At 33.0% G+C, this 50,937-nt stretch carries 48 protein-coding genes, 1 pseudogene and 1 riboswitch (1 of these 50 cut by a window edge); of the genes and pseudogenes, 9 read left to right on the top strand and 40 right to left on the bottom strand.

Going from position 1 to position 50,937, the window contains the following annotated elements:
* Window positions 1–49 precede the first annotated feature (49 nt).
* From ACFVRR_RS20085 to ACFVRR_RS20055, 7 genes and pseudogenes are all read right to left on the bottom strand, one after another.
* Window positions 50–433, bottom strand: a pseudogene (locus tag ACFVRR_RS20085) (HTH domain-containing protein); the annotation flags it as partial.
* A gap of 226 nt (window positions 434–659) precedes the next feature.
* Window positions 660–1,343 (bottom strand): ABC transporter ATP-binding protein, encoded by a 684-nt coding sequence (locus ACFVRR_RS20080; RefSeq protein ID WP_387332091.1) that lies wholly within the window; start codon window positions 1,341–1,343, stop codon window positions 660–662.
* Window positions 1,343–2,428, bottom strand: a complete 1,086-nt coding sequence (locus tag ACFVRR_RS20075; RefSeq protein ID WP_387332089.1) for an ABC transporter permease — start codon at window positions 2,426–2,428, stop codon at window positions 1,343–1,345. Before ACFVRR_RS20075 ends, ACFVRR_RS20080 begins: the two co-directional genes overlap by 1 nt.
* Before the next feature lie 123 nt (window positions 2,429–2,551).
* The gene (locus ACFVRR_RS20070) at window positions 2,552–3,940 is read right to left on the bottom strand and encodes a sensor histidine kinase (RefSeq protein ID WP_387332087.1); all 1,389 of its coding nucleotides are present in this window, start codon (window positions 3,938–3,940) and stop codon (window positions 2,552–2,554) included.
* Complete coding sequence (locus tag ACFVRR_RS20065; protein WP_387332086.1) at window positions 3,937–4,614, bottom strand: response regulator transcription factor; 678 nt, start codon at window positions 4,612–4,614, stop codon at window positions 3,937–3,939. The genes ACFVRR_RS20070 and ACFVRR_RS20065 overlap by 4 nt, the downstream gene beginning before the upstream one ends.
* A 614-nt stretch (window positions 4,615–5,228) precedes the next feature.
* The gene (locus ACFVRR_RS20060; RefSeq protein WP_387332084.1) at window positions 5,229–6,488 is read right to left on the bottom strand and encodes a helix-turn-helix domain-containing protein; all 1,260 of its coding nucleotides are present in this window, start codon (window positions 6,486–6,488) and stop codon (window positions 5,229–5,231) included.
* A 215-nt stretch (window positions 6,489–6,703) separates the two neighbouring features.
* Window positions 6,704–8,419 carry a M4 family metallopeptidase gene (locus ACFVRR_RS20055; RefSeq protein ID WP_387332099.1) on the bottom strand — a complete coding sequence of 572 codons (1,716 nt, stop codon included), beginning with the start codon at window positions 8,417–8,419 and terminating at the stop codon, window positions 6,704–6,706.
* A gap of 263 nt (window positions 8,420–8,682) precedes the next feature.
* Between ACFVRR_RS20055 and ACFVRR_RS20050 the strand changes: the two genes are divergently transcribed.
* The 3 genes from ACFVRR_RS20050 (at window position 8,683) to ACFVRR_RS20040 (ending at window position 10,780) form a co-directional block, all read left to right on the top strand.
* Window positions 8,683–9,534 (top strand): DUF4047 domain-containing protein, encoded by an 852-nt coding sequence (locus ACFVRR_RS20050; RefSeq protein WP_387332082.1) that lies wholly within the window; start codon window positions 8,683–8,685, stop codon window positions 9,532–9,534.
* 10 nt (window positions 9,535–9,544) lie between these two features.
* Window positions 9,545–10,093 carry a signal peptidase I SipW gene (sipW, locus tag ACFVRR_RS20045; protein ID WP_335447761.1) on the top strand — a complete coding sequence of 183 codons (549 nt, stop codon included), beginning with the start codon at window positions 9,545–9,547 and terminating at the stop codon, window positions 10,091–10,093.
* Window positions 10,094–10,165: 72 nt separating this feature from the next.
* A complete protein-coding gene (locus ACFVRR_RS20040; protein WP_387332079.1) occupies window positions 10,166–10,780 on the top strand; it encodes a TasA family protein in 615 nt (204 codons plus the stop codon).
* Between the two features lie 207 nt (window positions 10,781–10,987).
* On the opposite strand, the gene ACFVRR_RS20035 is transcribed toward ACFVRR_RS20040, so the two are convergent.
* Window positions 10,988–11,548, bottom strand: coding sequence for a DEAD/DEAH box helicase family protein (locus tag ACFVRR_RS20035; RefSeq protein WP_387332077.1), 561 nt, complete (start codon window positions 11,546–11,548; stop codon window positions 10,988–10,990).
* 337 nt (window positions 11,549–11,885) lie between these two features.
* Between ACFVRR_RS20035 and ACFVRR_RS20030 the strand changes: the two genes are divergently transcribed.
* Window positions 11,886–13,238, top strand: coding sequence for an Nramp family divalent metal transporter (locus tag ACFVRR_RS20030; protein WP_387332075.1), 1,353 nt, complete (start codon window positions 11,886–11,888; stop codon window positions 13,236–13,238).
* Between the two features lie 412 nt (window positions 13,239–13,650).
* Here ACFVRR_RS20030 and ACFVRR_RS20025 read toward each other — a convergent pair whose 3' ends face one another.
* The 17 genes from ACFVRR_RS20025 to ACFVRR_RS19945 form a co-directional block, all read right to left on the bottom strand.
* Window positions 13,651–14,526: an alpha/beta fold hydrolase gene (locus ACFVRR_RS20025; protein WP_387332073.1), complete on the bottom strand. Its 876-nt coding sequence runs from the start codon at window positions 14,524–14,526 to the stop codon at window positions 13,651–13,653.
* 83 nt (window positions 14,527–14,609) lie between these two features.
* Complete coding sequence (locus ACFVRR_RS20020; RefSeq protein WP_387332071.1) at window positions 14,610–14,999, bottom strand: YidH family protein; 390 nt, start codon at window positions 14,997–14,999, stop codon at window positions 14,610–14,612.
* Between the two features lie 280 nt (window positions 15,000–15,279).
* The gene (locus ACFVRR_RS20015) at window positions 15,280–16,470 is read right to left on the bottom strand and encodes a M20 family metallopeptidase (RefSeq protein ID WP_387332069.1); all 1,191 of its coding nucleotides are present in this window, start codon (window positions 16,468–16,470) and stop codon (window positions 15,280–15,282) included.
* A gap of 46 nt (window positions 16,471–16,516) precedes the next feature.
* Complete coding sequence (locus ACFVRR_RS20010; protein ID WP_387332067.1) at window positions 16,517–17,365, bottom strand: MetQ/NlpA family ABC transporter substrate-binding protein; 849 nt, start codon at window positions 17,363–17,365, stop codon at window positions 16,517–16,519.
* Entirely contained in the window at window positions 17,362–18,030 is a 669-nt protein-coding gene (locus ACFVRR_RS20005; RefSeq protein WP_056467650.1) for a methionine ABC transporter permease, read from the bottom strand. The genes ACFVRR_RS20010 and ACFVRR_RS20005 overlap by 4 nt, the downstream gene beginning before the upstream one ends.
* Complete coding sequence (locus ACFVRR_RS20000; protein ID WP_387332065.1) at window positions 18,020–19,036, bottom strand: methionine ABC transporter ATP-binding protein; 1,017 nt, start codon at window positions 19,034–19,036, stop codon at window positions 18,020–18,022. Before ACFVRR_RS20000 ends, ACFVRR_RS20005 begins: the two co-directional genes overlap by 11 nt.
* Window positions 19,037–19,211: 175 nt before the next feature.
* A riboswitch (SAM riboswitch) is annotated at window positions 19,212–19,329 on the bottom strand.
* 305 nt (window positions 19,330–19,634) lie between these two features.
* Window positions 19,635–20,069: a hypothetical protein gene (locus tag ACFVRR_RS19995; protein WP_387332063.1), complete on the bottom strand. Its 435-nt coding sequence runs from the start codon at window positions 20,067–20,069 to the stop codon at window positions 19,635–19,637.
* Between the two features lie 5 nt (window positions 20,070–20,074).
* Window positions 20,075–20,425, bottom strand: coding sequence for an ASCH domain-containing protein (locus tag ACFVRR_RS19990; RefSeq protein ID WP_387332062.1), 351 nt, complete (start codon window positions 20,423–20,425; stop codon window positions 20,075–20,077).
* 218 nt (window positions 20,426–20,643) lie between these two features.
* Window positions 20,644–21,435 (bottom strand): sulfite exporter TauE/SafE family protein, encoded by a 792-nt coding sequence (locus ACFVRR_RS19985; protein WP_097976724.1) that lies wholly within the window; start codon window positions 21,433–21,435, stop codon window positions 20,644–20,646.
* A gap of 73 nt (window positions 21,436–21,508) precedes the next feature.
* Window positions 21,509–21,736 carry a sulfurtransferase TusA family protein gene (locus tag ACFVRR_RS19980; RefSeq protein ID WP_088014286.1) on the bottom strand — a complete coding sequence of 76 codons (228 nt, stop codon included), beginning with the start codon at window positions 21,734–21,736 and terminating at the stop codon, window positions 21,509–21,511.
* Between the two features lie 21 nt (window positions 21,737–21,757).
* Window positions 21,758–22,885: an MBL fold metallo-hydrolase gene (locus ACFVRR_RS19975; RefSeq protein WP_387332059.1), complete on the bottom strand. Its 1,128-nt coding sequence runs from the start codon at window positions 22,883–22,885 to the stop codon at window positions 21,758–21,760.
* A gap of 44 nt (window positions 22,886–22,929) precedes the next feature.
* Window positions 22,930–23,502, bottom strand: a complete 573-nt coding sequence (locus tag ACFVRR_RS19970; protein WP_387332057.1) for a sulfurtransferase TusA family protein — start codon at window positions 23,500–23,502, stop codon at window positions 22,930–22,932.
* Between the two features lie 55 nt (window positions 23,503–23,557).
* Window positions 23,558–23,854, bottom strand: coding sequence for a rhodanese-like domain-containing protein (locus ACFVRR_RS19965; protein WP_387332055.1), 297 nt, complete (start codon window positions 23,852–23,854; stop codon window positions 23,558–23,560).
* 20 nt (window positions 23,855–23,874) lie between these two features.
* Complete coding sequence (locus ACFVRR_RS19960; RefSeq protein ID WP_387332053.1) at window positions 23,875–24,351, bottom strand: DsrE/DsrF/DrsH-like family protein; 477 nt, start codon at window positions 24,349–24,351, stop codon at window positions 23,875–23,877.
* A gap of 127 nt (window positions 24,352–24,478) precedes the next feature.
* Complete coding sequence (locus ACFVRR_RS19955; RefSeq protein ID WP_097976733.1) at window positions 24,479–24,739, bottom strand: metal-sensitive transcriptional regulator; 261 nt, start codon at window positions 24,737–24,739, stop codon at window positions 24,479–24,481.
* A 205-nt stretch (window positions 24,740–24,944) separates the two neighbouring features.
* Window positions 24,945–26,420: an aminotransferase class V-fold PLP-dependent enzyme gene (locus ACFVRR_RS19950; protein ID WP_387332050.1), complete on the bottom strand. Its 1,476-nt coding sequence runs from the start codon at window positions 26,418–26,420 to the stop codon at window positions 24,945–24,947.
* Window positions 26,421–26,733: 313 nt separating this feature from the next.
* Window positions 26,734–28,071 (bottom strand): D-serine ammonia-lyase, encoded by a 1,338-nt coding sequence (locus ACFVRR_RS19945; RefSeq protein WP_387332048.1) that lies wholly within the window; start codon window positions 28,069–28,071, stop codon window positions 26,734–26,736.
* Window positions 28,072–28,223: 152 nt separating this feature from the next.
* Between ACFVRR_RS19945 and ACFVRR_RS19940 the strand changes: the two genes are divergently transcribed.
* Window positions 28,224–29,417: a chromate transporter gene (locus ACFVRR_RS19940; RefSeq protein WP_387332046.1), complete on the top strand. Its 1,194-nt coding sequence runs from the start codon at window positions 28,224–28,226 to the stop codon at window positions 29,415–29,417.
* 114 nt (window positions 29,418–29,531) lie between these two features.
* On the opposite strand, the gene ACFVRR_RS19935 is transcribed toward ACFVRR_RS19940, so the two are convergent.
* From ACFVRR_RS19935 to ACFVRR_RS19895, 9 genes are all read right to left on the bottom strand, one after another.
* Complete coding sequence (locus tag ACFVRR_RS19935) at window positions 29,532–30,653, bottom strand: glycerate kinase (RefSeq protein ID WP_387332044.1); 1,122 nt, start codon at window positions 30,651–30,653, stop codon at window positions 29,532–29,534.
* A gap of 9 nt (window positions 30,654–30,662) precedes the next feature.
* A complete protein-coding gene (locus ACFVRR_RS19930; RefSeq protein WP_387332042.1) occupies window positions 30,663–32,885 on the bottom strand; it encodes a glycoside hydrolase family 65 protein in 2,223 nt (740 codons plus the stop codon).
* Window positions 32,882–33,916, bottom strand: a complete 1,035-nt coding sequence (locus tag ACFVRR_RS19925) for a Gfo/Idh/MocA family protein (RefSeq protein ID WP_387332097.1) — start codon at window positions 33,914–33,916, stop codon at window positions 32,882–32,884. The genes ACFVRR_RS19930 and ACFVRR_RS19925 overlap by 4 nt, the downstream gene beginning before the upstream one ends.
* 16 nt (window positions 33,917–33,932) lie before the next feature.
* Complete coding sequence (locus tag ACFVRR_RS19920; RefSeq protein ID WP_387332040.1) at window positions 33,933–34,727, bottom strand: sugar phosphate isomerase/epimerase family protein; 795 nt, start codon at window positions 34,725–34,727, stop codon at window positions 33,933–33,935.
* Window positions 34,728–34,793: 66 nt separating this feature from the next.
* A complete protein-coding gene (locus tag ACFVRR_RS19915) occupies window positions 34,794–35,852 on the bottom strand; it encodes a zinc-dependent alcohol dehydrogenase (RefSeq protein ID WP_387332038.1) in 1,059 nt (352 codons plus the stop codon).
* A gap of 37 nt (window positions 35,853–35,889) precedes the next feature.
* Window positions 35,890–36,744 carry a carbohydrate ABC transporter permease gene (locus tag ACFVRR_RS19910; RefSeq protein WP_387332036.1) on the bottom strand — a complete coding sequence of 285 codons (855 nt, stop codon included), beginning with the start codon at window positions 36,742–36,744 and terminating at the stop codon, window positions 35,890–35,892.
* Window positions 36,728–37,612 (bottom strand): carbohydrate ABC transporter permease, encoded by an 885-nt coding sequence (locus ACFVRR_RS19905; RefSeq protein ID WP_387332034.1) that lies wholly within the window; start codon window positions 37,610–37,612, stop codon window positions 36,728–36,730. The genes ACFVRR_RS19910 and ACFVRR_RS19905 overlap by 17 nt, the downstream gene beginning before the upstream one ends.
* Before the next feature lie 172 nt (window positions 37,613–37,784).
* Window positions 37,785–39,071 carry an ABC transporter substrate-binding protein gene (locus ACFVRR_RS19900; protein WP_387332032.1) on the bottom strand — a complete coding sequence of 429 codons (1,287 nt, stop codon included), beginning with the start codon at window positions 39,069–39,071 and terminating at the stop codon, window positions 37,785–37,787.
* Between the two features lie 11 nt (window positions 39,072–39,082).
* Window positions 39,083–40,765, bottom strand: a complete 1,683-nt coding sequence (locus tag ACFVRR_RS19895) for a sugar phosphorylase (protein ID WP_387332030.1) — start codon at window positions 40,763–40,765, stop codon at window positions 39,083–39,085.
* Between the two features lie 454 nt (window positions 40,766–41,219).
* Here ACFVRR_RS19895 and ACFVRR_RS19890 point away from each other — a divergent pair, with 454 nt between their 5' ends.
* A complete protein-coding gene (locus ACFVRR_RS19890) occupies window positions 41,220–42,239 on the top strand; it encodes a LacI family DNA-binding transcriptional regulator (protein WP_387332028.1) in 1,020 nt (339 codons plus the stop codon).
* Window positions 42,240–42,261: 22 nt separating this feature from the next.
* Entirely contained in the window at window positions 42,262–42,933 is a 672-nt protein-coding gene (gene pgmB, locus ACFVRR_RS19885; RefSeq protein ID WP_387332026.1) for a beta-phosphoglucomutase, read from the top strand.
* A gap of 97 nt (window positions 42,934–43,030) precedes the next feature.
* Here the strand turns inward: pgmB and bioB are convergent, their stop codons facing one another.
* From bioB to ACFVRR_RS19870, 3 genes are read right to left on the bottom strand one after another with little or no spacing between them, the layout of a single operon-like run.
* On the bottom strand, window positions 43,031–44,026 hold the full coding sequence (gene bioB, locus ACFVRR_RS19880; protein WP_387332024.1) for a biotin synthase BioB: 996 nt from the start codon (window positions 44,024–44,026) through the stop codon (window positions 43,031–43,033).
* A 16-nt stretch (window positions 44,027–44,042) separates the two neighbouring features.
* Window positions 44,043–44,729 carry a dethiobiotin synthase gene (gene bioD / locus ACFVRR_RS19875; protein ID WP_387332022.1) on the bottom strand — a complete coding sequence of 229 codons (687 nt, stop codon included), beginning with the start codon at window positions 44,727–44,729 and terminating at the stop codon, window positions 44,043–44,045.
* 1 nt (window position 44,730) lies between these two features.
* Window positions 44,731–45,303 (bottom strand): biotin transporter BioY, encoded by a 573-nt coding sequence (locus ACFVRR_RS19870; RefSeq protein WP_387332020.1) that lies wholly within the window; start codon window positions 45,301–45,303, stop codon window positions 44,731–44,733.
* Window positions 45,304–45,442: 139 nt separating this feature from the next.
* Between ACFVRR_RS19870 and bioA the strand changes: the two genes are divergently transcribed.
* The gene (gene bioA, locus ACFVRR_RS19865) at window positions 45,443–46,801 is read left to right on the top strand and encodes an adenosylmethionine--8-amino-7-oxononanoate transaminase (RefSeq protein WP_387332018.1); all 1,359 of its coding nucleotides are present in this window, start codon (window positions 45,443–45,445) and stop codon (window positions 46,799–46,801) included.
* Between the two features lie 85 nt (window positions 46,802–46,886).
* On the opposite strand, the gene ACFVRR_RS19860 is transcribed toward bioA, so the two are convergent.
* Window positions 46,887–48,131 carry a helix-turn-helix domain-containing protein gene (locus ACFVRR_RS19860; RefSeq protein WP_387332016.1) on the bottom strand — a complete coding sequence of 415 codons (1,245 nt, stop codon included), beginning with the start codon at window positions 48,129–48,131 and terminating at the stop codon, window positions 46,887–46,889.
* Between the two features lie 253 nt (window positions 48,132–48,384).
* On the opposite strand from ACFVRR_RS19860, the gene ACFVRR_RS19855 reads away from it, so the two are divergent.
* Window positions 48,385–49,290 carry a LysR family transcriptional regulator gene (locus tag ACFVRR_RS19855; RefSeq protein ID WP_387332014.1) on the top strand — a complete coding sequence of 302 codons (906 nt, stop codon included), beginning with the start codon at window positions 48,385–48,387 and terminating at the stop codon, window positions 49,288–49,290.
* Window positions 49,291–49,376: 86 nt separating this feature from the next.
* On the opposite strand, the gene ACFVRR_RS19850 is transcribed toward ACFVRR_RS19855, so the two are convergent.
* Both ACFVRR_RS19850 and ACFVRR_RS19845 read right to left on the bottom strand, forming a co-directional pair.
* Window positions 49,377–50,531 carry an MFS transporter gene (locus ACFVRR_RS19850; protein ID WP_387332012.1) on the bottom strand — a complete coding sequence of 385 codons (1,155 nt, stop codon included), beginning with the start codon at window positions 50,529–50,531 and terminating at the stop codon, window positions 49,377–49,379.
* Between the two features lie 41 nt (window positions 50,532–50,572).
* Window positions 50,573–50,937, bottom strand: the 3' portion of a protein-coding gene (locus ACFVRR_RS19845; RefSeq protein ID WP_387332010.1) for a VTT domain-containing protein. It continues 949 nt past the right edge of the window; the window shows 365 of its 1,314 coding nt (coding positions 950–1,314); its start codon lies off the right edge, out of view; it ends in the stop codon at window positions 50,573–50,575.

Genomic DNA, 50,937 nt, shown 5'->3' with positions numbered 1-50,937 from the left:
TTTTGGCTAGGAGAAATAACGACTACTTCATCCTCCCCTCTAAGAAACGAATCTTTTTTAATAATTCATTTTCAGCTTTAAGTAGATTAATTTCTACTTCTAAACGAGCGTTCTTTTCCTCCAAAGTTAGCTCTCTTTCTAGATTTCTTCCCGAATTAGTCGATCGCGTGTCACGAAGACCCAGTTCACCGTTCTCTTTAAACGCAGTACGCCATCTGTTACTAGCAGATTTAACGCGCCTCATTCCAATCACTTCAATATCAAATCCGCACTCTTCAAATATTTCTCTCGCTAACTTCCCTTTTTCATTTTCCGAAATAAAAATACGCTTAAACTCATCAGTGTAGGTGATTCCTTTTGAACTAACTGACTTTACATTTTGGTTTTTAGAAAGTAGATTAATTTCTTTATCAGTAAATGTTTTATTACTCATTTAAAAATTCCCCGATCCCATTTTTTCTAATTATAAACAAAAGTACCCTATAGAGGGCACTTTTTTTAAGTGTCTACTCTATAGGGTACATTTTAATTTGAACGGGTTCTTTTGTTTATTCAGAATATATTCCATACTCCGGGTTTCTAAAATGGCTCATTGTTCTAAATTACTTACTCATAAACAATCTAAAAGAACCCGTTAATTAAAACGGGTTCTTTCTTCCTTAAACCTGTTCAGTAAGTTTTCCATTTTCAATATAAACAACACGGTCACACAAATCTAACATCCTTTTATCATGAGTAACCATTATCGCAGCTTTTTGCCTTTGCTTCACTTCTTTAGATAGCATTTCAACAACAGCTCTTCCTCTTTCAGAATCGAGACTAGCTGTAGGTTCATCCGCAAAGATTACTTCTGGATCATTCATTAGTGCTCGTGCAATGGCTACTCGTTGTCTCTCTCCACCTGATAAATTTTCTGGATAGTTTCTCATCCTCTTTGATAATCCTAATTGTTCAAGTAATTCGTTTGCTTTCTTCTCGGCAACTTTGGTTTTTATTCCAGCTAATTCTGCAATTAATAGAAGCTGATCTTTAACTGTTAAATATGGGATTAAATTAGACATTTGAAAAATAAATCCGATTTTAGATAATCTAAATTCATTCAGTTTATTTGCTGGAAGATTACTTATTTCAATATCATCTATTAAAATTTTCCCACTAGTCGGAGATAATAATGCTCCTGCTATTGAAAGGAAGGTGCTTTTCCCTGAGCCAGACGGACCTACAACTGCTACTAGTTCACCAGCTTTTACTTGAATGGAAACTTGATCTAATACTGTTGTTGCTAAAGAATCTCCGTCATTATATGTTTTGCTAATATTATCAAGTACTAGTTTATTACTCATTAAAAAGCCCTCCCTATTGCTTCAATCGCATCTATTTTTACTACTTTTAATAAAGATATTAACGAGCCAACTATTGCTACAAATAGGAATAATAATGAACTTCCGATGATTAACTGAGCATCAAATACAAAAGGTAAGCTAGCTGGTAATACTTTAGATAATCCAAATGTGATTGAAATACTGATCATTAGACTTAATAGTGTAAGTGTTAAAACTTGAAAAATAATATTTTTAGCTAAATAACTAGTTTTTGAACCTATTGCTTTTAGCACGCCAAATTGATTAATTTTTTGAATCGTAATGATATAGAAAAAGACAGCTAGCACAAAAGCTCCGATAAAGAATAGAAAAACAATCATCATTAGTAAAGAGCCCTGCTCTTCTTTATAACCAGGTATGCCTTTTAATGCTTGATTTTTATTAATTACTTCTACTCCTGAGACTTTTTCACTTATCTTTTTTGCAGTACTTTCGTTTGTTTTTAACACAATTGTATTAAATGAATTCTTACTATTGACCATTGACCACTCTTTGTAATTCATATGGATAACCGGTGCGTGACTATATGATTGATTCTCGGTAAATCCAACAACTTTAAATTCTTTACCCGAGATCTGATCTGAAATATTGTCCCCAAGCTTGATTCCTTTTTCTTTTAAAGAAATATCTCCTACCACTTCATTCTTTGTTGAATTATTAATCATTTCTCCTTCAATTACCTTTGGAGTAGCTAAACCATTCACATCAATTCCAAATAAGGTAGCATCAATTTTTTTAGATGTTCCATCCTTTAGAAACGTAGTCATTTGAACTCCTAAAGTAGTGGAATTTTTCTCATCAACCAAGTTCTGAACTTCATTTATTTGATTTTCCTTTAACATTGAATGATTAATTTGTTTACCCGATTCTTTTTGTAATACAAAATAATTTGAGGCCATGCTATCAATAGAAGAAGCATTATCAAAAGATAATCCTTTCGCCAATCCTGAAACGAATAATACTAGGAATGATATAAGGATCATGATTAGACTAATTAATAAAAAACGTAATTTTGCGTGTTTAAATTCCCTTAATGCAAGAAACACCTGTCATTCATCTCCTTTAACATACTAAATTTTAAAGAGTGTAAAAAGTAGAATCACTCTCTGTAATTTAAAGTATAGGAATGTTAGATGAACAACAGGTGAACAGTCGATTACAATTTTAAATCAGAACTCTTTAATATTAGGTATGGTTAGATGAAATTTAGTTCCTTCGCTTACTTTACTACTTACTTCTATATGCCCATTATGTAATTCAATGATTTGTTTAACAATCGCTAAACCTAAGCCACTACTGGATTCCTTTCGATTTCGTGCTTTATCAGCAATAAAAAATCGATTAAATATTTGCTGTAAATCCTTTTCGGAAATACCAATTCCAGTATCTTGAAATTCAATTTGAACAGTCTCTTCATTACTACTCAGTTTTATTGAGATTGATCCACCTTCATGATTAAATTTAATGCTATTCGTCATTAGGTTTGTCCAAACTTGATGCAGTAGATTCTTATCAGCATACACAAAAGTTTGTGGTAATTCCAAATCAATGGCTAACTCTTTGTTTCTCCAACTCCATTCAGTTGTAAAAACTACTTGTTTAATTTGCTCGGCAACATCAAAAGTTGTTTTTTGCAATATACTTTCTTCCTTATCTAAGGCAGCTAACGTTAATAATTGTTTACTTAACAAGGACATTCTTTTACTTTCTTCCTCTATTATTGATAAGTAATGATTCTTTTGCTCTTCGGTTAATTTTTCAGTTTGTAGTGACTGCGAAAAACCTTGAATTGATGCAAGTGGTGATTGAATTTCATGAGATACATTTGAAACAAACTCCTGACGCATCGCTTCAATTTGTCCTAATCTTTGTGACATGTGCGAAAAGTGATTAGCAAGTTTTCCTATTTCATCTTGTCGTTTAATTTGCAATTGAACATTATATTTCCCTTCTGCAATTTTTTTAGTTGCTTCAGTTAATTTAATAATAGGTTTTACAATATATCTTGTACTAACTAGAACGAATACGATACTTAATACAATTGTCAGTAAGAGGAGAATGGAAAAGAGTATACGCAATTCACCAAATTGAAGCTGCACATTTGGACGCATAAAAAGCGCTAAATGATTAGTAGTCGATTTTAAAGGAACACCGACTGTATTACTTAATGTATTATCAAAAAAACCAGTCACAAATAATGATGTTGGAAATTCGGCAATACCATGGTAGACCTTCCCGTTTAAAACAGAATCAATCACTTTCCGATCTAGTTTTTTTTCTCTAAAAGAACCACCATAAAAGGATTGATTTCCTTGTTGATCGACTAATAAAATTTGATATCCCAATTTACTAATACTTTTTAAGTAATTGCTTAATTCGATATCATTATTTTCTTCATAAAAAGTACCAACGTCTAAAGCCATTTTAGTTAATTTTTTATCATTATAAGGCTTTAGATTATAGTGGTAATACACATTTGAAAGAAAGAAAGCCAATAAACTGCTACAAATCATTACACCGAGGATTGTCAGAACAATTCTTATGTATAAAGTTTTCACTTTCTGTTGACCTCCAATTTATAACCAACACCGCGAACGGTTTTTATACTAAAGTCATTCGTTAAACTAGAAAACCTTTCACGTAAACGTTTAATATGAACATTTATTGTTCGATCATCACCTTCAAAATCAGCACCCCAAATTAATTGGATCAGCTCATCACGTGTAAAAATTCGATCCGGATAACTTGCCAATTGAGACAATAATTCAAATTCCTTCATTGGAAGCATAAGTAACTTTCCATTACAGTAAACTTCATAACTTTTTCGATCGATAACGGTTTCGTTCAGTTTTATTTTTTGAGCACTAATCATATTGTATCTTCTTAACAGTGCCTTAATCCGAAATAGTATTTCTTTTGGTTCAAATGGTTTGGTCAAATAGTCATCCGTGCCTACTGCAAAACCTTTTTCTTTATCAGAAAGCTCGCTTTTTGCAGTTAACAATATAACGGGAAAATCATAATACTCTCTTATTTCTTCACAAAGTTGGTACCCATCTTTTCCTGGCATCATTATATCTATAATCGCTAAATTAATTTGTTGTTGCTCAAGCAATGCAGAAGCTTCGTCTCCGTTAGCTGCTTCAAATGTCGTGTAGCCTTCAGTTTGTAAATACATTTTCAATAACTCTCTTATATGAGAATCATCATCCACAATTAAAATTCGAATCATAATTTATCCCCATTCTTTGAATTTAGTGCAATTATTTAAAAAATCATATCATATTTTAATATTAATATCCTTTTACTATTTTTCATTGGCTTAAAATAAGGATGTATTATAACATGAAAAAAAAATTTCTGTAATATAGTTTGTCCCCCATGCATTTTTGTATTTTAGACATACTATTAATATGTAGTTTAAAATGGCTGTTTTCGTAAATCTTGTTGCTCTTTAAGGAGATGTCTAGTTGAATAAAATCGGGAGACATCTCAAATTTCCACTTTTCTGATTGCCCTACAGAAACCCCACACCTTGTTTCCAACCAGCTTCTTTCTTTACTGTGTGATTTAAAAATGATCGGTTTATAAACAACAACCATTTCGAAAAGAGTCAATCATAGTTAGAAATAGTAATATTTGTCCCTATTTCCGATATTATTATTTCAACATAGTAATTTTTAAAAAAAGTTCCTTTATGGAACTTTTTTTAATATTAGTTTCCAATTAAATTTAGTGGCAATTTTAATCATTATTGATCATTTTATTTACGTGCAACTTTATTCGTCAAACTCCTTTTTTAATCTGAAAAAATATAAAATAAAAGAACTGTCCTACAACAGTCCTTTAGTTATGTATTTTAATAACACCTATTAAGAAGTTAGACATTTCAACTGCCTTCTCAAACTCTTTTTCTTTCACATAATAATCATACAACTCCTTACCATATCGTTTCATAAAAATAGTATGATTGCGTGACTTAAAGTATGGAAAAGCTGTTTTTTCTATGTACTGTATATACTCTTTCGTATTATTTTCAATCAAACAGATCAGTAAAGTGAATAGAATTTGATAATGTTGATTCTTTAAATCATTCGCGATTGTTAGACCTTTTTGAGCACTATTTAATAAAGCAGATTTGCGCATTAATTTACCTTCAAATGAACTTCTAAGATAATTATTAAGTCGTTGAAGATAAATTACCGATGGCTTTTTCTCCAATTGTAATGCTGCTTTATAATATTTTTGCGCTTTTTCATAATCTTTTCTTTTAAAATATTCTAAAGCAAAGTTATTTAATAACATACCCGTTTTATCTGGCGCATTGAGCGTTTCACTATCATGAATCAGGTTTTTATATGATTGTTTCAATTTTTTAAAGTCTAAGTGCCCATCGTTGCTTGATTGTAAAAGCATAATTGATTCAGCATTTATGGCACGTAAATAATTACTTGTATCTTTAAAATATTTAAGCGCTTTTTCTGCGTATACATAAGCCATTACCTTAGAATCAACCCATGCATATGCAACAGCTAAATGATAGTAGTATTCTGGATTTCCGTATTCGTTTAGATCAATCTTCTTTAAAGTTTGTATTGCTTTATGATGATTCTCTGTACTTGAATTATTGTAATTATTTAAATAATAAATTCCTATTACATGCAAAAGGAGATTTCTTTCAAAAGGAGGTAGATCTTTATAGTTTCTTTGTATACTTAGAATTATTGTATAAGTGTTTTTATAGTCGTTCTTTAAGAGATAATATCTTGCTAGTAGCAATTGATACAAAGCATCATATTTTGGCGAATTAATAAAAGGGCTTTTTTCTAGCTCTTTTTTATATAAATCAACTTCCTTCATTCTTACTTTAATAATTGTCGTATGCCAGTTTAGTAGTTTATTTTCAAGATTTTCAAAGTTCGCAATTTCTTTTCGAATATCAATTTGTAATCGTTCAGAAAACAAGGTAATAATCTCAGATGAGTAGGAAGTATTCCCTCTTTCAATTTTTCCAACGTGCTTTGAAGAGCAGATTCCTTTTCCAAGTTCTTCTTGTGTTAGCCCGGCTTTCGTACGATAAAATTTTATAACTTCTCCTTCGATCATTGATTGCTCCTCCTATCCTAAAACTTATACTAAATATACAATAATTCAACATAGTTTCCATCATGCTATACACACAAATTATTAAGTTATTCTAATAAAAAATCAATAATAAAAAATAGTAATTTAATACTAATCTTATTGATTAATAGGTAAAAGTTAATAGATTATAAGAAAACCATGAACAGACAAATGTTCATGGTTTTTAAGTTTATTTATTATTGAACACCTACGGCAGTATATGCATCCATGACTGCTTTTGTTTGTGTTGATGGTTGACCAGTAGTTTTGCTATCTGGATATAAATCACGAGCTGCTTGAATTGCAGCTTCTCGCATTTCTTTAAATCCAGAAGAAGGCGTTAAATACATTGTTAATGCACGGTAATAGATTTTCTCTGCTACTGTACGCTGCAGTTTAGTAACTGTTATACCGTTATGTGTGCCACCTTCAGCGATTAAATATGCAGCTTTATTGTTGATACTACTGTTAATGTGTACGCCACCTTTATCTTCCGTACCTAAATAACGATCCGCGTAATTATCTGGATATTTATTATCCTTTAAACCATAAATAGGACTAAGTGACTTAGATTTTGGATTGCTTAACGAACGTAGTCCTCCATCACCATCTTTTGTAGGAGTGTATATATCTTCACCCATCTCCCAATCAGATGGAGATGTAGCACCTGCAGCGTTCATTTCAGCTAATGCTCCGAAGATATCTGCCAATGATTCATTAATTGCACCAGACTCACCTTGATACGTAAGGTTTGCAGTATTTGATATTACACCATGAGTCATTTCGTGACCTGTTACATCTAATCCGCCTGCTAAAGAACCAAGAACAATTCCATCACCATCTCCGTATAGCATTTGCTTTCCGTTCCAAGCTGCATTATTCCATTTTGATCCGATATGAACCGTGCTGATTAACGTCATTCCTTTATTATCTAAACTGTTACGCTTGTGAACAGTTTGATAATACTTGTTTACCTTATCTGAATTCATATGAGCTGAAACCCCTGCAGGATCATAGAAGAAATTAGTCGAACTTTTTGTTTCTATTTCAAATCCTGTAAATCCTAATAGTGCTGAAAGAAGAATAAATGGAGTTTCACCCATACGATGAGCATCGAAAGTTGCAAGTGGCACGATATTTGGTGACGTTGTAGTACCGCCAGCAATTGATCCACCATATAAATAGCTAGTTCCAGTTGTAGTGTCTTTTCCTACAGGGAACGACTGCATTTTGCCAAATACGTCCAACCCTCTTCCAACCGCTACAGTAAGTTTTGCTGGGTCAGCTAAGTTGTCAATTGCATCAAAGCTGTCGATTATTTCTCCATTAGTTGCATCCACAAAGTAATGGAAGTAACCAGGTGCTGGCACAGAAGTTGAAGCCTTAACTAAATATGTTAAATAATACTTTCCATTATGTGGGTAAATTGTTAATTCAGTATCAATTCCATCATAATTTTTAACAGTGCCAATTTGAGATTCGATACTCTCCTTAGCAGTTGCCTCTGCATCTTCCTTAGAGATAACCGCTTCAGTTGGAATAATTGTACGTGATAATTTTTGAGTTATATTACCAAATGATGCGTATACAGTGTTATTTGCGTCTAGTGCAACAGCTTGTCCAGATCCATAAATTGGAATTCCTTTGTACTGTTCAACTGTTCTGACATGGTAAGTATTTGTCGTGCTGTCAGCTTGTTCACTAATAACTTTAAATTGTTCCCATGCGGAACCTGATCTTGCAAGACCTTCTACTTTTGAATTAAGAAAAGCTTTTACAATTTCATCCTTACTTAAAGCTTGTTCAACTGTTGCTGCACTTGCTTTTACATTTACAAATGAAGGTAAAGTTGTTAAACCTCCTCCAAATGCTACGGTTAACGCCATTACTGCTGGAATTGCTTTTCTTCTCATTCTTTTCTCTTTTTTCAATCTCAAAACTTTCACCCCTTATTTAATTTTGTTGCTACTGCAATTTTCATTATTGAGAAAATTCAAAATTAAATCAATATGTCAAACCCGGGTTCTTTTCGAGCTGTTTTTTAAGCTTTTCGCCTTAAAATCGACTATTTATGACAAAATACTACCAATAATCGGCTCAAAAATAACCCGGTTTCAATTTTCCGACAACTGAGCAATAATGAATTTCAACAGGGCTTTTGCAAAGGAGTGAAAATTTGAAACAAGCAAGAAAAAAAGTCTCCATCATCGTCAGTTTATGTTCTATTCAATTTTACTTGGTAATGCAAACAGTTGGTCAAACGGAGGCAACCTTTTCTAGTCAAGTATCTACAGAACAAGTCGTTTCAGCAGCAATCGTGTTTCCTAAAACAATCCAACAATTAGAAATAGCTGCAAAAGATCATTCAACAAGAGCTAATCATTTATATAAGACGATCCTACAGACATCAATTAATGGTAATTGCTCTGAATTGTCAAGTTTACTTACTACTGTTCTTAATGAGGAACAAGAATTAAATAATGAGATTAAGAGTTTACAAAGTATTCAAGAGCAGTTGAACTCTTATCACAATCAAATTCATGAACTTTCTGAAACTGAACAAAGTAACTATGAATATGAGAGAAAAGGCTACCAGGTTGTTAATCAACTAATCCAGCAATTAAATGAAACAATTAATCTTCAAAAGATAGCGTCCATTAAATCTACAATTCAAACCAAACTAGGTGAAAGTAGAGAAATGATTAATAACGATACTAGTGAGCCTAAAAATGCTACTGATTCTGCTCAGGGCCAAAGTTCTAATCATTCTGATACATATTCAATTCCGAGCCAGAATTCTAATAACTCTGATACATATTCAATTCAGAGCCGGGATTCTAATAATTCTCATACAGATTCAATTCCGAACCAGGATTCTGATCATACCAATACAGATTCAGTTCTGAGCCAAGATTCTGATGAGACCAATACAGATTCAGTTCTGAGCCAAGATTCTGATGAGACCAATACGGATACAATCTCAAATCAAATTTCTAATAATTCAGTAAATACAACTCAAAACGAATAGGTGATATCTCATGTTGAAGAAAATTTTATCAATTGTAGGTAATATTTTTAAAAGTATTTCTATTGTCCTCTTGTGTTTCTTAGCTTTTATTGTTATATCTTCCAGGTTTACAGGTGGCGATTCTACCATTTTAGGCTATCAATTAAAAGCTGTTTTATCTGGATCGATGGAACCAACTTTTCATACAGGTTCAATTATTGCAGTTAAGCTAGGTGCAAATCCTTCGTCTTATCAAAAAGGCGATATTGTTACCTTTCACATGGACAATAAGCTAATTACTCATAGAATAGCAGCTGTTCATCATAAAAATGGTGAAATTTCATATAAAACGAAGGGTGATAACAATAATGCCCAAGACTTATGGACTGTGTACCCTCAAAATATTGTAGGAAAATATTCGAATTTCACGATTCCATATGTTGGTTATGCATTAAATTTTGTAAGCTCAAAAGCTGGATCAGCGCTATTGTTAATTGTTCCAGGTATCCTTTTAACTCTTTCAGCGCTACGCAATTTATTCCAATTAAGAAAAGAGTTTGAACAAAAAACTGCAGGATGAAGTTGGTTAGATCTCTTAAGTACAAAATAAAAGCTTAAGAGTTTAATAAATAAACCTTAAGGGGGAAATGAAATGAGTTTTACTAAGAGAATTGGTCAAGTTGTAATGAGTGGAGCAGTCGGTCTATCATTAATTAGTGGAGGTACTTTTGCGTATTTCAGCGATACAATTAAAACTGATAATACATTTGCAGCAGGTACATTAGACTTAGGTATGAACCCTAATGCTGTTGTAAACATTAGCAATTTAAAACCTGGTGATGAAGTATATCGTGAATTTACGTTAGAAAACAATGGAACTTTAAATATTAATAAAGTTTTATTAAACACAAAATATCAAATTGAAGACGTAAAAAATAATAACACTGAAGATTTAGCTAAAAATATTAAAGTAACAATTATGTATAACACTAGCAGTGCTACAAACGAGGTTGTTGATACAACATTATATGACCTACAAAATCAAACTCCTGATTTAACAGCAATTACTCAATTTGTAGGTAGTACAAAAGATCCAGACGGCATTGCAGCAGGACAAAAAGAAAAGATTTTCGTATTATTCGAGTTTGTTGATAATGGACAAGATCAAAATCAATTCCAAGGCGACAAGTTAAAAGTTGATTGGACATTTAATGCTCAAACTAGTGGAAGTACATACCACGACGACACTGATCCTAACAGCAACTAATAAAAAACAAAACCACCTAAATTTGATTAGGTGGTTTTTCACGTTGTTGAAAAACAATCTTGTCTATTATTTAATAAACTTTCGTATAAGGTGAAGAGTGTGCTTGATTTCCACTAAAGCTTGTTTTATCTTTTTGATTTTGAGTAAGCTATTCTCCTTAAGAACCTATCAGTAAAAAATACTGAAATTTAAGTGTGAATCTATTACTTACAAAGCAAATCTTTCTTTTATTAATTTAGCTACTTCTTCTGCACTCATATTTGTGTTATTTATTTTTAGATAATTTTCCTTCTGAATTTCCCCTTCTATTGAATTTAATCTAAATTTTTCCATTGTCTTCATTAAATTATTTTCAGACCATTCAATATCTCTTTTTGTTGGCTTATGTTCTAATCTGTGCGGTGTTTTATTTCGTGCAAGTCGCACGTCAAGTTCTGCTTCAAGTTCAACAAAATAGGTTGTTGCCCCTTTTGACTCAAATATGGTACAAACTTTCTCAACATAATCCCAATCAAATTTATGATCTAGAGCCCACACATATGTAAAAATAATTCCATATAAGTTACTTTTTGACACCTCTTCAAATATTTCATTTCGAAATAAATTAACTAGTCGACTCCCTTCCTTTGTTCCGTAATCAAAAAAATTACTAACCAAGTCAATTGTCATGTGATTATGAAACAATTTTAAATCTGTTATTTTTTCTAGTTCATGCCCTACAGTCATTTTTCCTACAGCTTGAGGCCCGAATATTAATACAAACTTCATAGATCTCTCTCCCAAATAGATTATTTTTTTATAAGCACCCACAAAACAGAATTTTCAGACTAGTATATCAGACTTGAAAATAATTAACTTGATAATTAACTTCAACATACAAAAAAACTGAACAATCTGAATGAATTGCATAAGAAATAGTAAAAAAGCAGAAACAAAGAAAAGGTAAATATTCTACGTATATTTTCTGTTTACTAAAAATTTACGAAGTTATCAAAAATTTTTTATTACATTTGGGAACTATTGTGTTAAAATCAGCATATAATTTAAAAAACTTTCCCTAGGGAAAAACTATTTGATGTGTACAATAAAACAGGTGGTGGGAAACATGTCACAAGAATCACAAGAAAAAGTCATATATAAAGAAGCTGGATGGAGAAAAGAACATTCACAACCTAGTTTGCAAGAGGTTCATCGTTCATTATCTGTTCCAAAGAAAGCTAGTAATTTCCGTAAGTTTCTAGCATTTGCTGGCCCAGGATATTTAGTTGCAGTTGGATATATGGACCCTGGAAACTGGGCAACTTCAATAGCAGGTGGATCTGCTTTTAATTATAATTTATTATCTGTTATTTTAATTTCTAATCTTATGGCCATCATTCTTCAATCATTAGCTGCTAAATTAGGTATCGTTACCGGTAGAGATTTAGCTCAGGCATGTCGAGACCACTTCAGTAAACCTGTATCATTTATACTTTGGGTGCTTTGTGAAGCCGCAATTGCCGCATGTGACTTAGCTGAATTAATCGGATCAGCCATCGCTTTAAATCTATTATTTGGCATTCCGTTGTTTTATGGAATTTGTTTGACAACTTTAGATATTTTCATTGTTTTACTTTTACAAAATAAAGGATTTAGGTATATCGAGGCTTTTGTTATTGCATTAATTATATTAATTACTGGTAGTTTTGTTTTTGAATTGATTATGTCTCAACCAGACGTAAAAGCTGTATTTGGTGGATTTATTCCAAGTTCTCAAGTTATTACAGATCCAAAAATGCTTTATATTTCTTTAGGAATTTTAGGGGCAACTGTTATGCCTCATAACTTGTATCTTCATTCTTCAATCGTTCAGACTAGAAAGATTGAACAATCTGATGCTGGTAAAAAAGAAGCAATTAAATTTGCGACAATTGACTCAACAGTTGCATTAATGATTGCATTATTTGTAAACGCAGCGATCTTAATATTAGCTGCTTCTACTTTCTACAAATCGGGTCATACAAACGTTGCATCAATTGAAGATGCATTCCAGCTTCTTACTCCATTACTAGGAACGACTTTAGCAAGTACATTTTTCGGATTGGCATTATTGGCTTCTGGTCAAAATTCTACTTTAACAGGTACTCTAGCTGGTCAAATTGTAATGGAAGGCTTTTTAAATATTAAGCTAAAACCTTGGATAAGAAGAATGATTACTCGTTTAATTGCCGTTACACCAGCTCTAATCGTAACATATTTTTACGGAGCAAACGGAACTGCGGATTTATTAATACTAAGTCAGGTAATCTTATCTTTACAGTTATCTTTCGCAGTTATACCACTAGTCATGTTCACAAGTGATCCTAAGAAAATGGGTAAATTTGCTAATAAAACCTGGCTTAAATCAGTCGCTTGGACAATTGCTTCAGTTATCGCAGTATTAAATGTATATTTACTTTGGGCAACATTCTTTAAATAATAAATTGAACCAAAAAAGATTGAACAGATGTTTGAATGACATTTGTTCAATCTTTTTTTACTGTCTCTTTTCTGTAAACGTAAATGGACTGCAATTAAAATTCGAAAATCGCAAATAAAAATAGCAAAACTGCAATTAAGATGAAACATTCTCCGTACCAGTTAAGGTATTATGAATTGAAAATTGTACAATATTGGCTATTCACAAACGGAAAACCTGCAAGTATAACCTTATTCTTTCTATATTGGAAAAATCTACTTAATATTTATAAAAAAGGGCAAAGATATTAACTACAAATATATAGTACAGGTATGATCCCCCCTAGTTCATCAATTATATTTTCAATAAAAAAGGCCGCTCCTTAGTTAGTTAACTCGACAAAAGAACAACCCAAAATTTAAAATAGTAAAATCTAGACTTCTTTTAAAAATTTATCAATAAATGAGATTTGCTCATTTGTATTTAAAGCAGGTGCATGACCAACTTTAGGTATTGTTTCCATTTGAAAATTCTGCGTTTCCTTCATTTTTAATGCTACATCAAGTGGCAAGACGTCCGAAACTTCTCCTCGAATGAGTAAAATCTTGGACTGAATAGATTCCCAGTAATTCCACAAGGTTAAATCCTCAGTATGTTGAAATTGTAATGCAATTTTAGGATCATAATCTGGACCAATTCCACCTTCATCTCTTCTACGGCAAGAATTTTGCGTAAAATCATTCCATTCTTCTTCGCTCGAAACACCAAATGAATGATAAATTAACTTATAGTAATTCTTCAATTCAGTAAATGTTTTAAATTGAGGTGGCGTACCAACATAGCTAATAATTCTTTTAATTCCTTCAATATCTTGTGGTTGGTTATCTGACGCTCCTGCCCCGATATCATTTAAGACTAAATGAGAAATTCGATTTAAATGTTTCGGCGTACCAGCAAGTCGCATTCCAATTGCTCCACCCATCGAAGTCCCTACCCAACGAACTTGTTCAATTTCTAAACGGTCTAATAAACCAATCGCTAGTTTTACATAGTTTTCAAAACAGTAATCTTGCTCAGGAGAAGTACTCCATTGACTTAATCCTCGCCCAATCGTATCTGGACAAATTACATGGTAATCCTTAGCTAAATGACGAGCTAAAATATCAAAATCCCTACCATTCCTAGTTAAACCATGCCAGCAAACAACTGTTGGATTTTTTCTTTCTCCCCATTCCGTAAAATGAAGCTCCATTCCATTAATCGATTCAAACCGAGACTCAGGATAAAAAATATCAATCACTCCATTCATTTTAGTGTCCACTTTATGTAATATTCGTTTTTTATAAAAATATCCCTATAAAAAAACAGCGTAAATACTGAAACTATTCACGTTTAATTAAATAATAATAAAGACAAATACAGCACAATCATGAATAGTAAAAAAGAAAATAGAATTGATACAAGAATAATTGAATTATGAGCAGGTATAAATTTTCCATTTTGAATTTCTTTCCGCTTTTTACTGTACTGAATAGTAGCTAATACTCCAGAAATTAAACCAACAACACATGCATATATACCAAGAAAAATTGCTAATGTATTGATGAACTGGTTATCACTAATTTTAATTGTAAAGTGTAGTGAAGTTGTTAAAAATCCTACACCAGTAATTGAGATTGCAGTTCGCAGCCATGCTAAATATGTCCTTTCGTTTGCTAGATGCTGTTGTGCATATTTAACACTATCATCTGATAAATCTTTCACTTTACTTAAAGAAGCCATATTAAATTACCCCTATCAAAGATTTATAGAGTGATTAACTTGTAGAAAACATTTCTAAGTTTTAGTTTAATCTTTAAAATTTAAGATTTAGTAAAATTGGGATTACGTTTTGATAAAAACTGAAATAGGGTAATGTAAACCTATATTTTTTACTATGGAATTAACGGAAGGAGAATTTAACAGAAGGCTACTATATAAATAGAACAAATAATTGAGCTTTCAAAAATAAAACGGTCAAAAAGATGGTAATTCCGTCCATCTTTCTGACCGTTCAATCTAACTATTTTTCTGTTTGTTGAAATTCATTTTGAACTTTTTCCAAAAGGTTTTTATCAGTTATTAAACGATAGCCCGTTAGAGCTAATGCTTTTGCACCCGTTACTAGAGCATGATCACCAAGTGGCGATCTCGCAGCTTCACGGAATTCATTTGTATGAGCAATTAAATCATCAGGTCCAATTTTAATATATGCGTGAGAAGTCGGAACAACATGGCTTACATTTCCGGCATCAGTAGATCCAAGCCCGCCGCTTTTGCCATTCAATACTTCACCCAATAGGCTTAGTTCTTCACCTACAATCTCATCAAGAGATTGATTGATAATAAAATCATGGACTTCATTTTGGAATCTTTCAATTTTCACTGTACTACCAGTTGCAAGTGCTGCTCCTTCGGCAATATTACGAATCTTAGTAGATACTTCCTCCGCACGTTTCCAAGTACTAGCACGGATGAAGAATCTTGCTGAGGCATAATCCGGAATAATATTTGGTGCATCGCCTCCATGAGTGATAATTCCGTGTATGCGAACATCACTAGAAAGCTGCTGACGAAGGGCATTAATGCCATTGAATAATTGGATTACTGCATCTAAGGCATTGATGCCATGTTCTGGTGACCCAGCAGCATGAGCTGCTCTTCCATAAAAATGGAAGTCTAATGGATCTACTGCCAACGATGGACTCGACAAACCTGTTTTACCACTTGGGTGGAGCATAAGAGCTGCATCAACACCTTCAAGTAATCCATTTTTTACGAAACTCCCCTTTGCACTTCCATTTGGTCCACCCTCTTCTGCAGGTGTTCCAAATATAACAACCTCTCCTCCAGTTTCTGAGATGACTTCAGCAAGAGCGATTCCTGCTGCCACACTTGTTGTTCCAATAATATTATGTCCGCATGCATGACCAAGACCAGGTAGTGCATCGTATTCTGCTAAAAAAGCGATGGTTGGGCCTTGCTTAGACGACTTTTTCCTTGCTACAAAGCCTGTTTCATGTCCTGCAATATTACGTGAGACATCGAATCCAGCTTCTACTAGAATTTTAGTATGTGTTTCTGATGCAAAAAATTCTTGATTGCCAATTTCAGGTTTCTCATGAATTTTGTGGCTAATTTCAAGATAAACTTCCTTCGATTCCTCAATACTTTTCACAATTTGTTCTCTTTGTGTTTCAATTTTGACTGTCATTTAAACTTTTCTCCCTTCCTTTCTTTTAAATAAGCATGAACTAGCTTTATAGATTTTTAATTTTATCAATCGAAATGACTACTGGAACTGTAGCACCTTTGTCACGTTTAATAATGTAATCATGAACTTCTTTTGATTGATAGGCCTTTACAATCTTTGCAAAGTCCTTGTCATTTTTATTCTTCGTACGGGATGCAATAACATTGATATACGGCATAGCTGCTTTATCATTAGGATCTTCTTTATAAAGTGGATCCTTTGCAGGGTCTAAGCCCGCTTGAACGGCGAATCCATTATTGATGATCGCTGCTGCCACATCATCTAATGATCTAGCTGTTTGCCCTGCAGCAATCGGTTTGATTTTTAGATGTTTAGGATTTTCTTTAATTTGTTCAATACTACCTTTAGGATCAAAATTATCTACTAAACTAAGTAGCTTTGAAGATTGTAATAGTTTAAGTGCACGCCCTGCGTTCGTAACATCATTTGGTATCGTAATCGTTGCTCCATCTGGAATATCACTTAGCTTTTTAAATTTATGTGAGTAAATCCCCATTGGCGCAATCACTGTCGAGCCAATAGCTGAGATATCTAAATTATGATCGCCTTTAAATTGGTTCATATAAGTAATCGTTTGAAAAGAATTTAAATCAAGGCTACCGTCATTAAGTGCTGTGTTAGGCTGAACATAATCTGAAAATGAAATGATTTTCAATTTAATGCCATCATTTTTCACTTGTTTTTGTACAATATTCCAAAGTTCATAATCATCACCGTTAATACCAATCTTAACTGTTCTCTCTTTTCCATTACCTGATGATGCGTTAGAACCACATGCTGATAATACTGAAACTGTTAATAATAATGCTGCAAAAATAGTAAAAAACTTTTTCATCCTCTTTTCCTCCTTACGTATCTTGACCACGTATTTCCTAAACTTTGTATGAGTTGAACAATAACTACTAGTAATACAACTGTAATGACAATAACCAATGTTTCAAAGCGTTGATAACCATATGTAATAGCTAAGTCACCTAATCCACCAGCACCAACAGCACCTGCTGCCGCAGTCGATCCAATCAATCCAATCGTTGCTGTTGTAAATGAAAGAATCAACGATGGAATCGCTTCAGGCAAAATAAACTTCACGATGATCTGAAACTTTGTTGCTCCCATTGAGTAAGCTGTTTCCAGTACTCCCTTATCTACTTCTAACATGGAGTTCTCAATCAATCTTGCCAAATATGGCCCTACAAAGATTGAAAGTGGAACAATTGCTGCAACTACTCCAATGGACGTTCCCGTCAATAATCTAGTAAATGGAATAATGGCAACTAGCAAAATAATAAATGGTACAGATCGAACAATATTAATAATGGTATTTAACAACGTAAATAAAGGTTTGTTTTCCATTATATGACCTGGCCTTGTTACAACTAGGATAATACCTAAAGGCAATCCTATGATTGTGCCAAAAATAAATGATCCTAGCACAGTTAGAAATGTATCTTGAGTTGCCTGCAAAAACTGCGGCCAAAAGAATTCCCAATTAAGCTCCATTTAACTCAACCTCCCTCACATCTATCCCCTTTTCCGAAATAAATTTAATAGCTTTTGCGCTTTCCTCTTTTGTTCCTTCTAGTGCCACAAGCAAATTCCCATAAGGTCTTTCTTGTAACTCTGTAATCGATCCATAAAGAATATTTAAATGTATATCGAATTTTTTAAGAACCTCTGATAATAATGGGTTGCCTGCCTTGTCACCTAGGAAGACTAATTGATAATATTTTCCCTTTGATAATGATTTCGATAACTTAGGCGGCACCTCATTTTGTAATACAGTGTTAACAAAATTCTTTGTAATACTTTTTTGTGGATTCGTAAAAACGTCATAAACATTACCTTCCTCGACAATTTCACCATCATCAATGACCGCCACTTTATCACATAGATCACGAATTACACTCATTTCATGGGTAATAAGGAAAATTGTAAGATTATAGGATTTATTTACCTTCCTTAAAAGCTCTAATACATTCTTTGTTGTTTCAGGGTCTAATGCAGATGTAGCTTCATCACATAGCAAAAGATCTGGATTTGTTACGAGTGCCCTTGCTATTCCCACTCTTTGCTTTTGTCCTCCCGATAAGTGCCCCGGAAATACATCTTGCTTCCCTGTAAGTCCAACAAATTCAATTAACTCCATTACCTTTTCCTGAACATCCCGTTTCTTTTTTCCTTCAAGGTATAGCGGCATTGCTATATTATCAAATACCGTTTTAGCAGAAAGTAGATTAAAGTGTTGGAATACGACACCAATTTTTCTACGTGTCTTACGTAGCTCTTCATCTTTTAATGTCATTAGGTCCAATCCATCAATGAGAACTGATCCTTCTGTTGGCTCTTCAAGTCTATTTAAACAACGAATCAATGTACTTTTTCCTGCTCCGGAAAAACCAATGATTCCAAAGATCTGGCCTTTCTCTATTTTCATATTAATATTATTTAAAGCTTTAATTGGTGGTCTTCCAGGATAAACCTTGGAGACATTTTTTATCTCAATCAAATTACTTCCCCCATTGCAAGTTATTTCAATCACCATAACTAAGTAAACAGATTCGAAAACTAGGATTTATAACTATATTTCCCCCTTTTTCTCCTATGGCACCACATCAAAAAACCCCCCTTCATATCCAATAAGACAGATAAGAAGAGGGGTTAAAATATATAAGCCACTTTACTTCTTATCTTTCAAATCGCATGAACGATTTGCAGGAATTAGCACGGTATTTGTTACGAAACAACAAACCCGTTGCCGAGGTATCGCAGGGCCAGTCCCTCCACCTCTCTGGATAAGTAATAGAATTTATTAAGTTTTTAAATTATTGAGTTCATGTTATCCCTCTTTTTAGAATCCGTCAAGAATTATTTTTAAATTTTTTTGTAAAAATTGTGTTTGTAAATAACATTTTTTTACGAACACTACTTTATACACTCCTTAGGACCTATCTATTCAAATCAAAAAAGCCTATTTCATATACCGTCCGAAATAGGTCAGTATACTTATTTTTTTCAGTTTTTATTAGTATTTCATTTAAGAGAAAGACAAAAAAGCAGACAAGCTTCTTCGATAAAAAGAACCTGTCTGCTTTTTTGAATTATGCCTACCATAATGCAGGCTTTACTACCATAAACCATAGCATAACCATCAAAAGAACGATGTAAATCCAGATAGATCGACGAAGCTTCTGAATCAGCATTCTCTGGTCATGTGTTGGTTCACTAAATTTCCGTATGGTCGGTGAAAAGGCTCTAGCTAGGAAAAATAATGAACTCACCAAAAGAAGAATCGTCATCACAATCCAAGATGTCTTCCACGACCAATGACCCACTAGTACCAACAAGACTCCTGATCCAACCAATACATGCCCAGCATGCTTTGCCAATCTGACAGCAAACCGGAATACATCCAAATAGCTCTGTTGGATCGCAGACTTTGAGGTATGCAGCTTTTTGAGTATCGGAATCAATACAAAAAATGGGCCAATCGATAAAATTACACTAGCAATATGTATGTAAAGAAGCATTCTATACAGCATAAAAATTAATCTTGGATGAGACGAAACTCATGAACCCATACCCTCATTTTTGGCAGCCAAGGCATTCCTGGATGGATTGACAAAATCGATTGCTTATATTCTTCTACAGTTGAATAGCCTTCCTGGTTAGCATCTTCATCTGTCAATTCACCAAGAGCTTGAGAATAAACTTTTTCAACAACATACTGATGATTTTGAAGGGTCATCACTTCCCCAACATCCGCATATCTTCCGTTTCGGCGAGTAGCAGTTTTTTGTCCTACCAATACCTTTTCGACATCCGCTTGAAGCGTAACAAGGCGTTCAATTGTACATGTTTTTGGCGGTAAAGCGTTCGTTTCATTTTGATTTGACATATAATTCATTCTCCATTTCAATTTAATTTTTAGGTAAGGCTAAAAAAACGACTAGTTCCATTTTAATTAATATAGTACAAAATTAGCAAATTTTATTTAAGAATATTGCTATTAGAAGCAACAAAAAGGAGCTCACATCTAGCACCCATATTAAAGACCAATAGAAAAACAGAAAAACTCCCAAAATAGTTTTTCTGTTTTTTATAGTTAATCCTTATTCAACTAATCCATGATTTTATAATCGTAATCCAAATTTTCAAAGCAGTAAAACCAATTAGAACTGCCAGAATCCCTCGTAAAACCTGTGTTTTTGTTTGTTTGCCTATTTTTGCACCTAATGGTGAAGCGATTAAACTTGCAATTACAACAATAATTGTCGGCAAAATTTCAACCTGACCAGTAGAAATTTTCCCGATCGTTACGCCTATTGATGAGATAAATGTAATGGCTAATGACGATGCAATAGTCACACGAGTTGGTATTTTTAAGATCGTTAACATGATTGGTACTAACAGAAATGCTCCTCCTGCACCAACAATCCCTGCACTAGTGCCCACAACAAATGCTAGGCCAGCCGCAAGCCATACATTAATTGATATTTGACCATCCGCTGACATCTCGACGTTTTTTCTAGGAATAAACATTAAAACGACCGCAATCATTGCTAAAATTCCGTATACAAGATTAATTCCATGTTCTGAAAGTAGATTTGAACCGAATCCACCAAGAAAACTTCCTATTAGTACACTTATTCCCATACTTACTATTACTTTTTTGTTTAGATAACCGCTTTTACGATAGCTTAATACTCCACCTAAAGTTGCAAATACTACTTGGACGGCACTTATACCTGAAACTTGATGTGGTGTGAAAGCAGCAAATCCTAATAATGGAGGAATAAATAGGAGCATTGGATAATTTATAATCGCTCCACCAATTCCTACCATTCCTGAAATAAAGGACCCAAAAAAACCAACTAAGAAAAGTACTAAAATTAAGGTCCACTCCATTTAAAGTCCTCCTATAATAGAAAAGGAGAGGTGACTCTCCTTTAAGTGTGTAGACAAAGTTTAAAAACTTGGCTTAACCTTTTTTAATCCAAAATTTTAAAACATTGTCTTCTTCGGTATAATTTAATAATTCGTGTCCACCTGATTTAGCCCAAGCTGCAAGGTCGTTTTTAGCACCTTTATCAGTGACGTGAATTTCTAATACTTCGCCTGCTTCAATCTCTGCAATTGCTTTTCTTGTTTTTACAATTGGAATTGGACATGCTAAGCCTTTTGCATCTAATAATTTTGTAGCTTCCATTCTATTCTCCTCCAAGTCTCATTATCGTACTGCACAGCGATTTGGACCAATTTCCATTTCTCTTAGTTTTTCTTCATTTAAACTAATTTTGCCCATATTAACTTCACGGATTTCTTGATATGAGTTTGGTTGTGGCGGTAAGTTCTCAGTTACTAACTTTCTAAACTCACTTTCACTCTCAATGTTCAATCCATGATTCTGATCAAATAAATATCCTAATTTTTTATAAACACTACCATCCTCGTTCAATTCACTAATCACCATAAAATGTGATGGTAGCACGATTAATTCAAGCGATAAATTTCGGTATTTTTTATAAAGTGTTTCGCGTAAGTCCCCTACCCAATCCTCTGCCATACCAGCAAGATCGGGTCTTCCAATTGAATCGATAAATAAAATATCACCAGAAAGTAAGAACTTTTCATCAATAACAAATGAAGTTGATCCGATTGTATGACCTGGTGAATAAAAAGCCTCAATACTGATTGCTGTTTGACCAATCATTACCTTATTACCATCTTCTAATGGACTGTATTTAAAAGTAACCTCTTTAGCATCCTTTGGAGGTAACCAGTATGTTGCTCCCGTAATCTCAGCAATTTTTCTTCCACCAGAAATATGGTCTGCATGAAGGTGCGTATCAAATACATTTGTAATTTTTGCGCTCTTTGTATTTGCAAAATCAATATAGATATCCGTCATTCGAGTAGAATCAATAATAGCAGCCTCATCATTTGAAATAACCATGTAGGATAAACATCCCTTACCGATTCTGACAAATTGATACAGTTCTCCACCATTTTTCAGATCTGCAATTTTTACTGGTTCTAGATGTTCACTCCACTCTTTCATTCCGCCTTTAAGGTAAGCTATGTCTAGTCCCTCATCTGAAAGCATCTCTGCAATCATGATGGAAGATCCTTCTTTAGCACACACAACTAAAACATCTGTACTTGTAGGAATCTTATCTAAAATATCTTCAACCCCATCAAGTAAATCAAAATAAGGTATATTTAAATGTTCAAAATTTGAACCTTCTATTTTCCAATCGTTATAATCTTCAGTATTTCGGACATCTAAAATAAATAGTTCTTCTTTATCGAATATTTTTTTTGTAATCTCTTTTGCAGACATTGCTGTGACTGCCATCCTTAATACCCCCTATAGTATAAATTTTTTCAAAAAAAATTAGATTAACCTTTTATGATTGCTGTTTGCCCAGACCATTCAGTCATTCCAGGTATGACATTAAACACATTAGTAAAGCCACTAGAAACTAGTAATTGAGCAGCAAGGTCACTGCGGTTTCCAGTTCTGCAAACGATATATATTTCATTTTCTTTATTTAATTCTGTCATACGGTTCTCCAATTCACCTAAAGGGATTGATACCGCATTTGGTATATGATTAAATACATATTCTGCTTCTTCTCTTACATCTAAAACGATTATATTTTCATTTTGTAGTTTTTGACTTAATTGATCGTTCGAAATGACATTTTCAAATCTTTTTTCAATTGTATTTTCATCTGAAGATTTTCTTAAATAGTGTAGTAATACTTCTCCATTTTCGATTGTTCCTAAGTATTGATTTCCAGTGCTTTCCGCCCAAGCTTTAATATCTGCTTTTGAACCTTTATCAGTCGCTTGAACCTCGATTACTTGCCCATTATCTAAATCCTTCATTGCTTTTCTAGTTTTTACAATCGGCATTGGACAAGCTAATCCTTTTGCATCTAATTTCATATTTGTTTTAATGAATTCCATATTATGACCTCCGCACTTAGAATACCACTTGGGGTATTTATTTAATCAAAAAAAATTATTCTACGGTACCGAACCAAGAAAGCATTCCGCCTACCATGTTTTTAACGTTAAACCCTTGAGATTGAAGGAATTCTGTTGCACGGCCACTTCTAGCACCTGAACGACAAACCATAATATATTCTTTTGATTTATCTAATTCGTGTAATCGAAATTCGATTAATCCGAGTGGAATATGAATAGCTTCAGGGATTTTCCCTGCTGCAACTTCATCTACCTCACGAACATCGATAAGGGTAACTTCTTTTCCAGTTTTTAATTTATTTTCAAGCTCAATTGCAGTAATTTCTTTCATGTTATCCAATCCTTTCTAAATTATATAAATAAGTTAACTTGACCTTCTTCTGCTTCACCAATGTATGCGGCAACACCAGCATACTGAATATTCTCTAATAGCTCTTCGGTTTGTAGACCTAACAGATCCATTGTCATTGTACATGCTACTAAATTTATTTCTTGTTCTTGGGCCATTTCAATTAATTGTGGTAAAGGCAATGCATTATGCTTTTTAATGATATCCTTAATCATCTTTGGTCCAAAACCAGCAAAATTCATTTTAGAAAGTCCCATTTTATCAGCGCCTCTAGGCATCATCTTTCCAAACATCTTTTCAATAAAACCTTTTTTTGTTGCTATATGTTCACCTTTTCGTAAAGCATTTAAACCCCAAAATGTATGAAAAATAGTTACCTCATGATCAAAAGCTGCAGCACCGTTCGCAATAATGTAGGCAGCCATGGCTTTGTCATAATCTCCACTAAATAAAATGATATTTGTTTTCTTAGTTGTCATATTCTTTCTCCTTTTCATTCTTTATACCCACTAGGGTATATAACAAAACAAAAAAATATATCTTATATATACTATTACCCCTATGGGTATATGATATTAAAAATAAAAAATTGTGTCAAACCATATATTATCTACTTTTTACAAGTAAGTTTACTGCTTCTTTCACTAAATCTTCAGCATCTTGCCCGTTTTCATTCGCATTTCGGACACAATCAACTAAATTCGAGCTTACTATAACGCCAACCGTACGATCCAAAGCTGATTTAACTGCTGATAACTGTGTAATGACATCTTTACAGTCCTTGTCTTCTTCTAGCATCTTTAAAATTCCACGAATCTGTCCCTCAATTCGTTTTATTCTATTTTTTACTGGATCATCATATTTCATTAAATCACCCCTAACTTATAAAACTAAGCTTAACCTTTTTTTAGAATATATGTGCAATATTCTTACTTAGAATATATACCCCACAGGGTATGTTGTCAATCATTTAATTTTATATAAGTTAGCCTTCTTTTAGTTAGTTAAGAGTAAATATGAACAAAAATGATCACAATAATGTGATCATTTTTGTTCGAGTTACTTTGAGATTTTATGATTTCACTGTCATTTCCATCTCAAAATAAGTACCCACTTCCATAACTGCTTCGTCTTTATGGATAAAGTCATTTTTCTCTTTTAAATAAATATAATCATTAGACCATTCACCAATGTTTTGAAGAATATCTTTTAAAGCATTCGTAAATAATAATACCTCTTCATTTGTAGTCGTTGGATGAACACTCATGCGAATCCAACCAGGCTTTACACTAATATTTCCATTATCAATTTCATCTGTAATTGATTTAGACATTTCTTTTGTAATATTCAGAAGCATATGTCCATAAGTACCTGCGCATGAACAGCCGCCTCGTACTTGAATTCCGAAACGATCATTTAATAATCTAACAACTAAATTATGGTGAATATCCTTTAAATAAAAAGAATAAAAACCTAATCGTGGATTGCTTGAATTTTCAAGTACCACTACATTTTCAATTGACTTAAGTTCATCTACTACGATGTGTTCTAATTCTTCTTCACGGTTTAAGATGTTCTTTGTACCCATTGCATCTTTTACCTTAATAGCAAGAGCTGTTCTAATTGTTTGCAGAAATCCTGGCGTACCGCCATCTTCTCTTTCACGAATATTGTTAATATATTTTTTCTCACCCCATGGATTTGTCCATTCTACAGTTCCTCCGCCTGGGTGATCTGGAATTTTATTTTGATACATCGAAGAGTCAAATATTAAAACTCCGCTACTACCAGGCCCTCCTAAAAACTTGTGTGGAGAAAACAGAATCGCATCAAGTTTTTCCATTGGATCACTAGGATGCATATCAATGTCAACATAAGGTGCAGAAGCTGAGAAATCCACAAAACAAACGCCATTATATTCGTGCATTAGTCTAGCTAGCTTATGATAAGGTGTAATTAATCCAGATACATTGGAGCAAGCACTGAATGATCCAATTACTTTTCGTTTATTCTTATAAAACTCTAGGCGTTTTCTTAAAAATTCCAAATCAATTACGTTGTTCGCACAATTCGGTACAACTTCTACATCACAAATCGTTTCCAACCATGAAGTATGATTGCTATGATGTTCCATACTTGTTATAAAAACAACTGGTCTTTCTTCCTCAGGTATACTTAAACGGAAATGGAAATTTTCATGTATTTTAAGCCCTAAAATACGTTGAAACTTATTCATAACGCCTGTCATTCCTGATCCATCTGTTATGATTGTGTCGGAAGCGCTTGCATTAACATGTTCCTTTATGATCTGTAATGCTTCATGATAACAATTCGTCATCGTGCTGCCAGTTATATTTGATTCCGTATGCGTATTTGCAACATAAGGCCCAAAAGTAGAAAGTAATTTTTCTTCAACAGGTCCATATAACCTACCGCTCGCAGCCCAATCTAAATAAATAATTTTCTTTTCACCAAATGGCGATAAGAATGTTTTTTCATTTCCAATAATCTCTTTTCTAAATTGTGAAAAATACTTTTCTAAATTCAATTTTATCGCTCCTAATGAGAATATGTTTTGTGCTTTTTAATCGGAAGCTCTGTTTAGTTAATTAAGATAAAACCGAGTATTCCAATACCCAATAGGGTATTATATAAATTGCACTGAAGCCAGTCCGCTCATGACGGAATGGCTTTTTTAAAGTAATTTATCAATTTTTAAACAGAACCAATTAAAAAGAAAATATCTTGCGTCAAAATCTAAATAGAAAACTTATTTATATATACAAATATATGTCATATTATTCTGTATTAAAAGAATTTTTTCACTTTTAAAATATTAGTAAAATTTTACACTATCTATTTTATTTAAAAAGAGACCCTTTTTGATAGTACTCTTTCATCATTTTTTCTGGGACCATACTACCACCTGTAGCCCAAATGACATGGGTACTATTTTCCATTTTTTTCACTAAATTATTTTTTTGCAAATAATTTTTTCCTTCTTTAAATAATTTAATTGGACCAATCAAACCAGCTAGTGCTGACGGTTCTAAATAAAGATCCTCAGTATCAACTAACTCTTTTAACATGGTGTATAGTTTTTCATCACTTATTGTGTAGCTACCGCTTAAAAAAGGCTCGATGATTTTTCCTACAAAGCCAGATGGTCGTCCTACAGCTAGACCATCTGCATCCGTTTTATTATCAATGCCAAAATCTTGTACAGAAACTTGATCGTGAAGTCCTGTCATTAATCCAATCAGCATACAAGGAGAATGAGTTGGCTCGGCAAAAAAGAAATGAACATTATCTTTAAATAATAGTTTCAGACCAAATGCGACACCACCAGGTCCTCCTCCAACTCCGCAAGGTAAATAAACAAATAATGGATGATTTTCATCAATTGTAATGTTCAATTCTTCAAATTGCTTTTTTAAACGTGAAGCAGCTACTGCATATCCTAAAAATAAATCATTTGAATTTTCATCGTCTACAAAATAACAATTAGGATCTGCTTCTGCTTGAATTCGTCCTTCTTCTACTGCCTTACTGTAATCCGCTTCGTACTCAATAACATTTACGTTTTTACTTCTAAGTAAGTCCTTTTTCCATTGCTTTGCATCCGCAGACATATGTACGGTTACTTTAAAACCTAACTTTGCACTAATAATTCCAATGCTCATACCTAAATTACCAGTGGACCCGACAGCAATTGAGTAGTTTGAGAAAAAATCTCTAAAAATATCACTATCTATTTTTGAGTAGTCATCTTCAATCGTTAATAGCTGATGCTTTATAGCTAAGCTTTCGGCGTGCTTTAATATTTCATAAATGCCACCTCTTGCTTTAATTGACCCTGATATTGGTAAATGACTATCACATTTTAAAAATAATTCTCCTAATATAGTTTGTTGGAAATTTTTCTCTAAAGATTGTTTCATAGAAGGAATTTGTACTAAAGGAGATTCAATAATCCCATTTGTATCTTTTGTTTCAGGAAAAACCTTTGATATGTATGGGGCAAACCTTTTTAATCGATCATCTGCGTCGTTTACATCATCTTGAGTAAGTGGTGATATTTTCATTGCTTTTTGAAACGTCTCAAAATTTGGGTTCAACCAGAGGTACTCCTCTAAGTTCATCAGTTTTTTTAGGATTGGATACTTTTCTATATATGACTGTATATCAATTCTTTCCATCTATATTCCTCCTAGACTTTTACAGTTTATATATAGTTTATCAGATAATAGAATAGCTTTGATTGTTAATCTTTTGTAAATTCACATAAAAAGAGATTGGTTTAGATTTTGATTCAAACTATACTATTTCTATGTATCAGATTGGAGGGAATATGAATTCTAAACATAAAATTAGTAAGTTATCTCTTTTGCTAGAAATACTTATTGTTTCTACTAAACTGGGCTTAACTTCTTTTGGTGGACCGATCGCTCATTTAGGTTATTTTCGTGAAGAATATGTAAGAAGGAAAAAGTGGATTGACGATCAAAACTATGCTGATTTAGTCGCTTTGTCACAATTTTTACCTGGACCAGCAAGCAGCCAAGTTGGTATTGGTATTGGCTTAATACGTGCAGGGGTCTTAGGTGGAATTGTCTCATTTATTGGATTTACATTACCATCAGTCATTGCACTTATATTATTTGCATTATTACTACAAGATTTGGATATAAAAAATTCTGGTTGGATCCATGGACTAAAACTGGTTGCGGTGCCAATTGTTGCACAGGCTATTTTAGGTATGGTGAAGAACTTGACGCCTGATTTAAAAAGGAAATCTCTTGCTTTGTTTGCAATGATTGCTACACTAATATGGCAAACGACATTCACTCAAATTGCTGTCATTTTAATTTCTTCAATTTGTGGATATTTTCTATATCAGGATAATGAAAATAGTGATAAAACTGGATTAGTTACGAATATATCAAAAAAAATTTCAATCATTTGTTTGTCTATATTTTTTATATTATTAGTTTTATTACCCTTAATTAGTTCATTTACATCGTCAAAATGGATTTCTATATTTGACAGTTTTTACAGAGCAGGATCTATGGTATTTGGTGGTGGTCATGTTGTTCTCCCTCTACTTGAACGTGAGTTTGTTCCTACTGGATGGCTAAACAAAGAAACATTTTTGGCTGGATATGGGGTCACGCAGGCTGTACCTGGACCATTATTTACGTTTGCATCCTATTTAGGAACTGTAATGATGGGCTGGCGAGGAGGTTTAATTGCAACAATTGCCATCTTTTTACCAGCTTTCTTACTTATTTTAGGTACTCTCCCAATTTGGTCTAGTATGCGTCGTAGTTCGAAATTAAGGAGAGCTTTATTAGGCGTAAACGCAGCAGTAGTTGGGATCTTAATTTCAGCTTTTATTAATCCAATATGGATAAGCTCTGTATTTTCGATTGTTGACTTTCTAATCGTAGTTGTCTTATTTAGTATGTTAGTAATGATGAAATTACCACCATGGGTTATTGTACTTGTTGGAGCAATTAGTGGGGAAATCTTAACTAGAATTTGAATTTTATTTTGTTCATTATCTATTAGAACAGCCCCTCGTCATTTTTAAAAGAAGGGCAAATCCAATAAAAAAGCAGAAAAACTCATACATGTTTTTCTGCTTTTTTATTTTCAATTATTTTAATAATATAGCAATATTTCTTGCAGTTTTCTCAATATTTTCAAATGCGTTCTTCATAATATCTTCAATCGGTAAGATTGCAGGAATCGTAGGGAAAATAGCATCGATTCCGTGTTTATACAATTCCTCTATCCCATCACCAATACTACCACAAATTGCAATTACTTTTGCATTAGCTGGGGCACAAGCAGCCGCCCCAACAGGTGCTTTACCATAAATTGTTTGTCCATCCATTCTGCCTTCTCCTACAATTACGATGTCAGCATCCTTACATACCTCTTTAACATTTAATTGTTCAAGAACCAGTTCAATCCCTTTTTTAATTGAAGCATTTGCAAATAGCATTAGACCTGCACCCATGCCCCCACCTGCACCACTTCCCGGGATCTCTGAGACGGATTTATTTAGATAATGCTCAGCAATCTGATAGAAATTTCCCATTGCTTCATCCATTGTAGCTAATTGATCCGCAGAAAGTCCTTTCTGTGGTCCAAATATATAAGTTGCTCCATTTCTACCAATCAATGGGTTAACAACATCTGCCGCAATCGTGATTTTCACTTTATCTAATAGTGGTGACTTGTTTGCATCAGACATTGAAGCTACTTTTAGCAATGCCATACCATTGCATTCAATTTCCCCACCGTTTTGATCGAAGAATTGGTAACCTAGCGCTTGAGCCATCCCAATCCCACCATCATTTGTTGAGCTACCGCCAACACCAACAATAAGCTCAGAAGCTCCACGCTCAATAGCATAAAGAATTAATTCGCCAACACCAAAGGAAGTAGTTTGTAATGGATCACGTTTTTCAAGCGGTACAAGATGCAAACCACAAGCTTCAGCCATTTCGATAAATGCCGTTTTATTATCCTTTGAAAATGCAATTTTAGCTTGAACAGGTTCATTAAGAGGGCCTGTTACATTAATGGTTTCTACTTCTCCACCATTTGATGCGATTAAAGCTTGAACAGTGCCCTCCCCTCCGTCAGCCAATGGTAATAGATGATACTCTGCATTTGGGAATACTGAATGAAAGCCTTTATGAATGGCATTAGCTACATTCGTTGCATCCAAGCTTTCTTTAAAGGAATCAGGTAATATTACTACTTTCATTTTTCCTCCTTAAAGTGAAGCGATAATTTGATCTGTTAAGTTAAATAATTCACCATTTATTTCAATTGCAACCTCTGTATCAGTATGTTTAGTCACCGTTACAGATTCTTGCGTAATTGAAATCTCAAGATTTGTACCTTGCCAATGGAACGGGAAAGAAAGTTTGTCCCAATTTTTAGGTAAGTTTGGATTGATCTTTAACTTATTTCCTTCAACCGTTATGTTTGCAAAACCAAAGATTGTTGCTAACCAATTAGCACCTAGTGATGCTGCATGAATTCCTTCATCTGATGACTTCGGATTAGGTCCTAAATCGATTAAGCAAGCTTCCCTGAAAAGTCGATAAGCATTTTCTTTTTCGCCACATCTTGCAGCAACAATTGCATGAATTGCTTTACTAAGTGATGAATCATGAATTGTATGCTCCTCATAATAATGCAAATTCTTTTTGACTACATCTTCTTCAAATAAATTTGGGAATAGATATAGTAGCATAACTACATCAGCCTGTTTTAAAATCTGCATTTCATTTACTTCTTGTCGTGAATAATCAAAGAGAATTGCCTGGCTACCTTGTGTCTGTTTGTAAATTGATAAATCAATCTCAGGTTTTGTTAAAAAAGTATCATCCTGAGGAATAATTTTGTCTTCGTTTGGCTGTGGTAAGTAAAGTCGATTTAAAAAGTCATTTCCGCTCTTTACTAGGTCTTCTTCGATTTTATGATATTTTTCCATATAGCATAATGCTTGTTGAACATTATAATAAGCCATATAGTTCGTATAAGCATTGTTGTTAATATGTTCCGTATATTCATCAGGTCCAATTACATCATTAATTGAAAGTACTTCATTTTCATCAGTCGTACGACTAATCCAAAAACGAGCCGTTTCCTTTAACAATTCTAAACCTTCATTTGCCATAAATACATCATCAAATGTATTTTCATAGTATTGACATACTGCAAAAGCAATATCAGCAACAATATGATGCTCAGCTATAGCTGAAGCAACCTTTTGACGAGTACCAGTTAATATATTAATAGCTGCATATTCAGGAGTTTCCTCCATCCCAGAGTATGCACTTTCCCAAGGGAAAAGAGCTCCAGCATAACCATTTTTAGAAGCCTTATCTTTTGCTTCTTTTATATGAAGATATCGATAAGTTAATAATTTTCTTGCTACTTCTGGTTCGGTAAATAAATGAAAAGGTGCAATAAAAATTTCGGTATCCCAAAATACATGTCCTTTATAGCCTTCACCAGTTAAACCCTTTGCTCCTACACTAAAACGGTCATCATGTGATGGTGTCATTATTTCAATATGGTAAAGTGAAAAGTCTATAGCGATTTGATCAATCTCTTCCTTTGAAGAAATGCTAACGCGCTTTTGTTCCCAAAAATGATTCCACTTAATAGCTGAACTTTCTAGGAGACGATCGTATCCAGCTGATCTATTTTCTTGAACAGCCTGAATACTAGCTTGTGTAGGCTCTTCTTTTCCTTTATCAATTGAAGTATAGATTGCACTTATTTTTTCTAATTCGAACGACTGATTAACGGTTAAATCTTGTTGAATGATTGCCATAAGTTGACGGTTCTTTGCCATAAAAGAAACATTACTAGTACTAGGAACATTACATGATGTTGCTAAAGCGATTGTATGATTACTTTCAGTCGTACTATATACTGCATGCATGATTTTTTTATCGATCACACGAATGTTTTCTTCTAAAAGGTGTTGCTTTCCAAAATTAGATGTCTGTGCATCAATACCAGTCGTTATTTTAATTGATGCATCACAATCCAAACTAATCACAGTAATTTTTGATGCAAGTAAATGTATATTATCTTTGGAAACAAATCGTTGAAATTTTAAACAAAAACGATTACCATCTTTGTTTTTCCATACGACTTCTCTTGTTAGTTCTCCTTTTTGCATATTTAAAATACGCTCATAAGAAAGGATTTCACCTGTAAGGACAGAAAAAATCTCACCATTTATTTCAATCTTCATACCAATTAGATCTGGCAAATTTACGATTTCTGTAACATCATTTGCTGTGAATTTATTATAAACTCCTGCTACGTACATTCCCCGAGTTTGTTCTGAATAGTATTCTTCATGACTTGCTCGTAAACCTAAATAGCCATTTCCTAAAGCCATAATCGTTGCGTATTTATTGATTGATTGTAAATCAAATTTATTTTCGTTAATTACATTTACTTCTTTCATAAAGATATACTCTCACCTTTTTCAGCTGATTGATAGATCGCTTCAACAAGTTGTTGGATAGCATAACCTTGTTTTCCATCTGCTAACATGGCATTCTTCCCTAAACAACGATCAACAAAAGCAGCCATGCTTTTCGAATGACGGTCAGGATCAGCCTCTTCTCTCTTTAAAAGAGTTACAAGCTCTCCTTTTTCATCTGTATAGATTTCCGCTGGATACATCAAAGCACCAGCTTGATCCCCACAAAGTTCTACATTCATTTCTGATTTTTCTTTTATATTCAATGCAAAGGATGTTTCTAATTGAATTAAGCATCCATTCTCTAATTCAATATAAGAAAATAAAGAATCTTCTACTTCAAATTTTGAAGGATCCCATTTACCAAATGCACCTTCATCTTTCTTATGACCAATTTTCTTAAACATTTTTGCTGTTACTTTTTTAACCTTTGGATAGTCCAAAACGTAAAGTGCAGCATCAAGCATATGGATTCCTAAATCGATTAGTGGTCCTCCGCCTTGGATTTCTTTATTAGTGAAGTTACCCCAACCTGGAATGCCATTTCGTCTTAAAGCCTTCACTTTAACAAAATAAATCTCGCCCAATAAACCTTGCTCTATTTTTTCTTTTACGATCGAAACATCATCAGCAAAACGGTGATGAAAATCATAGGCAAGTATACGTCCCTTCGCTAACGCTGTTTCATACATCTTTCTAGCATCTTCAGCTAAGATAGCAGGTGGTTTTTCACAAAAAACATCACAATTATTTTCTAATGCTTGCATAACACTCTCAAAATGATATTTATTTGGAGTACAAACACTAACAATGTCAGGACTTTCTTTTGCATACATTTCAGTAGCATTAGTGTAATAGTTAGGAATATTATTACGCTCTGCAAAGCTCCTTAGTGATTCCTCATTTACACCAACTACTGCAACAACTTCTATTTCTTCTCTAGTTTTATAGTAAGCAACGTGAACTTTTTCAGCTATTTGTCCCCCGCCAATAATAGCTACTCTCTTCTTAATCACAACGCTACTCCTTTCAACTTAAAGCTTCTTTTATATGATGAAATGCTTTAATGTACTCATCCTCTAAGTTAGTTCCACGAACACGACATTCAAATGTTAAATAACCATCATAGCCATCAATCCTTAATTGCTCGAAGTGCTTTTTAAAATCTAATGATCCACTCCCCGGTTGGAAGCGATGATTATCTGCAATGTGAATATGTTCAACTAAATCACGATTATTGTGAAGTGCTTCTGATATACTATCTTCCTCAATATTCATGTGATAAAAGTCAGCAATTATTTTCACATTTTTAAACTGATTATCTTCAATATATTTACGTGCATCAGCTAAAGTATTAATCATATGATCTTGATAGCGGTTTAAAGGTTCTAAGTAAATAGTCGTTCCTGTTTCACCTGCAACTTTATCTAGAAAAACTAGTGATTCAGTAACTGCTTTACGATCTCCTTCTAGACTTCTTGGAGAAGACATAGGTGGTAGTCTGAATGTGAACATTCCCCATGCTGCAGGTACAACGATACCTTTTCCTCCAACTTCTTTTAACGCTTTTAGAATTTCTTCAATATCTGCTAAACCTTTTAAACGACGCTCTTCAATAAAATCACCGATCCAGCCATAATAACCACCACAAGCTGTCGTTACCGGTAAGCCAGTCTCAGCAATTGCTTCTTTAATTTCTTCTAAATGATCAACTAAAAACTTACCATCGATTTCAAAGCCTTCAAAACCAATTTCTTTTAAGTATTTAAATTTTTCTTTAATATTTTCTGGAAAAAATGCTTGATTTTGTGTTCCAATTTTCAACGAAATCCACTCCTAAACAGAAGGGAGTGTAATACACTCCCGTGATTTTAATGATTGATATTCTGATTATTTTTTAAATTGAACACCCATCTTAATGCTTAGCTCGGGCTTTTTATCAACAAATTCCATATACGATCCAGCTACTTCTTCAAATGAAACAACTGGTTCAATTAAATCTTCACAATTTAAATAACCGTTCATTAATAATTCCCAACAAGTATTTTCGATACGTTTACGTGACCAACGTGGATAATCCGGGTTTGGTTCACTACTGCCTCGTGAAAATACAATCTTTGCATTGTTAAAGTGTGCTTCACGACCAAGATTAAATCCTTCTGGGAAAGGTTTAGCAAAAGCTACATAAGAAATTGTTCCACCGTAAGCAATACCTCTTAGTGCTGCTTGCAGTGAACTTGATACACCACTTGTTTCAATGATTGAATCTGCTCCTAATTTATTAGTAATTTTTTTAATTTCATATCCTAAATCGCAGTTAATTGGATCGAAGCAATAATCCGCTCCATTTTTTAACGCGATATCACATCTATGTTGTAATGGATCTACACCAATTACAATACTAGCTCCAGCTTTCTTTGCTAATTGGATTGCAATTTGTCCAATCGCACCTAAGCCGACAACAACTACATAATCACCCGCTCTAACATTTGCGTCTCTAACACCGCTCATCGCAAATTGTGCTGGGTCATAATAAACTGCATTCTTCCATGAAGAACCTTCTGGCATTTTACGTAATTTATAATTATCTACAGCATTAACAATTACAGTTTCCATGATTGGACCATAAGTACAAACTTGATCTCCTAATTTATACTCAGTTACTTCATCACCGATTTCACAAATGCTACCTACAACCATATTTCCTAATTGAAATTCACCAAATACGATTCCACGAGCAGCTCCTTCTTCACGTGGCATAAACATTTTCCACTCTTCATTGAACTCTTCATCAATAAATGGGCTAAGTCCTCTAAAATCAACCACTTCAGTACCGTGTTTCGGTGATGCAAATTCGACTTTAATTTTCACTTCATTAGGTTGTACTGGGCGATCTTCGTACTCGACTAATGCTGCAACTCTAGGTTCAACTGCTACTAATTTTTTCATACTATATTTCATCCTTTCAGTAAAAAACTATTTCGATTTAACCTTTTACTCCACCTTCAGTTACATTCCCTTTAATAAAGTGCTCAGATAATGCATACATAATAACTACTGGTAAAGCAGTTACTAAAGATGCTGCCATCATACGACCCCACACATAATCTGGTGTACTAAATAAAGTATTTAAACCGATTGGTAACGTAAAGTTTTCTGAACTTGATAAGAAAATCGATGCAAATAAGTAATCGTTCCATGCAATCATGAATGCATATACGAAAACAGATACGATTCCCGATATTGATAAAGGAATAATAATATAGAAGATTATTTTTAATCGACTAAGACCATCAATCATAGCCGCTTCTTCTAAATCTTCAGGAATTGTATCGAAATAGCTCCTTAACATAAAAATCGCTGTTGGAAGAGTTTGTACAATCATCGTAATGATCAAAGCCATTTTTGTGTCATATAAGCCAAAGCCAGAAATTATTTTGAATAAAGGAACTACTAGTAAGATCCCTGAAAACATATACACAGTGTAAAAACTAGCATTGATTGTGACTCTTCCTTTAAATTTCAGTTTCGATAATGCGTAAGCTCCTAATATTCCAAGTACCACTGATAATGAAGCTGCTATTAATGAAACGATTAAACTATTTTTGAAATAGTTTAAATATGGGAAAATTGTTGGATTAAAAATGTCAATATAATGCTGGAAAGTCCATTCATGCGGCAATATTGTCGGATTTGTTGCAATTGCTTCTTTTGAACTTTTTAATGACGTCATTAGCATAATAAAGAATGGAAATAACATGATTCCTAATATTAAAATCAGCACAACGTAGAAACCAGTTTTCTTCATAATTTTATTTCTTTTACTACTTACTGCTGCCATTTAAGTTCACCCTCTTTCTTGATACGATAATAACAATGAATAATATGATGAATAAGATTACTGAAATTGACGATGCTTTTCCTAAATTATTGAAAGCAAACGCTGTTTCATATAGATAAATACCTAAAATATTTACTTTATTTGTTAATAAGTAAACATCTGTAAACATGTAGAACATCCAAATAAATCGTAAAGTTACAACTGTTAGTAATACCGGCATAATCGCTGGTAAAGTTACAACTTTAAACTTTTGCCAAAGTGATGCCCCATCGATATCAGCAGCTTCGTATAATGATTTATCAATCGTTTGCAAGATTGCTAAAAACGAAATAAATGCATAAGGGAAATACTTCCAAATCGCAAAAACTACGACAATTATAAAACTACTAACTGGATTGTCAAACCATAATGGCGCGGTTTTAAATAGATGAAAAACATCCGTTCCTAGGTAATTAATAATCCCATATGAGTTATTGAACATATATTTCCAAGCAAAAACTAATGAAATTGATGGAGTTACATAAGATAGGATAATTAAAGATCGAGCAGTTTTACGGAACTTAAATGGTCGATTAAAGAATAACGCAACACCAAGACCAACTACAGTACTACCAACTACAGTTAATACTGTATATAAAATAGTAATTCCTAAAGATTTATAAAACACAATATCTTTAATAACATCCGTGTAGTGAGATAAACCAACAAACTTAGCTGGTAATCTTGGGTTAATTGGCTGATCAAAAAAACTTATTTTAATATTAGATAACATCGGATAAGCAACTAGTAATAATAGAAGGAAAATACTTGGTAAAAGTAGTACCATGGCTAGCTTTATATCAGATCTTTTTCGGACAATCGGTTTCATACTACCTCCTAAAAAACAATCTATTCTCTCATTTGATAGATTGGTGATAAAGAAAAGTTGTTTAAAAAGCAACTTAGCTTGCTTTTCAAGCGTTCGTTCTTTATAAACAACTTTCAGTAATTAAGAAATTGAAATTAAATAATTAATACTTGGTAAATTGAAATACTAGTAATTATTTTATTACGCCTTTTAATTTTTCTTCTGCTTCTTTAATAGCAGAATCTACGCTTTTTCCACCAACAGTCACTTCATTAATTAACTTAGCAACTGCTCCTGAACTTGTAACATCACCCATTTTTAAGAAGTTCTTGTTATCAACAAGACCAAATACTTGAATGTTATCAAACGCGCTTGCGATTTCAGTTGAAAGTTCACCAAATGAATTGACAACTTTATTTTCTTTATATTCTTTGCTTTCTGTTACATCTTTATTTACTGGTTGAGATCCACCTGGAGACATTAATACTAACTTCGTATTATTTTCAGGTTTTGCCATGAACTCTACTAATTTTTCTGCAGCAGCTTTTTGGTCAACATCTAAACCAGAAGAAATCGTGTAAGCAGATACTGTTCCATATACTGCTTTTGTTTTTTCAGTTGGAATGACAAATCCAATATTGTTTGTTTTTCCTTCTTCATATACTGAAGGAAGAATATAAGTTGAGTAAACTGCCATTGGAGCAGTTCCATTCATAAACGCATCTTTTACTTCAGTAACATCATTAGAACCTGGCATTGTGTATTTTGATAATTCTTTGTAGTAACTTACAGCTTCTTTCATTTCAGGTGTATCTAATGTTAAATTACCTTTGCTATCGAACATATTTGCATTATTTGATAAAGCAAATTGTGAGAAGGCTTGCTCAGAAAAACCACCTTCAACAGTTGGAAGTGCAATACCGTATTTTTTACTTCCACTATTCGTAAATGCCTTTGCAATCTTTAAAACATCATCCCAGTTTTTAGGTTCTGCGAATCCTTTATCCGCAAGCATTTGCTTGTTATACCAAATTCCTTGAACCCAACCACTAATTGGTACACCTGTATAATTTTTGCCGTCCTCAGTTTTTAAAAGCTTTAACGCACCTTCATAATACTTATCTTCTCCAACTTTAGAGATCACTGATTTAACTGCGTCTTTATCAATTAATTCATCTTTGTCCATAACTTTTGCATAGTCTTGTCCAACTTCAATTACTGCTGGAAGTTTCCCAGAGCTTGCTAACGTTACAACTTTTGTATTATAAGCATCTTCCTCAACTGGAACTTGCTTTACTTTAATATTTGGATTTGCTTTTTCAAATTTTGAAATTAAGTCTGTAATAACCGCTAATCTTTCTTGTTCAACAGAAGAATGCATAAATTCAATCGTTACTTTACCATTCTCTTTTTTACCACCACAAGCTGTTAATCCAACAGCTAACATTAAAACCAAGAACATACTTAAAAATTTCTTCATTGTTCTTCCTCCTAATTTACTGGTTTTAACCAAATGTATTGATATGGATCTAAAGAAATAGATTCATTAAATTCTTCAACTTCTTCAGTTAAAATATTTAAATATTTTCCATTGAAACTGCATATAACTTTTTCATTTGAAAGATTATGAAGAATGACAATGCTATCTTCTTCATCTACTCGTTTAATAGCAAATACATTTTCGTTCAGATCAAGTACTTCCATTTTTGTATTCGGATTAAATAGTTTTTCTTCTTTACGTATTCGAATAATATTTGTAAGTTCTGTAAAAATCTTATTTCTTAATGATCCAACTTCATTTAATTCATTTTCAATTTCAACAAATGAATATTTTTGACGATTAATCGAACGATTCATACCTGTTCTTTCCACACCTGCATAATCATTTCTTGAACCAAGCATACTTTGAATATAAATTGCTGGTACTCCTTGGAATGTTAATAAAATTGAATGTGCCAATAAGAATTTCTTTACTCTTAGTTCATCACTCGATGATTGTTTATTTAAAGCATCTAAGTAAGTTACATTAATTTCATATGGACTTTCAGTACCATCTGAATTTTTCTTATAATTTACTAGTGCACCTTCTACTTTTAAATCTTCTACTAATGAAAGTATTTCTTCTTCAGGGATAATTCCACGTATCGGATTTAAACCAATTCCATCATGAGAAGCCAAGAAGTTGAAGAACGTTGTTTCTTCTCCAGATCCTTCAAGATTTTTTGCCCAATTTGTTAATGCACTTCCATTTCCTTTATGAAGTGAGTATAAAACTAATGGAGGCAGTGGAAATTGGTAAACCATATGCGCTTCATCATGTCCGTTACCGAAATAAGAAATATTATCTAAATGAGGTACATTTGTTTCAGTAATCATTACTGTACCTTTAGCAGCTTCATCTAATAAATCACGGAATAATTTAACGATTTCATGCGTTTTTTCTAGGTGGATACAAGAAGTTCCAACTTCTTTCCACATATATCCTACAGCATCAAGTCTTACATATTCTGCTCCTTGTTCCAGGTAAAACAGTAAAACATCAACCATATCTAATAAAACTTGTGGATTACTAAAGTTCAAATCAATTTGATCGTCACTAAATGTTGTCCAAATGTATTTTTCCTCACCATTCGCTAAATTAAACTTTGATAGCAATGGAAGTGCTCTAGGTCTAGTTACTGAGCTTAAATCAATTGATGGATCCATTTCGACGAAGTAATCTTTATATTTTGAATCACCATTCAAATAGCCTTGGAACCATTCACTCTTACTAGAAATGTGATTACATACATAATCAAACATGATTCTCGTTGATTTTGATAAATTCTCAATATGTGACCAATCTCCTAATTCAGGATTTACTTTTTTATAGTCAACTACTGAAAAACCATCATCAGATGTATAAGGATAAAAAGGTAAAATATGAACAAGTTCAAATTTATTTGCTAAATGCTCATCAAACATTTTTTTAAATGTTTCTAATGTTGGTTTTCCCTCTTCTTGAAATTGATCGCCATAAGTAATTAAAACTACATCTGACTCATCCCAATTTTGTTTTCTTTTTTTAGTAATGTTCAATTTAGCTTCTTCAATTCGTTTCTCAATCAAGCTATTAATCTGATCTATGTCTTCATTTTCATAAATAAAAGCTAATCTTTCTTTTATTTTTCTCATATGATCCCTCCTTGTGGTATCGCTCCCACAGAGATTTAAAAAAATGAGCTTTAGTTTGGTACCGCTCCCACATCCCCAATATATTATAGAAAGCGCTTACTGTCAAACTAAAAAAAATACGAATAAAAAATTTTTTTTGATTTAATAAAATAATTTATTGATCGGGTATTTTTTTACTAAATTTTTGGTATTGCTACTTTTATGTATTCTCCATATAATTGCCCTAGTAATAAATACAGATAAAAAAGTTATATCTGGCTATTCTCTGTTCATAATCTTGACAAATTTTTAAAAAAATCGTTACTATCATTTATATTAGGAATTTCTTTCTATCGCTCTAATTATTATGAACAAAAAATATTGCGATATACTTTTTTTTATTGATCTTATCTACTTATAAAAAAATAATTTACTATAAAATGTAAACGGTTTAATTTAGAAGAGGAGTTTACAAATGGGCCCAACAATTTACGATATTGCTCGGGTGGCTAACGTTTCAAAGTCCACTGTGTCTCGAGTACTTAATAATAAAGATAATATTTCAGAAGAAAGTCGTAACCGAGTTTTGAAGGCAATTGAAGAATTAAATTACCAGCCAAACAAATTAGCTAGGGCACTTACATCATCAGGCTTTGATGCAATTTTGGTAATGTCACGTTCTACTAAAACTACTGCTGGAAACACGTTTTTCTCTGAAATAATTCACTCTATTTCCACGAGATCAGAAGAAGAAAATTTTGATGTCATTATCCAAACATCTAAAAATAGTAAAGATGAGCTTAAAAAGTGTATTGAGAAAATTCGAGGTAAAATGATTAAAGGTATTCTAATGTTAAGTTCGCCTGCTAATGAGGAGTTTTTCAAGGAATTAGATAATTATGAAATTCCAGTTGTCGTTATCGGGAGAGTTGAAGATAACTATCGAAACGTCTATTCAGTAGATACTGACAACTTTAATGACAGCTATCAATTAGTTCAATATTTAATTGATCAAGGACATACTGACATTGCATGCCTTCATTCTTCGCTTGATTATCATGTATCAATTGACAGATTAGAAGGATATAAAAAATGTCTAGTTGATAACGGAATCCCACTTCGTTCAGACCGAATTATTGATAGTGGATATACAATGGAAAGAGCATATGAAACATCTGAATCACTACTAAAATCAAAGGATTTACCTACTGCAATTTTTGCAATAGATGATTTAAAAGTTATAGGATTATACAATACAACTACAAAGTTAGGGCTAACAATTCCAAATGATATTTCAATCATTGGATATAATAATGGCATTTTTTCACCATTATTCTCACCACCATTAACCGGAATTGAAATTCCAGTTATGAGGCTAGGTGAAATAGCTACAGATTTGCTTTTTAAGCACATAAAAAATCAAACTGAAAAAACAGAGCACATTATTGTTCCAACAAATCTAATCGAACGAAAATCAGTTGCAAAATTAAATTAATTGAGATATTGGGGGTAGCATTTTGAAAAAACAAGTTGAAGCAATTATTTTTGACTTAGATGGCGTAATTACTGATACAGCTGAATTTCATTATTTAGCATGGAAAAAACTAGGTGAAGAATTAGGAATTCCCTTTGACCGTGAGTTTAATGAAACGCTAAAAGGAGTAAGCCGAACAGATTCATTAGAAAGAATCCTAAAGTTAGGAAACAGACAAAATGATTTCACCGAGTCTGAAAAAAATGAGTTAGCAACGAAAAAGAATGCTCACTATGTTGAACTAATCCGTAATATTTCAGAAAAAGATCTATTACCAGGAATTGAATCATTCTTAAAACAAATTAAACAAGCAGGCATTAAAATTTCAATGGCATCTGCTTCAAAAAATGCATTAATGGTAGTTAAGTCTTTAGGAATTATTAATTATTTTGATCATATCGTTGATGCCTCAACTGTTATAAATTCAAAGCCGCATCCCGAGGTATTTTTAAAAGCTGCCGGAGCTGTATCTGCTAACCCTGAAAACTGTATTGGTGTTGAAGACGCTGCTGCAGGTGTAGATGCGATTAACGGGGCTAATATGTTCTCGGTTGCGATAGGAGAGACAGCTATTTTAGGCCACGCCAATTTAGTCTTATCATCCACAGAAGAATTAGATCTTGATCGAATTATTGATCAGTATTTATCAGTATAAATTACCACTTTTTATTATTCGAGAATAATATTTCTTGCACTAAATTATCTCTATAAAAAAAACGAAAATCTCATTTTTAAGATTTTCGTTTTTTTTATTATGAAAATATCTCTTCTTGTTTTCCAACCAATTCAATCTCAAACCCTAAATCTTCTAGCATTGAATGGTCACTATTTGTCTCCTGACCTTCCGTAGTCAAATAATCACCTATAAAAATACTATTTGCAGCATACAATCCTAGTGGTTGTAAACTGCGCAGATTTACTTCTCGTCCTCCAGAAATTCGAATTTCTTTCGTTGGATTTATAAAGCGGAATAGTGCTAATACTTTTAAACAATAACGCGGATTTAATTCGTTCACGCCTTCAAGTTTCGTTCCATCAATAGCATGTAAAAAGTTTACCGGAATGGAATCTGCATCCAATTGTCGTAATGACCTCGCGATTGAAATAACATCTTGTTTTGTTTCCTTCATCCCAATGATGGCTCCCGAACACGGAGATATACCTGACTGTTTAACTTTCTCAACAGTATCGATTCGATCCTGATATGTATGAGTTGTCGTAATATAATTATGGTGCTCAGCTGATGTATTTAAATTATGATTATATCGATCAACACCTGCTTCTTTAAGCTCATTTGCTTGATGATCTTTAATAATCCCTAAGCAGGCACATACTTTCATACCATATAATTCTTTAATTTCCTTAACTGCATCTGTTACTACATTTACATCTCGATTTGTTGGTCCGCGCCCACTTGCAACAATGCAATATGTACCTGCTTTTAATTCAAAAGCACGCTTTGCCCCATCAAGAATTTCTTCTTTAGATAGAAAAGGATATTTCTCAATCGGTGCACTAGAAATTGAAGACTGGGAACAATAACCGCAATCCTCAGGACAATAACCACTTTTAGCATTAATGATCATATTAAGTTTAACTTTTTTTCCATAATAATGTTTCCTTATGATAAATGCACCGTTTAAAAGTGAAAGTAATTCATCATCTTCACATGACAAGATGCTTAAAGCTTCCTCATCTGAAATTTCTTTACCTAAAATAACCTCTTGCGCTAATTTAGTCCAATTCATATCATCACTCACCATTTCATTGATTTTTCGTTAATAATTCCTGGAATTCTAAAATAGATGTTTCTGTAAAAAAATCTATCTGCTCCGGTATAACACCAAGAACGTTATGACCTGTTAATTTTTCTAGCATAACTAAATTATCTTTTTCCATTTCACCCATAACTGAAGGTACATTATTAATTAATAATCCCATTAGATTAATTTGGTGTGATTTTAAATATTCAGTTGTTAATACAGTATGGTTAATTGTTCCTAGCTTTAAAGATGTAACAAGGATTACTGGTAAGTTTAATAGTTTTATTAAATCAATCGTTCCAAAATTTTCTTTTAGCGGAACCGCAACTCCGCCCGCTCCTTCAACAAAAACAACATCATGCTTATGTTCTAATTGCTTATATTTTTCTAAAATAACTTGCTCATCAATATAAACATCTTCTAGTTTACTAGCTAAATGTGGTGAGACTGGTGTTTTCAATGTATATGAACTGTAGTAATCATGCTCTTCTGTTAGTTCTAGTTTCTCTTTATAAAAGGCTGTATCTTCCCCTATGAGTCTATTGTTAATATTAACGACTCCACTTTGTATTGGTTTATAGGGTATTGCATCAATTCCTTTTTTCTGCAAGCAATCCACCATTTGGGCAGTAACATAGGTTTTTCCAATATTCGTATCGATACCAGTAACAAAATATCCTTTTCCCATCTTAAGCAGCCACCTTTTTTTCATTTTCTCTAACTTTTGCAAAATGGGAATGTAGGCGCACCGCTAATACTCCCCCAAAAACAGCTAGTAATAAATCTTGTCCAATACTATATACGAGTCCCATCATAAGAACTTCTTTTAATGAAACGGGACTATCTAACCAAGTGTTTAATGAAATATATACATATGTAATGCCTAAAATATAAACAATAATTAATCCGATTACATTAGCAAAAATAAAATTCTTAAGTTTTGGTTTCTTTGTTTTTTCAACGATCGATCCAATTACAAACGCAGCAATAATGAAACCGATTAAATAGCCAAATGTTGGTTTTAAAACATATTCAGGTCCACCACCAGAAGCAAATACTGGTATTCCGATTAATCCAATTCCAACGTACAGTAGTTGACTCATCATCCCTTTTTCACTTCCTAAAAGGCAGCCTGCTAAAAACACGAAAAGAATTTGAAGCGTAAAAGGAATCACTGGTAAAGGAATCTTTATAAAGGCTCCGATCGATGTTAGTGAGGCAAATAATGATATTACTGTTAGTGATAAAGTTCTATTTTGCATCGTATCCCCCCTATTAGTTTATGAGTTTGATAAATTAGCAAAATTTGACAAACTCACAAAATTAAATTAACATGCAATTGAAATATATGTCAACCAAACTATAGAAATAGGTTAACATATAAAACAGGGGGGAACATATATGAATCATGAACTCTATCAAGATTTATCTAAAAAAAATAAACAGTATCTTTGGCACCCTTTTACTCAAATGAAGGATTATCTAAACGAAGATCCACTAATTATTTCACATGGTAAAGATCGAAAACTATATGATGTATTAGGCAATGAATATTACGATGGTGTATCCTCTATTTGGTTAAATGTTCACGGACATAATATTCAAGAATTAAATGAAGCCATTCATGAACAATTAGAGAAGGTTGCCCATTCGACACTTCTTGGAATGGCCAATATTCCTGCCATTCTATTAGCAGAGAGACTAGTTGAAATCTCTCCAAGCGGATTAGAGAAAGTTTTTTATTCAGACTCAGGTGCTACCTCAGTAGAAATTGCGATTAAAATGGCCTATCAATATTGGCGAAACATAGGAAGATCTGGTAAAAATACTTTTGTTACAATGAAGGAAGCTTATCACGGAGATACAATCGGAGCAGTGTCCGTAGGGGCAATCGACTTGTATCATCAAGCATATAACGAGTTAATGTTTCCAAGTTTAAAGGTTTCCTATCCACATCTTTATCGTTCAAAATATGTGGGAACTGAAGAAGAAATAATCAATTCCTATTTAAAAGAGGTTGAAAATTTATTCATCGAAAAGGCTAACTCAATTGCGGCATTAATTATTGAACCAATTGTTCAAGGAGCTAGTGGTATCATTGTCATGCCAAAAGGGTATTTAAAGGCAATACAGGAATTATGCATAAAGTATGATGTATTGTTAATTGCTGATGAAGTTGCAACAGGATTTGGTCGAACAGGTAAAATGTTTGCTTGTGAACTAGAAGGAGTTACGCCAGATATTTTAACTTGTGGCAAAGGATTAACTGGTGGCTATTTACCAGTTGCAGCAACTTTAACGACTAACAAAATTTATGAAGCATTTTTAGGTACATACGAAGAACAAAAAACTTTCTTTCATGGGCACAGCTATACAGGTAATCCCCTTGGATGCGCTGTTGCATTAGCAAATCTAGATTTATTTAATAAAACGAAATTATTACAACATGTCGAAACAATCTCATCTTATGTCCAAGAGAAACTGATACAATTTAATGAGTTAAAACATGTTGGAGATATACGTCAAAGTGGCTTGATGATTGGAATTGAACTAGTAAAATCTAAAGATACTAAAGAAGCTTTCCATTGGAACGAACGAATTGGTGTGAAAGTAACCAAAAGAGCAAAAGAGCTTGGACTACTCACCCGTCCCCTTGGAAATGTTATTGTATTTATGCCTCCATTAGCTTCAAAGGAATCGGAGCTTGATGAAATGATAGATATTCTTTATCGCGCTATTTCTGAAGTTACAGACGGGTAAGTAACTTAGTAATAAGAACTAAGCCAGATAAGGAACTATATCTAAACTAGTAAACCATGAACAAATCTACTGTGTTCATGGTTTACTATAATGGGTTGAATTGAAGTTCTAATTCAATTGCATTTTCAAACTGGTTGGATTGAATATAATATGAATATAATTTTTTTCCATACTGTTCATAATAAGAAATATTATTTGTTGATTTAAATTGGGGTATTGCTACTTCGCTCAAAAATTTATAATATTCTTTTTGATTACGTTCACAGTTTAGCTTTAAGAGCATAAATAATGTCCGATGAATTGAACTTTCGTATTTTTCAGCTAGTTTACTTCCTAAATTGATCAACTTTAAAAGTTCCGTCTTTTCAAGTAAGTTCCCTTCTAAACACGCTTCGATATAATTATAATAACGTCTCAAATAATAGATTGACTTGTTTTCTGTTATATGTAAGGATTGTTCGAAGCATTTAGAGGCTACTTCAAAATCTCTTCTTTTAAAATATTTAACACCTAAATTATTTAATAGAATCCCTTTTTGTATTTGCGCACCTACACGATCACAGCTCCGAATTAAACTTTGATATTTTTCGATCAATTCTTCAAAAGGCATGTCCTGTTCATTATCATATTGAAATAATAAAAGTGATTGCGCATTTAATGCCTGAACATAGTTATGGTTCGAATTAAAATATTTTAGAGATTTTCTTGCATACATAAATGCTAATAATTTAGAGCCTGCGAAATAATAAGCGAGAGCTAGATGGTAATAATATTCTTCATTTTTATACACTCCATTATTTATTTGATTCAATACTCTAACAGCATCTCTCATATCTTCACATACAGTGGTTCTATAAATGCTAATAAAATAGATTCCTTTCACATGCAGAAGAAAATTCTTTTCGTATTCATTAAGGTGAACAAATTCTTTTTCAATTCTTTCGATTGTTTGTTTAGCTTTTTTAAACATTTTCTTATAAAGATAAAATCTCGCCAACAATAATGAATACTCCACTGCATATTTTGTTGACATAATAAAAGGTATATTCTTAAGTTGGTTAAAGTTGTCTTCAATACATTTGGATCTTTGCTTTATAATGGCTAAGTTTAATTCATTCAAATGTTTTCCAATTCGATTATATGATTCTAACTTTTCGTTCAAATCAATCCCTAATCGTTCAGAAAATAAAGCGATTATTTCAGAAGTAAATGTAACTTTTCCACTTTCAAATCTACTTAAGTATGATTTAGAACAAATCCCCTCACATAACATTTCTTGACTAAATCCGCTTTTCTCACGGTAAAACTTAATTATTTTCCCGACTACCATTTTTTCCCACCTAGTTTTTCTTTCAGAACTGGGATCAATTCGTATGTTTGAAATATCTTACTTTCTATTTATTTAAGTCGATATCGTAATCAATAGTAGCTAACAAATAAATTTCAATATAATTCATAAATTGCCTCCAATCATTCTTTTTACAGATTAATGAGTTAATTATAATGGTAGACTATTATAAAATATATTTAGTGTTTTTTATAATCTGTTATTAAAAATTCTTAACTTAGAAAGTTGTGGCACAATGCATATTGAAAGGCTTAAATACATTTATGAAGTTTCTCTAACAAATTCTATCTCAATAGCTTCTCAAAATTTACATGTCACACAATCAGCAATTAGTCAGGCAATCTCAAGTGTTGAAGATGAATTAGGAGTTAAAATTTTCAATCGCGATCGACAAGGAACAAATCTTACATTTGAAGGAAAGCAATTAATTGAAACAATAAAAGAACTGTTACAAAATTATCAAAAATTAATAGAACAATCTGTGAGTCTCCAAAATGAACCTAGCGAGGTATTAAAGATCGCTACAATCCCTGGACATATGGCTACTATCTTAAAAACCTTTTCTAAACTAAAAAAAAATCATCCAAATGTCTCTCTAAACGTAGTAGAAAAAGGGTCAAAAGAGATTGTAGAGGGTGTCATAAAACAAAAGTATGATTTTGGTTTCATTCAATTTCGAGATTATTTAATGAATGATCTAAAAAAAGTTCGGGCAGAAGTTTTACTAAGGAGCCCTATTCATATTTGCACTAGTAAGTCCTCTCATTTAGCTTTAAAAAATTCGGTAACAATTAACGATTTAAAAGATGAAAGCTTTGTACTTTATAATGATGACTATCTAAATTCTTTAACCGAGTATTTAAAAGATTTTCCAATGAATGTATTATTTGTAACTGATAATTTAGAGGTTATAAGGGGTGCAGTTATTGAAGACTTAGCAATCACATTTGATACATGTATTTCCCTAAAAAATGAAGCGTCCATTTTAAATGGACAAACTGTTTCAATTCCTTTAATTGATGTAGAACCTTTGACGGTACCGATTGGATGGATCCGTTCAAATAGCTCATTCTCATCTAATTTATATGAAAAGTTTATAAATCTTTTAAAGATTGAGTTGGAATGGCTTGCTCATCATTAATTTCCCATAAAAAAAACAGAAAAACTTTTCATGTTGGTTTTTCTGTTTTTTATACTAATAGTCTATTTAGTTTTTTAAGTAACTTCTTAAATTCTCTTCAACACTCTCATTAACAATAAAGCAGTAAATAATGCAATCACTCCATTAATATAAAATGAAGTATTAGCTCCAAATTGTTGCCATAACCAACCTGTTAGCAACGAAGCTGGAAAAAAACCAATTCCAGAAACCATCGCATAGAAACCGAGTGCCGTTCCCCTCTCATCAGGTCTCGCTAATTCTACGACAAGTGCTTTTTCAACCCCTTTTGTTAAAGCTGAATAAAGTCCGTATAGAATAAAAAGAATGACTAAACCAGTGGCTGAGTGAGCTTCTGCAAAACCGATATAAACGATTCCATATAAAGCATACCCAGCCGTTAGTATTCCTCTACGTCCATATTTATCGGAAAAAGCACCTGAAATATAAGAAAAGGAAGAAGCTGTTAAATGAAATACTAAATACATCAATAATACACTTTGATTCGAGAATCCAAGATTTGCTGCTCTTAATAACAAAAAAGAATTGGATGAATTTACAATTGTAAACAATAGTACAATTAATAATAGTTTCTTTATATTGGAATCTAAAAGCTCCCATTTAAAATCTAACTTTCTTGATGGCTTATAAGGTTGCTCAATTGGTCTATTTATTCTTTCCTTTACACTAAATAAAATAATCCAACCGATTGTTATCGGAACCAATGAATATAAAAACACATCCTTAATGTTTTTATTTCCTACCGCTTGCAAAATAACAATAGCTGTTCCTATTCCTAAAGCAGCTCCTAACATATCCATCATTTGATGAATACCGAAAACTCTACCTTGCTTATTTTTCCCACCAGATTCTGATATTATAGCGTCTCTTGGGGCTGTACGAATGCCCTTTCCTGTTCGATCAACTAGCTTCCAAATGAAAACTCCGATCCATGAACTTGAAAAAATTAGAACAAGCCTTCCTATACCTGATAACCCATATCCTAGAATCGCCAAGCTTTTTCTGTTCTTCAGTCGATCTGAACGCTTACCAGAATATAACTTTAATACACTAGCCAGACTTTCGGATAAGCCATCAATAACACCGATTATGAAAGGACCTGAGGCTGAAAGAATAATTGGGATTAACGGTGTTACCATGTAAGTACCCATGTCTGTAAAAAAGCTGACCAGACTTAATATCCACACATTCTTACCTCTCATAATCCATTACCTCCTAAAATCGTAATAAAGGAAGACTACAGTCACTCGACTTGCTTTTTTAACAATTTTTCCTCACGTATATTCTCTTTCAACAGCGAGACAAATCGAAATAACTCCAGTGAGAATATGATTCCACTTAACCAAACTGAGCTGAATACAAACCCAGCAGCAATGTCACTAGGTAATAAGTGGTGCAAATAGACGCTGCTTATAGAAAATAGTAGAACAACAAAAATAAAACAGAAGAACATTACGATATTAAGTAAATAAGCTTTGTTATGCCGAACTAACATAATAATGAAGTAACCTAATACTGTCAAAATCAACATAGATTTTTCATTTGGAAAGTTTTTACTTACATTACTACCTAGCATAAAGTTGAAGATCCAAGGAATCCCAATGGATA

Source organism: Gottfriedia sp. NPDC057948 (assembly GCF_042887255.1).
Taxonomy (GTDB): Bacteria; Bacillota; Bacilli; order Bacillales; family Bacillaceae_G; genus Gottfriedia.
This window is presented reverse-complemented; position numbering and strand designations above follow the sequence as displayed.

Coding starts and splice junctions, on each gene's coding strand:
- ACFVRR_RS20080 (WP_387332091.1), bottom strand. CDS start 1,343: ATGAGTAATAAACTAGTACTTGATAATATTAGCAAAACATATAATGAC.
- ACFVRR_RS20065 (WP_387332086.1), bottom strand. CDS start 4,614: ATGATTCGAATTTTAATTGTGGATGATGATTCTCATATAAGAGAGTTA.
- ACFVRR_RS20060 (WP_387332084.1), bottom strand. CDS start 6,488: ATGATCGAAGGAGAAGTTATAAAATTTTATCGTACGAAAGCCGGGCTA.
- ACFVRR_RS20055 (WP_387332099.1), bottom strand. CDS start 8,419: ATGAGAAGAAAAGCAATTCCAGCAGTAATGGCGTTAACCGTAGCATTT.
- sipW (WP_335447761.1), top strand. CDS start 9,545: ATGTTGAAGAAAATTTTATCAATTGTAGGTAATATTTTTAAAAGTATT.
- ACFVRR_RS20040 (WP_387332079.1), top strand. CDS start 10,166: ATGAGTTTTACTAAGAGAATTGGTCAAGTTGTAATGAGTGGAGCAGTC.
- ACFVRR_RS20035 (WP_387332077.1), bottom strand. CDS start 11,548: ATGAAGTTTGTATTAATATTCGGGCCTCAAGCTGTAGGAAAAATGACT.
- ACFVRR_RS20030 (WP_387332075.1), top strand. CDS start 11,886: ATGTCACAAGAATCACAAGAAAAAGTCATATATAAAGAAGCTGGATGG.
- ACFVRR_RS20025 (WP_387332073.1), bottom strand. CDS start 14,526: ATGAATGGAGTGATTGATATTTTTTATCCTGAGTCTCGGTTTGAATCG.
- ACFVRR_RS20020 (WP_387332071.1), bottom strand. CDS start 14,999: ATGGCTTCTTTAAGTAAAGTGAAAGATTTATCAGATGATAGTGTTAAA.
- ACFVRR_RS20015 (WP_387332069.1), bottom strand. CDS start 16,470: ATGACAGTCAAAATTGAAACACAAAGAGAACAAATTGTGAAAAGTATT.
- ACFVRR_RS20010 (WP_387332067.1), bottom strand. CDS start 17,365: ATGAAAAAGTTTTTTACTATTTTTGCAGCATTATTATTAACAGTTTCA.
- ACFVRR_RS20005 (WP_056467650.1), bottom strand. CDS start 18,030: ATGGAGCTTAATTGGGAATTCTTTTGGCCGCAGTTTTTGCAGGCAACT.
- ACFVRR_RS19995 (WP_387332063.1), bottom strand. CDS start 20,069: ATGCTGTATAGAATGCTTCTTTACATACATATTGCTAGTGTAATTTTA.
- ACFVRR_RS19990 (WP_387332062.1), bottom strand. CDS start 20,425: ATGTCAAATCAAAATGAAACGAACGCTTTACCGCCAAAAACATGTACA.
- ACFVRR_RS19985 (WP_097976724.1), bottom strand. CDS start 21,435: ATGGAGTGGACCTTAATTTTAGTACTTTTCTTAGTTGGTTTTTTTGGG.
- ACFVRR_RS19980 (WP_088014286.1), bottom strand. CDS start 21,736: ATGGAAGCTACAAAATTATTAGATGCAAAAGGCTTAGCATGTCCAATT.
- ACFVRR_RS19975 (WP_387332059.1), bottom strand. CDS start 22,885: ATGGCAGTCACAGCAATGTCTGCAAAAGAGATTACAAAAAAAATATTC.
- ACFVRR_RS19970 (WP_387332057.1), bottom strand. CDS start 23,502: ATGGAATTCATTAAAACAAATATGAAATTAGATGCAAAAGGATTAGCT.
- ACFVRR_RS19965 (WP_387332055.1), bottom strand. CDS start 23,854: ATGAAAGAAATTACTGCAATTGAGCTTGAAAATAAATTAAAAACTGGA.
- ACFVRR_RS19960 (WP_387332053.1), bottom strand. CDS start 24,351: ATGACAACTAAGAAAACAAATATCATTTTATTTAGTGGAGATTATGAC.
- ACFVRR_RS19955 (WP_097976733.1), bottom strand. CDS start 24,739: ATGAAATATGATGATCCAGTAAAAAATAGAATAAAACGAATTGAGGGA.
- ACFVRR_RS19945 (WP_387332048.1), bottom strand. CDS start 28,071: ATGGAAAGAATTGATATACAGTCATATATAGAAAAGTATCCAATCCTA.
- ACFVRR_RS19940 (WP_387332046.1), top strand. CDS start 28,224: ATGAATTCTAAACATAAAATTAGTAAGTTATCTCTTTTGCTAGAAATA.
- ACFVRR_RS19935 (WP_387332044.1), bottom strand. CDS start 30,653: ATGAAAGTAGTAATATTACCTGATTCCTTTAAAGAAAGCTTGGATGCA.
- ACFVRR_RS19930 (WP_387332042.1), bottom strand. CDS start 32,885: ATGAAAGAAGTAAATGTAATTAACGAAAATAAATTTGATTTACAATCA.
- ACFVRR_RS19915 (WP_387332038.1), bottom strand. CDS start 35,852: ATGAAAAAATTAGTAGCAGTTGAACCTAGAGTTGCAGCATTAGTCGAG.
- ACFVRR_RS19910 (WP_387332036.1), bottom strand. CDS start 36,744: ATGGCAGCAGTAAGTAGTAAAAGAAATAAAATTATGAAGAAAACTGGT.
- ACFVRR_RS19905 (WP_387332034.1), bottom strand. CDS start 37,612: ATGAAACCGATTGTCCGAAAAAGATCTGATATAAAGCTAGCCATGGTA.
- ACFVRR_RS19900 (WP_387332032.1), bottom strand. CDS start 39,071: ATGAAGAAATTTTTAAGTATGTTCTTGGTTTTAATGTTAGCTGTTGGA.
- ACFVRR_RS19895 (WP_387332030.1), bottom strand. CDS start 40,765: ATGAGAAAAATAAAAGAAAGATTAGCTTTTATTTATGAAAATGAAGAC.
- ACFVRR_RS19890 (WP_387332028.1), top strand. CDS start 41,220: ATGGGCCCAACAATTTACGATATTGCTCGGGTGGCTAACGTTTCAAAG.
- bioB (WP_387332024.1), bottom strand. CDS start 44,026: ATGAATTGGACTAAATTAGCGCAAGAGGTTATTTTAGGTAAAGAAATT.
- bioD (WP_387332022.1), bottom strand. CDS start 44,729: ATGGGAAAAGGATATTTTGTTACTGGTATCGATACGAATATTGGAAAA.
- ACFVRR_RS19870 (WP_387332020.1), bottom strand. CDS start 45,303: ATGCAAAATAGAACTTTATCACTAACAGTAATATCATTATTTGCCTCA.
- bioA (WP_387332018.1), top strand. CDS start 45,443: ATGAATCATGAACTCTATCAAGATTTATCTAAAAAAAATAAACAGTAT.
- ACFVRR_RS19860 (WP_387332016.1), bottom strand. CDS start 48,131: ATGGTAGTCGGGAAAATAATTAAGTTTTACCGTGAGAAAAGCGGATTT.
- ACFVRR_RS19855 (WP_387332014.1), top strand. CDS start 48,385: ATGCATATTGAAAGGCTTAAATACATTTATGAAGTTTCTCTAACAAAT.
- ACFVRR_RS19850 (WP_387332012.1), bottom strand. CDS start 50,531: ATGAGAGGTAAGAATGTGTGGATATTAAGTCTGGTCAGCTTTTTTACA.